At 69.9% G+C, this 54441-nt stretch carries 59 protein-coding genes and 1 pseudogene (1 of these 60 only partly in view); 17 read left to right on the top strand and 43 right to left on the bottom strand.

What is annotated here, in order from left to right; genetic code table 11:
* Positions 1–662, top strand: partial view of a malto-oligosyltrehalose synthase gene (gene treY, locus WS89_RS25130; protein WP_059794177.1) — the end only. The gene continues 2104 nt to the left of window position 1, outside the view; only the last 662 of its 2766 coding nucleotides appear in the window; the start codon falls outside the window, past its left edge; its stop codon occupies positions 660–662.
* Between the two features lie 154 nt (positions 663–816).
* Here the strand turns inward: treY and WS89_RS34305 are convergent, their stop codons facing one another.
* Positions 817–1074 (bottom strand): hypothetical protein, encoded by a 258-nt coding sequence (locus WS89_RS34305; RefSeq protein ID WP_059794174.1) that lies wholly within the window; start codon positions 1072–1074, stop codon positions 817–819.
* A gap of 120 nt (positions 1075–1194) precedes the next feature.
* On the opposite strand from WS89_RS34305, the gene WS89_RS25120 reads away from it, so the two are divergent.
* The gene (locus WS89_RS25120) at positions 1195–2445 is read left to right on the top strand and encodes a phosphatidylserine decarboxylase family protein (RefSeq protein ID WP_059794172.1); all 1251 of its coding nucleotides are present in this window, start codon (positions 1195–1197) and stop codon (positions 2443–2445) included.
* Between the two features lie 24 nt (positions 2446–2469).
* Here the strand turns inward: WS89_RS25120 and WS89_RS25115 are convergent, their stop codons facing one another.
* The 5 genes from WS89_RS25115 to WS89_RS25095 form a co-directional block, all read right to left on the bottom strand.
* Positions 2470–2706 (bottom strand): hypothetical protein, encoded by a 237-nt coding sequence (locus WS89_RS25115; RefSeq protein WP_059500521.1) that lies wholly within the window; start codon positions 2704–2706, stop codon positions 2470–2472.
* Positions 2707–2962: 256 nt separating this feature from the next.
* Positions 2963–3292, bottom strand: a complete 330-nt coding sequence (locus tag WS89_RS25110; protein WP_059794170.1) for a DUF1488 domain-containing protein — start codon at positions 3290–3292, stop codon at positions 2963–2965.
* Positions 3293–3296: 4 nt separating this feature from the next.
* Entirely contained in the window at positions 3297–3845 is a 549-nt protein-coding gene (locus WS89_RS25105) for a type 1 glutamine amidotransferase domain-containing protein (protein ID WP_059502828.1), read from the bottom strand.
* Between the two features lie 234 nt (positions 3846–4079).
* Positions 4080–4445, bottom strand: a complete 366-nt coding sequence (locus tag WS89_RS25100; protein WP_059502830.1) for a DUF3022 domain-containing protein — start codon at positions 4443–4445, stop codon at positions 4080–4082.
* Positions 4446–4529: 84 nt separating this feature from the next.
* Positions 4530–4997: a hypothetical protein gene (locus WS89_RS25095; protein ID WP_059794168.1), complete on the bottom strand. Its 468-nt coding sequence runs from the start codon at positions 4995–4997 to the stop codon at positions 4530–4532.
* Positions 4998–5154: 157 nt separating this feature from the next.
* On the opposite strand from WS89_RS25095, the gene WS89_RS25090 reads away from it, so the two are divergent.
* Positions 5155–5511: a DUF3175 domain-containing protein gene (locus WS89_RS25090; protein ID WP_059502833.1), complete on the top strand. Its 357-nt coding sequence runs from the start codon at positions 5155–5157 to the stop codon at positions 5509–5511.
* Between the two features lie 42 nt (positions 5512–5553).
* Complete coding sequence (locus WS89_RS25085; RefSeq protein WP_059794165.1) at positions 5554–6873, top strand: cation:proton antiporter; 1320 nt, start codon at positions 5554–5556, stop codon at positions 6871–6873.
* Positions 6874–6876: 3 nt separating this feature from the next.
* On the opposite strand, the gene ligD is transcribed toward WS89_RS25085, so the two are convergent.
* The 12 genes from ligD to WS89_RS25030 all read right to left on the bottom strand — a co-directional run bounded on the left by ligD (position 6877) and on the right by WS89_RS25030 (position 17435).
* Positions 6877–9594: a DNA ligase D gene (ligD, locus tag WS89_RS25080; protein ID WP_059794163.1), complete on the bottom strand. Its 2718-nt coding sequence runs from the start codon at positions 9592–9594 to the stop codon at positions 6877–6879.
* A 51-nt stretch (positions 9595–9645) separates the two neighbouring features.
* Entirely contained in the window at positions 9646–10668 is a 1023-nt protein-coding gene (gene ku / locus WS89_RS25075) for a non-homologous end joining protein Ku (protein WP_059502839.1), read from the bottom strand.
* A 73-nt stretch (positions 10669–10741) separates the two neighbouring features.
* Positions 10742–12847, bottom strand: a complete 2106-nt coding sequence (gene katE / locus WS89_RS25070; RefSeq protein ID WP_059794161.1) for a catalase HPII — start codon at positions 12845–12847, stop codon at positions 10742–10744.
* 145 nt (positions 12848–12992) lie between these two features.
* A complete protein-coding gene (locus WS89_RS25065; RefSeq protein ID WP_059502843.1) occupies positions 12993–13379 on the bottom strand; it encodes a DUF3022 domain-containing protein in 387 nt (128 codons plus the stop codon).
* A complete protein-coding gene (locus WS89_RS33170) occupies positions 13376–13537 on the bottom strand; it encodes a DUF1328 family protein (RefSeq protein WP_006498332.1) in 162 nt (53 codons plus the stop codon). The genes WS89_RS25065 and WS89_RS33170 overlap by 4 nt, the downstream gene beginning before the upstream one ends.
* Before the next feature lie 46 nt (positions 13538–13583).
* Positions 13584–13772: a DUF3008 family protein gene (locus WS89_RS25060; protein WP_059503021.1), complete on the bottom strand. Its 189-nt coding sequence runs from the start codon at positions 13770–13772 to the stop codon at positions 13584–13586.
* 71 nt (positions 13773–13843) lie between these two features.
* Positions 13844–15277, bottom strand: coding sequence for an RNA polymerase factor sigma-54 (rpoN, locus tag WS89_RS25055; RefSeq protein WP_059794159.1), 1434 nt, complete (start codon positions 15275–15277; stop codon positions 13844–13846).
* Positions 15278–15473: 196 nt separating this feature from the next.
* Positions 15474–15983: a DUF892 family protein gene (locus WS89_RS25050; protein ID WP_059502847.1), complete on the bottom strand. Its 510-nt coding sequence runs from the start codon at positions 15981–15983 to the stop codon at positions 15474–15476.
* A 48-nt stretch (positions 15984–16031) separates the two neighbouring features.
* Positions 16032–16346: a hypothetical protein gene (locus tag WS89_RS25045; RefSeq protein ID WP_059502849.1), complete on the bottom strand. Its 315-nt coding sequence runs from the start codon at positions 16344–16346 to the stop codon at positions 16032–16034.
* 50 nt (positions 16347–16396) lie between these two features.
* Positions 16397–16708 (bottom strand): hypothetical protein, encoded by a 312-nt coding sequence (locus WS89_RS25040; RefSeq protein ID WP_059794157.1) that lies wholly within the window; start codon positions 16706–16708, stop codon positions 16397–16399.
* Positions 16705–16932 carry a hypothetical protein gene (locus WS89_RS25035; protein WP_059794587.1) on the bottom strand — a complete coding sequence of 76 codons (228 nt, stop codon included), beginning with the start codon at positions 16930–16932 and terminating at the stop codon, positions 16705–16707. Before WS89_RS25035 ends, WS89_RS25040 begins: the two co-directional genes overlap by 4 nt.
* Positions 16933–17132: 200 nt before the next feature.
* Complete coding sequence (locus WS89_RS25030; protein ID WP_012336612.1) at positions 17133–17435, bottom strand: hypothetical protein; 303 nt, start codon at positions 17433–17435, stop codon at positions 17133–17135.
* A 167-nt stretch (positions 17436–17602) separates the two neighbouring features.
* On the opposite strand from WS89_RS25030, the gene WS89_RS25025 reads away from it, so the two are divergent.
* The 3 genes from WS89_RS25025 to WS89_RS25015 all read left to right on the top strand — a co-directional run bounded on the left by WS89_RS25025 (position 17603) and on the right by WS89_RS25015 (position 18951).
* Positions 17603–17857 carry a hypothetical protein gene (locus tag WS89_RS25025; RefSeq protein ID WP_059502854.1) on the top strand — a complete coding sequence of 85 codons (255 nt, stop codon included), beginning with the start codon at positions 17603–17605 and terminating at the stop codon, positions 17855–17857.
* Positions 17858–17945: 88 nt separating this feature from the next.
* Positions 17946–18377, top strand: a complete 432-nt coding sequence (locus tag WS89_RS25020) for a CBS domain-containing protein (RefSeq protein ID WP_006498341.1) — start codon at positions 17946–17948, stop codon at positions 18375–18377.
* 91 nt (positions 18378–18468) lie between these two features.
* Positions 18469–18951, top strand: coding sequence for a PRC-barrel domain-containing protein (locus WS89_RS25015; RefSeq protein ID WP_006498342.1), 483 nt, complete (start codon positions 18469–18471; stop codon positions 18949–18951).
* A 101-nt stretch (positions 18952–19052) separates the two neighbouring features.
* On the opposite strand, the gene WS89_RS25010 is transcribed toward WS89_RS25015, so the two are convergent.
* Entirely contained in the window at positions 19053–19532 is a 480-nt protein-coding gene (locus WS89_RS25010) for a response regulator (protein ID WP_059503025.1), read from the bottom strand.
* A 232-nt stretch (positions 19533–19764) separates the two neighbouring features.
* Here WS89_RS25010 and WS89_RS25005 point away from each other — a divergent pair, with 232 nt between their 5' ends.
* Complete coding sequence (locus tag WS89_RS25005; RefSeq protein ID WP_059794583.1) at positions 19765–20427, top strand: UdgX family uracil-DNA binding protein; 663 nt, start codon at positions 19765–19767, stop codon at positions 20425–20427.
* Positions 20424–21716, top strand: a complete 1293-nt coding sequence (locus tag WS89_RS25000; protein ID WP_059794156.1) for an NRAMP family divalent metal transporter — start codon at positions 20424–20426, stop codon at positions 21714–21716. Before WS89_RS25005 ends, WS89_RS25000 begins: the two co-directional genes overlap by 4 nt.
* A 95-nt stretch (positions 21717–21811) precedes the next feature.
* On the opposite strand, the gene WS89_RS24995 is transcribed toward WS89_RS25000, so the two are convergent.
* The 7 genes from WS89_RS24995 to WS89_RS24965 form a co-directional block, all read right to left on the bottom strand.
* Positions 21812–22423, bottom strand: coding sequence for a hypothetical protein (locus WS89_RS24995; RefSeq protein WP_059794153.1), 612 nt, complete (start codon positions 22421–22423; stop codon positions 21812–21814).
* 59 nt (positions 22424–22482) lie between these two features.
* Positions 22483–23097: a DUF4142 domain-containing protein gene (locus WS89_RS24990; RefSeq protein ID WP_059794151.1), complete on the bottom strand. Its 615-nt coding sequence runs from the start codon at positions 23095–23097 to the stop codon at positions 22483–22485.
* Positions 23098–23131: 34 nt separating this feature from the next.
* On the bottom strand, positions 23132–23989 hold the full coding sequence (locus tag WS89_RS24985) for an SDR family oxidoreductase (RefSeq protein ID WP_059502862.1): 858 nt from the start codon (positions 23987–23989) through the stop codon (positions 23132–23134).
* 127 nt (positions 23990–24116) lie between these two features.
* Positions 24117–24683 (bottom strand): hypothetical protein, encoded by a 567-nt coding sequence (locus WS89_RS24980; protein ID WP_059502864.1) that lies wholly within the window; start codon positions 24681–24683, stop codon positions 24117–24119.
* Between the two features lie 61 nt (positions 24684–24744).
* Positions 24745–25044 carry a DUF2795 domain-containing protein gene (locus tag WS89_RS24975; RefSeq protein ID WP_059502866.1) on the bottom strand — a complete coding sequence of 100 codons (300 nt, stop codon included), beginning with the start codon at positions 25042–25044 and terminating at the stop codon, positions 24745–24747.
* A 29-nt stretch (positions 25045–25073) separates the two neighbouring features.
* Entirely contained in the window at positions 25074–26102 is a 1029-nt protein-coding gene (locus tag WS89_RS24970) for an SDR family oxidoreductase (protein ID WP_059502867.1), read from the bottom strand.
* A gap of 27 nt (positions 26103–26129) precedes the next feature.
* Positions 26130–26534: a BON domain-containing protein gene (locus WS89_RS24965; RefSeq protein ID WP_059502869.1), complete on the bottom strand. Its 405-nt coding sequence runs from the start codon at positions 26532–26534 to the stop codon at positions 26130–26132.
* A gap of 244 nt (positions 26535–26778) precedes the next feature.
* On the opposite strand from WS89_RS24965, the gene WS89_RS24960 reads away from it, so the two are divergent.
* Positions 26779–28098 (top strand): glycosyltransferase family 4 protein, encoded by a 1320-nt coding sequence (locus WS89_RS24960; protein WP_059794580.1) that lies wholly within the window; start codon positions 26779–26781, stop codon positions 28096–28098.
* Positions 28098–29144, top strand: a complete 1047-nt coding sequence (locus WS89_RS24955; RefSeq protein WP_059502871.1) for a UDP-glucuronic acid decarboxylase family protein — start codon at positions 28098–28100, stop codon at positions 29142–29144. The genes WS89_RS24960 and WS89_RS24955 overlap by 1 nt, the downstream gene beginning before the upstream one ends.
* A 22-nt stretch (positions 29145–29166) precedes the next feature.
* Here the strand turns inward: WS89_RS24955 and WS89_RS24950 are convergent, their stop codons facing one another.
* Complete coding sequence (locus tag WS89_RS24950; protein ID WP_059794149.1) at positions 29167–31473, bottom strand: hybrid sensor histidine kinase/response regulator; 2307 nt, start codon at positions 31471–31473, stop codon at positions 29167–29169.
* A 119-nt stretch (positions 31474–31592) separates the two neighbouring features.
* Here WS89_RS24950 and WS89_RS24945 point away from each other — a divergent pair, with 119 nt between their 5' ends.
* Both WS89_RS24945 and WS89_RS24940 read left to right on the top strand, forming a co-directional pair.
* Positions 31593–32288: a PIG-L family deacetylase gene (locus WS89_RS24945; RefSeq protein ID WP_059794577.1), complete on the top strand. Its 696-nt coding sequence runs from the start codon at positions 31593–31595 to the stop codon at positions 32286–32288.
* Positions 32267–33190: a glycosyltransferase family 2 protein gene (locus tag WS89_RS24940; protein ID WP_059794147.1), complete on the top strand. Its 924-nt coding sequence runs from the start codon at positions 32267–32269 to the stop codon at positions 33188–33190. Before WS89_RS24945 ends, WS89_RS24940 begins: the two co-directional genes overlap by 22 nt.
* Before the next feature lie 29 nt (positions 33191–33219).
* Here WS89_RS24940 and WS89_RS24935 read toward each other — a convergent pair whose 3' ends face one another.
* Positions 33220–34587: a sigma-54-dependent transcriptional regulator gene (locus WS89_RS24935; protein WP_059502877.1), complete on the bottom strand. Its 1368-nt coding sequence runs from the start codon at positions 34585–34587 to the stop codon at positions 33220–33222.
* Positions 34588–34931: 344 nt separating this feature from the next.
* Between WS89_RS24935 and WS89_RS24930 the strand changes: the two genes are divergently transcribed.
* Entirely contained in the window at positions 34932–35969 is a 1038-nt protein-coding gene (locus WS89_RS24930; protein WP_059794143.1) for a sigma-54 interaction domain-containing protein, read from the top strand.
* Positions 35970–36026: 57 nt separating this feature from the next.
* On the opposite strand, the gene WS89_RS24925 is transcribed toward WS89_RS24930, so the two are convergent.
* The 11 genes from WS89_RS24925 to WS89_RS24875 form a co-directional block, all read right to left on the bottom strand.
* Positions 36027–36977, bottom strand: coding sequence for a glycosyltransferase (locus WS89_RS24925; protein ID WP_059502880.1), 951 nt, complete (start codon positions 36975–36977; stop codon positions 36027–36029).
* A complete protein-coding gene (locus WS89_RS24920) occupies positions 36967–38055 on the bottom strand; it encodes a glycosyltransferase family 9 protein (RefSeq protein ID WP_059794141.1) in 1089 nt (362 codons plus the stop codon). Before WS89_RS24920 ends, WS89_RS24925 begins: the two co-directional genes overlap by 11 nt.
* On the bottom strand, positions 38052–39053 hold the full coding sequence (locus WS89_RS24915) for a glycosyltransferase family 2 protein (RefSeq protein ID WP_059794139.1): 1002 nt from the start codon (positions 39051–39053) through the stop codon (positions 38052–38054). The genes WS89_RS24920 and WS89_RS24915 overlap by 4 nt, the downstream gene beginning before the upstream one ends.
* Positions 39050–40795, bottom strand: a complete 1746-nt coding sequence (locus WS89_RS24910) for a carbamoyltransferase family protein (protein ID WP_059794137.1) — start codon at positions 40793–40795, stop codon at positions 39050–39052. Before WS89_RS24910 ends, WS89_RS24915 begins: the two co-directional genes overlap by 4 nt.
* A gap of 3 nt (positions 40796–40798) precedes the next feature.
* Positions 40799–42001, bottom strand: a complete 1203-nt coding sequence (locus tag WS89_RS24905; RefSeq protein WP_059794135.1) for a glycosyltransferase family 9 protein — start codon at positions 41999–42001, stop codon at positions 40799–40801.
* The gene (locus WS89_RS24900; RefSeq protein ID WP_059502890.1) at positions 41998–42609 is read right to left on the bottom strand and encodes a D-glycero-alpha-D-manno-heptose-1,7-bisphosphate 7-phosphatase; all 612 of its coding nucleotides are present in this window, start codon (positions 42607–42609) and stop codon (positions 41998–42000) included. Before WS89_RS24900 ends, WS89_RS24905 begins: the two co-directional genes overlap by 4 nt.
* Positions 42600–43349, bottom strand: coding sequence for an SDR family oxidoreductase (locus WS89_RS24895; RefSeq protein WP_059503032.1), 750 nt, complete (start codon positions 43347–43349; stop codon positions 42600–42602). Before WS89_RS24895 ends, WS89_RS24900 begins: the two co-directional genes overlap by 10 nt.
* A gap of 185 nt (positions 43350–43534) precedes the next feature.
* Entirely contained in the window at positions 43535–44062 is a 528-nt protein-coding gene (locus WS89_RS24890) for a hypothetical protein (protein ID WP_034185503.1), read from the bottom strand.
* A complete protein-coding gene (locus WS89_RS24885; RefSeq protein WP_059794133.1) occupies positions 44004–46790 on the bottom strand; it encodes an ABC transporter transmembrane domain-containing protein in 2787 nt (928 codons plus the stop codon). The genes WS89_RS24890 and WS89_RS24885 overlap by 59 nt, the downstream gene beginning before the upstream one ends.
* 46 nt (positions 46791–46836) lie before the next feature.
* Positions 46837–47712: a BON domain-containing protein gene (locus WS89_RS24880; protein ID WP_059794131.1), complete on the bottom strand. Its 876-nt coding sequence runs from the start codon at positions 47710–47712 to the stop codon at positions 46837–46839.
* A 184-nt stretch (positions 47713–47896) separates the two neighbouring features.
* Positions 47897–48259 carry a hypothetical protein gene (locus tag WS89_RS24875; protein ID WP_059503034.1) on the bottom strand — a complete coding sequence of 121 codons (363 nt, stop codon included), beginning with the start codon at positions 48257–48259 and terminating at the stop codon, positions 47897–47899.
* Positions 48260–48537: 278 nt separating this feature from the next.
* On the opposite strand from WS89_RS24875, the gene WS89_RS24870 reads away from it, so the two are divergent.
* The gene (locus WS89_RS24870; RefSeq protein ID WP_059794129.1) at positions 48538–50127 is read left to right on the top strand and encodes a PAS domain-containing hybrid sensor histidine kinase/response regulator; all 1590 of its coding nucleotides are present in this window, start codon (positions 48538–48540) and stop codon (positions 50125–50127) included.
* A gap of 10 nt (positions 50128–50137) precedes the next feature.
* On the opposite strand, the gene WS89_RS24865 is transcribed toward WS89_RS24870, so the two are convergent.
* Positions 50138–50461 (bottom strand): four-helix bundle copper-binding protein, encoded by a 324-nt coding sequence (locus WS89_RS24865; RefSeq protein WP_034209281.1) that lies wholly within the window; start codon positions 50459–50461, stop codon positions 50138–50140.
* A 29-nt stretch (positions 50462–50490) separates the two neighbouring features.
* The gene (locus WS89_RS24860; RefSeq protein WP_059794128.1) at positions 50491–51696 is read right to left on the bottom strand and encodes a zinc-dependent alcohol dehydrogenase; all 1206 of its coding nucleotides are present in this window, start codon (positions 51694–51696) and stop codon (positions 50491–50493) included.
* 344 nt (positions 51697–52040) lie between these two features.
* Between WS89_RS24860 and WS89_RS24855 the strand changes: the two genes are divergently transcribed.
* Positions 52041–52259 carry a DUF6566 family protein gene (locus WS89_RS24855; protein WP_059502900.1) on the top strand — a complete coding sequence of 73 codons (219 nt, stop codon included), beginning with the start codon at positions 52041–52043 and terminating at the stop codon, positions 52257–52259.
* A gap of 102 nt (positions 52260–52361) precedes the next feature.
* On the opposite strand, the gene WS89_RS24850 is transcribed toward WS89_RS24855, so the two are convergent.
* Positions 52362–53891 carry an FAD-dependent oxidoreductase gene (locus WS89_RS24850; RefSeq protein ID WP_059794126.1) on the bottom strand — a complete coding sequence of 510 codons (1530 nt, stop codon included), beginning with the start codon at positions 53889–53891 and terminating at the stop codon, positions 52362–52364.
* Between the two features lie 131 nt (positions 53892–54022).
* Here WS89_RS24850 and WS89_RS34950 point away from each other — a divergent pair, with 131 nt between their 5' ends.
* Positions 54023–54262 (top strand): hypothetical protein, encoded by a 240-nt coding sequence (locus tag WS89_RS34950; RefSeq protein WP_059794124.1) that lies wholly within the window; start codon positions 54023–54025, stop codon positions 54260–54262.
* A gap of 23 nt (positions 54263–54285) precedes the next feature.
* Here the strand turns inward: WS89_RS34950 and WS89_RS33160 are convergent.
* Positions 54286–54441: pseudogene (locus tag WS89_RS33160) on the bottom strand (PLP-dependent aminotransferase family protein); the annotation flags it as partial.

Here is a 54441-nt window from a genome sequence, read left to right as displayed (position 1 = left end):
CGATCCTGACGCCGCGCGGCGCCGGCGATTTTCCGCATCGGCTGCACGCGTTCGTCGCGCGGATCGCGCCGGCAGGCGTCGTCAACAGCCTGACGCAAACCGCGCTGCGGATCGCGTCGCCCGGCGTGCCCGATCTGTATCAAGGTACCGAGTCATGGGATCACTCGCTCGTCGATCCGGACAACCGGCGCGACGTGCCGTTCGCGACGCTGGCGGCGCAGCCGGTCGACGGACCGGTCGCGCCGTATCTGCCGACGTGGGCCGATGCGCGCGTGAAGCGCGCGCTGATCGAGCGGATGCTGGCGCTGCGTGCGCGGTGGCCGGCGACGTTCGCGGACGGCGCGTACGTTCCGCTGCGCGTGCGCGGCGCGCTCGGGCGGCATGCGGTGGCGTTCGCGCGCTGCGACGACGCGGCCACCGTGGTGGTGGTCGCGACGCGGCTCGCGTGCCGGTTGCTGGGCGAAGCGCCGGGGTTGCCGCGTGTGGCGCCTCGGGAATGGGGCGATACGGCGGTCGTGCTGCCGCGCGGGGTGGAAGGGCCGTGGGTCGACTGGCTGAATGCGGAGCAAGCGATCGATACGCCGGACGGTGCACTGGCGCTCGATCGCTACCTGGCCGAGTTACCCGTTGCGGTGCTCGTTGCGGCGCGGCGTGGAAAGTGAGGCCGACGCCGAATAGGTGCCAGCCCTGCGTCACCGAAATCGATTTTGTGCAAAACGAGCGATACATAATCGATTTTGTGCACGCGTAATCGAATTTCAATCGAAACGCCCGCTCGTAAGCGATTTTGTGCCGCACACGATGGACGTCGGCATCTCACGACCATTCTTCCGGCGGCATCGTCCCGCTGTCGTCCTCCCACAGCGGCTTCCTCCCCTCGTCTTCTTCACGGCTCGGCGTCACCGGCCCGTTCCCGCCGTCGTGACCGCGCTCGGCTCGCCGCGCGCCGTCGCGCGACACCACCGCTCGCGTGCGTGCTCGCGAGCGCGTCGGCGTCACGGTCCGCTGTCCGTTGCGGCCGGGTTCGTCCGTCGCTGCGTCGTTCGTCTGTCGTGCGTTCGAATCTGTAGCCATTTCTTCTCCCTGAATTGAATCATCGAAGGAACCGGTCGCTCGAACGCCGCAATTTCGGTGCCGCCCGCCGGGCAAGCGTCTTGCTATCCCGGTTCGACCGCAACCGTTCCGGAGGTGACGATGCCGACGAATCGCAACACGCCGCCCGCCACACGCCGCCGCCTCGGCGGATGGATGACCACCGAGGAATCGCACATGGCCGCGTTCCGCGAAAAAATCGCGAGCGAAGCGCACGCGCAGGCCGGCGACCGGCTGCGCACGCCGGCCGTACAGGCACTCGCGCGGCTGTTCGACGACAACGCCGTGTTGCGCATGAGCCTGAGCCGCGCGATCGACGAAGCGCGGGAAGCGGGGTACCGGCTCGGCTATGCGTCGATCGGCGAGCTGATGACCGTGCTCGACCATCTGATGACCTACACGCCGCCGTTCAGCGAGGAAAGCCTGATCGTGTGCCCGTTGAACGCGTTCTTCGACTGGCCGATGTGCATGCCGTCGGGCCATGCGGTGTTTCGCGACGCGGCCGTCAATGCGCAGTTGAAACGCGTGCTGAACGTCTGGTGCGACTTCCTCGGCGGCCCGCATTCGCGCGCGCATCTCGACACGTCGGCGCCCGACGGCTGGTTCTGCGACGCCGCACGCAAGCGTCTGGGGCTCTCGCAGTTCCAGTATCGCGAAGACCAGCCGCACTGGGGCTTCGATTCGTGGAACGATTTCTTCACGCGCCGCTTTCGCGACGGTGCGCGGCCCGTTGCGGCGCCCGACGATCCGCACGTGATCGTCAGCGCGTGCGAAGCCGCGCCCTATCACACCGAAACCAACGTCAAGCTGCGCGACACGTTCTGGATCAAGGCGCAGCCGTATTCGCTGCGCGACCTGTTCACGCCCGCATGGCTGCCGCTCGCCGAGCGCTTCGTCGGCGGCGACGTCTACCAGGCCTACCTCAGTGCGTACAACTACCACCGCTGGCATGCGCCGGTGCGCGGCGTCGTCACGCACGCGTATCGGGTGGACGGCACGTATTACTCGGTCGCCGAAGCGGAAGGCCCGGACCCGGCCGGGCTCAACGACTCGCAGGGCTACATGACGGCCGTCGCCGCGCGCGCGGTGGTCGCGATCGCGAGCGACGATCCCGGCATCGGCACCGTGGCGGCCGTGTTCGTCGGGATGGGCGACGTGTCGTCGTGCGTGATCGAGGTCGTGCCAGGCCAGCGCGTCGACAAGGGCGACGAGATCGGCTATTTCCAGTTCGGCGGCTCGACCTACTGCCTGCTGTTCGAGCCCGGCGTGATCGACCGCTTCCTGCACGCGCCGCCGTTCGAAGGCCAGCCGCCTGTCGTGCAGGTCAATGCGTCCGTCGCGATCGCGCGGTGAATGCCGCCGCGCGCGCCCGGTGCGTCACGCGTCGCCAACGTCGATCGCACGGGATTCGTCGGCGTCGTGACGCTGCACGCACCGCAGGACCGACAGTCCGTCGGCCGTCAATGCGGGCCGGCGCGCGCCCGATGCGTCGTCGCGCTGCAGCACGATCAGTTGTTGCTCGACGAGTGCGACGACGTCGTCGCGGTCGATCTGGATCTGTTCCGGCGCGTGGTGCACCAGGAACAGCGCGGCAAATTCGTGGGCGGTCAGCATGCTCGTTTCCCCGTTGGCGGCGACGCGCGACGCGACACCGGCGTCGCATCGGCAGCCGACGCGAAGCGCGCGCCGGCGACGTGACGAGCATGCAGGGATCGTGCCAATCGGCGGCGTGCGAGCGGTGTCCGTGCCGTGCGCACGCCGCGCGATATGGCACCGGACGGCGCGTTCGGGCCGCTGCAAAGTTTTCAACGGCATGTAAGGGCGAGCGAGTGAAGGTGGCGGAAGGAACGCTCCGGCAAACGCGATCCCGTCACGATTGCCGCTGGCGAAACGCCCCCGCCCGTCCGCGCTTGGCCGGCGCACGGAAATACCCGCTATGCAGCACCACGTCGTGGTCGCCGCTCGCCAGCACGTCCGCGCACGCGGCTTCGATACGCGTGCGGCCACGCTCGAACGCGTCGCGCAGGTCGGCTTCCAGCGCGGACTGCGCGCCGAAATGATCTTCCAGCGCCTCGACGGTGATCGCGCAGGTCTGCGGCACGCCGGCGACGTCGACGACGAAGCGCAACTGCAGCGCCGCGCCGTCGAACGTGGGCGGTTCGTCGGCGAGCGTCACGGGGCGGGCGGAATCGGCCGGCATCGGCTCATGCCCCCCGCGACGCGAGGCGCTCGACCAGCGCGCCGTTGAACGCGGGCAGGTCGGCCGGCTTGCGGCTCGTGATCAGGTTGCCGTCGCGCACGACTTCCTCGTCCACCCACTTGCCGCCCGCATGGCGGATATCGTCCTGCAGGCTCGGCCAGCTCGTCATCGTCTTGCCCTCCACGAGCCCGGCCGACACGAGCAGCCAGCCGCCGTGGCAGATCGCCGCGACCGGCTTGCCGGCGCCGACGGCCGCCGTCACGAATTCGCGCGCGGCCGGCAGCATCCGGATCGCATCGCCGTTCACGACGCCGCCCGGCAGCACGACCGCGTCGTAGTCGCCTTCGCGCGCATCGTCGAACGTGCGATCGACCTTCACGCGCTCGCCCTTGTCGACGTGCCTGAAACCCTGGATCTCGCCGCGCTTCTGCGAAATCACGTCCACCTGCGCGCCTTCGGCCGCGAGCGCGCGCTGCGGTTCGACGAGCTCGGCTTCCTCGAAGCCGTCGACCGCGAGAATCGCTACCTTGCATTGATCCAGCCTGCCGCTCATGAAATGCCTCCGTGGAGTGGGATAAGGCGGCACACGTCGTGCCGTGCCGTCATGCAGCAATCGCCGTTCCGGCCGCCTGTCGCGGCACACCCGTGCGCCCTCCGGCATCCGTCGGGGAACGACCCGCAATCGGATCGACAGGCCCCCGAGGCCGGTCGGCCTGTGACAAACACCGGCCCTGCTGCAAAGTTTTCAACGTGATGTAACGCGACGTCGTGCGTCGATCCGGCGCGATTACTGCAGATGGCGTGCCGCATCGAGCATGGCGTCGGTCAACTCGATCGTCAGCGTCAGGTTCTCGTCGGTATCGGGCAATTGATCGAGCGTCTGCTGCACGGCATCGTGCAGCATCGCGTGCACGCGCATGCGCGCGCCGTCGTCGAGATCCGCGTAGCGTTCCATCGTCGAGCATTCGAGCGCGAGCACGACCGAATGTCGGGCCGCCTCCGGCGGCGCCTCGACGGCATTCGCCCACGCCGCATGGAACATGACCCGGCCCGTCTCGACGTCCACGTGGACCGTCGTGTCGAGATCGTCCGTGTCGACTGCATCGTCGTCGAGCTCGTCGTGCGCCAGGGAAATTCGGGAATTCGATTGCATGATGTCCTCCTGCGTGGTGGCGGCGTGCCCATCCCGGGAACCGCGCCGCCATCGCGCCGTGCCGGCCGCGCCGGCACGACACCGTCAATAACCGCTGGACCCGCCGCCGGCAGCCCCGCCGCCGCCCGAGCCCGTCGAGCCCGCCGAACCGCCGCCGCCGGTACCCATACCGCCGGCACCCGTCCCGCCGGAGCCGCCCGCACCGCCGGCCCCACCCGAGCCGCCGCCGACACCGCCGCCCGTGGCGCCGCTGCCGCCCTCGCCCGCGCCGTTCGGGCCGCCGCCCGGCTTCGTGTGACGGGCCGATGTGCCATGCGAGCGCATCCCGTGCTTCGCGCCATGCCGCTGCGTGCCCGCGGGCGGCGGCGGCGCGGCCGTATTGCCGTTGGCGCCCGGCGTCGACATGTCCATCGACGGATTCGGCGCGCCGGTGCCCTCGTCCGAGCGCTGCGAGTTCTGCGCCCACGCGGCCGGCGCGGCCGCGACGAGCGCGACAGCCGCGCAGGCCAGCACGCGCCGCGCGACAAACTTCGATTCGAATGCTGACTTCATGGCGTTTTCTCCCTATGGATGATCGCGTGATGGATATTCCTGCTCCGATCCTTCAGCAAGGCCCATGCCGTCGCGGGCAGCGTTTGCGACGCGGCACGCGGTTTGCGTCGCCTCTCCCTGCATGCCCGTCCTGCGACCCCATACGGAGCCCTGCCTTATGCCTTCCGCTTCTGCTTCCCACTCGCACGGCAAGCGCCACACACGCCGCCCGGGCCGCGCGCGCAGCGCCGACCCGGCCCACCGCAAGCGCTGGTCCGGCGAAGTCACGCAAAAAAGCGATGCGCTCGACATCGAGCCCGACATTTTCAAATCCGACGATCCAGCCGCGATCGCCGCGTCGCTGAAGCGCTCGGCCGAACACAGCCGCCGCCGCAAGGCGTCGCCGTTCCAGTCGGCGATGTCGATGCTGAACTTCTACGTGAACCGCGCGGGCCGCAACCTCCCCAAGACGCGCCGCACGACGCTCGAACGCGCGAAGAAAAAATTGCGCGAGGCGTTCGGCCGCAAGCCCTGACGATCGGCGCGCCGCCCGTACCGACCTGCCGCGATCACACGCATGCACGAAACCCTCTGGTACCTGATCATCGGGGCGGTGCTGTTGGGCATGGGCGTGGTGACATCCGCGCTGCGCCACCTTCCCTGCAGCTCCGCCATGATTTACCTGGTGCTCGGCATCGCGCTCGGCCCGGCCGGTGCCGGCCTGCTGCACCTCGACCTCGAACGCGACGGCCGCCTGCTGCGCGAGATCGTCGAAGTCGCGCTGCTCGTGTCGCTGTTCGCGATCGGGCTGCGGTTGCGCGTGCCGCTGTCCGACAAGCTGTGGCTCGTGCCGTGCCGGCTCGGGCTGCTCGCGATGATCGTCACGGTGCCGCTGCTCGCGGCGTGCACGGTGCTCGCGCTGGGTCTTGGCTGGGGCCCGGCGCTGCTGCTCGCGGCGATCCTCGCGCCGACCGATCCGGTGCTCGCGCACGACGTGCAGGTGCACGATCCGGGCGATCGCGACCTGGTGCGCTTCGCGTTGTCCGGCGAAGGCGGGATGAACGACGGCATCGCGCTGCCGTTCGCGCTCGCGGGGCTCGCGCTGTGCGGCGTACCCGGCGCGACGCACGGCATCCCGCCGCTGTCGGGCACGTTCGCGCTCGTCGCGCTGTGGGGCATCGCGGGCGCGGCCGCGATCGGCGGCGGGCTCGGCTGGGTCACGACGAAGACGATCGGCTGGCTGCGCACGCGCCACGCGCAGGCGCTCGGCCTCGAAGGCTTCTTCGCGCTGGCGCTGATCGTGCTGTCGTTCGGCGCCGCGCAGCTCGCGCATACGTTCGGCTTCATCGCGACGTTCGCCGCCGGCGTCGCGATGCGGCGCGTCGAGCATCGCGCGAGCGGCGACCGCCCGCCGCGCGAAGTGATCGGCCAGATCGATTCGGAAGACGTCGTCGCCACCGAAAAGCATCCGGACAAAGCGCATGCGTTCATGGCCGAATCGGTGCTCGGCTTCACGATCGAGCTCGAACGGATCGCCGAAGCGATCGTGATGACGATGATCGGCAGCGTGCTCTCGACGCTACCCGGCCCGCTGATCACGTGGGGCGCCGCCACGCTGGCCGCCGTGCTGTTCGTCGCGGTGCGCCCGCTCGCGGTGCTGGTCACGCTTGCCGGCTCGCGTGCGACCCATGCGCAGCGGCGGCTGATGGCGTGGTTCGGCATCCGCGGGATCGGGTCGTTCTACTACCTGCTGTTCGCGCTCGAGCATGGGCCGTCCGAGGTCGTGCGCCCGCTCGCGGCGCCGGTGCTGGCCGTCGTATCCGCGTCGGTGGTCGCGCACGGGATTTCCGCTACTCCGCTGATGAACTGGTATTACCGGCTCCAGCATCGGCGCTGACGGTCATGCGTCGGCGCCGAGCCGCGAGCGCATCGCCGCGGTGATGCGCTGGCGCGCCTTTGCGTAGCCGTCCCACGGATCGCGCTTCAACGTGTCCAGGCGTTCGTGCAGCGTGTCGATCGTCCATTGCGCGCCGCCCGTCGTGTCGGGCACCTCGTCCCAGTCGAGCGGCACCGACACGCCCATGCCGGGGCGCGCGCGCACCGAATACGCAGCGATCGTGCTCGCGCCGCGCCCGTTGCGCAGGTAGTCGATGAAGATCTTGCCGCGCCGATGGCGCGGCCCCATCGTCGCGGTGAAACGGTCAGGCAGCGTACCGGCGACGTGCTGCGCGACCGCGCGCGAAAAGTCCTTCACGTCGTCCCAGCCCGCATGCCGCGCGAGCGGCACGACGACGTGCAGCCCCTTGCCGCCGCTGGTCTTGCAGAACGACACGAGCCCGAGCTCGTCGAGCAGCCCGCGCACGAGTTGCGCGGCGTCGATCATCGTGCGCCACGGCAGCGCCGGGTCCGGATCGAGGTCGAACACGATGCGGTCGGGCCGCTCGATGTTCGACGCATGCGCGTTCCACGTGTGCAGCTCGACCGTGCCCATCTGCGCCGCGCCAAGCAGCGCATCGACGCTATCGATCGACAGCAGCGGCCCATGGCCCGGGTCGAGCCCTTCGTGCTGCGTGACGAACGGAATCTCGCGGCGCTCCGCGTGCTTCTGGAAGAACAGCTCGCCGGCGATGTCGCCCGGTGCGCGCACGAGCGAGACGGGCCGGCCTTTCAGGTCGGGCAGCAGCCACGGCGCGACCCATTGCCAGTACCGCGCGAGATCGATCTTGCGCGTGCCGCTTTGCGGGTCGAGCACGCGCTCGGGATGCGTGATGCGCACGCGACCGAGCGTGTCGGCATCGGCATCGGCCCGCGTGCCGCGCGCGTTACCCGCGCTCGCGTGACGATCGGTGCGCGACGGCCGCCGCGGCTTGTCCTGCGTGGTCGAACGCTGATCCATCGCCTCCTCCGTTTCCAGGTGTTTCGGCATCTCGCGGACGATCTGTGCCGCCGGCTTGTCCTCGCGCAGCGCGATGAACGCGGCCTGCCGCACGATGCCGTCGCCGGTCCATTCCGCGAATTCGCATTCGGCGACGAGGCTCGGCTCGACCCAGTGCACGCGCGTGCGCGTGCGTTCGCGCGGCGGCGCATCGAACGGCATCGTGTCGCGTTCGTGCCGGCGCAGGATCGCGGCGAGACGATCGAGCATCCGCGCGTCGAAGCCGGTGCCGACGCGGCCGACGTAGCGCAGCGGCCCGGCCCCGCGCCGCCGTTTGCCGGCCGGCGCCGGTTCGTGCACGCCGAGCAGCAGCGCGCCGAAGCCGTGCCGGCTGCCCGACGGCTCCGTGAAGCCGCCGATCACGAACTCCTGCCGGCGCCGGCATTTGAGCTTGATCCAGGCAGGCGAACGGCCGGCGCGATAGCGCGAGTCCGCACGCTTGCCGATCAGCCCTTCGAGGCCGGTGTCGCAGGCGCTCGCGATCAGCGACGCGATGTCCTCGCCGAGATCGGGTGAAAAACGCACGCGCGCCGGATCGCTGTTCGCGAGCAGCGGTTCGAGCAGCGCGCGACGGGCCGTGAGCGGCGCGTCGCGCAGGTCGTATCCGTCGAGATAAGGCAGATCGAACACGAAGAAAACGATCGCGTCCGCCTTTCCGGTGCCGAACGCGTTCTGCAACGCCTGGAAATCGGGCAGGCCGTTTTCGCCGAGCACGACGGCCTCGCCGTCGAGCCATGCGTCGTCGACGTCGAGCGCCGCGAGCGCGTCGCGCTGCGCGCGCAGCTTCGCGGTCCAGTCCCGGCCTTCGCGCGTCATCAACGTGACGCGCCGGCGTGCGCCCTTGCCTGCGATACGCGCCAGGATCCGATAGCCGTCGAACTTCAGTTCGTAACTCCAACAGCCCTGCGTCGGCGGCGCGTCGACCAGTGTCGCGAGTTGCGGCGCGACGCGCTCGGGCAGCGGTGCACGCACCGCGCCTTCGACTTGCGACGGTTCGGTGGGGCGCGGGCTTTCGTGTCGCGCGTCACGTGCGGCGCCGTCCGCGCCGGTCGATCCGCGGCGCCGCCCCGCGCCGTTGGACGCACCGTCATGCACGCTTCCCGGCCGCTCGCCGACGACGTCGAATTCATCCGCGCCGCGTGCTTCGTCGTCGCGCTCCTTGATCAGCAGCCACTGCTCCTGGCGCCCTTCCTGCCGCCCGCTGCGCACGAGCGCCCAGCCGCCGTGCAGCTTCCGGCCGTCCAGCTGGAACGTCAGCTTGCCGGCCCGATAGCCTTCGCGCGCATGCGCGATGCCGCCATCGGGCGTCCACGTGCCTTCGTCCCACACGACGACCGACCCCGCACCGTAATGCCCGGCCGGAATCTCGCCTTCGAACGACGCGTATTCGAGCGGATGGTCCTCGACGTGCACGGCGAGCCGCTTCACCCGGGGATCGAAGCTCGGCCCCTTCGGCACGGCCCACGACTTCAGCGTGCCGTCGAGCTCGAGCCGGAAATCGTAGTGCAGCCGTCGCGCGTGGTGTTCCTGGATCACGAAGCGCAACGGATGGCGTGCGCGCGCGGCAGGCTTCGTGTCCGCTTTCGTCTGCGCTTTCGCGCGACGCTTTCCGTGCGCCCCTTCGGGCTCGGGCGTCGCGCCGAAATGGCGCTTGCGGCGATACGGATCGAGCTTGCCGGCCATCGCATCACCTCGTCGGAGTCGGAGTCGGAGTCGGAATCGGCGTCATCGGCATCACGCCGCGTGCTTGCGGCGCGCGGCGGTCTTCTTCGCCGCAGGGTCGCTCGCCGCGCCGCGTTTCGCGGCGGTTCGCTTCGCCGCGGTTTTCGTTGCCGCGCCTTTCGATGCGGATTTCGCCGTGGTTTTCGCCGCCGGCTTGCGGCGCGCGCCGCCCCGCGACGACGACGCGTCGCGCTCCGCTTCGTCGCGCTCGTCACGCAGGTCCGCCGCGCGCGCGCCGGCGCCGCCCTTCAGGCTGCGCTTCAGCAGCTCGGTGAGATCGACCACGTTGCTGGCCGCGCGGCCGGTCTGCGCGGGGCGGTCCTCGATCTCCTCGATCTTGCCCGCGCGCACCTTGCGCTCGACCAGTTCGAGAATGTCGTCGCGGAACGTGTCGTGATATTCGTCGGGCGTCCATTTGCCGGACATGTCGTCGATCAGCTTCTTCGCCATGTCGAGTTCGCGCGCGGTGACGCCCGCGCCCTTCGCGTCGTCGGCCGGCACCGACAATTCGTCGAGCGGCCGCAGTTCCTCCTGCCAGCGCAGCGTATCGAGCGCGAGCATCGGCCCGACCGGAATCAGCGCGCCCAGATGCTGGCGGTCGCGCATCACCACGAGCGCGATGCCGATCTTGCCGCTGTCCTTCAGCGCGTCGCGCAGCAGCGCGTAGACCTTCTCGCCCTTGCGGTCGGGCACCAGGTAGTACGGCGTGTCGAGATAGAGGAACGACACGGCGTCCTCGTCGACGAAGGTCAGGATGTCGACGGTCTGCGTCGATTCCGGGTTCGCCGCGCGGATTTCGTCGTCGCTGAGCACGACGTAGCGCTCCTTCTCGTACTCGTAGCCGCGCACGATGTCCTCGCGCGCGACCTCCTTGCCGGTGCGCTTGTTGATCTGCCGATAGCCGATCGGGTCCATCGAGCGCTTGTCGAGCATCCGGAACGACGGCTTCACGGTACGCGTCGCCGGAAACAACTGCACGGGCACGTGCACGAGCCCGAAGCTGATCGCACCTTTCCATATCATCCGCGGTGCCATGCGTGGTTCCTCCTTGCCGGATGCGCGCCCGCCCGGGAGCGGGCGCGCCGTACGGCGCAAGCCGCCGCCGGCCCTATGCCGGCAGTTCGGCCGCCTGCTGTTCGCGCGCCCACACGCGATGCTGGCCCAGGTGATCCGACAACGTGTTCAGCACCTTGTCGAGATCGACCGCCTGCCCGACGCACACGCCTTCGGCCGGATCCGGCAGGTGGGCGGCGCTGAGCAATTGCCGCCCTGACCCGACGGCCGCGATCGGCTTCAAGTGCTTGAACGCCTCGCGCACGAAATGGCGGGCTTCGGCGCTGTGCGCGAGGTCGCGCCCATCGCCGTCGCCGCCGCAAACGAACACCGCATCGAACATCACCGACGGCATGCCGGCCAGCGTCGCCTCCGGCACGATGCCGCCGATCGGCGCGAGCGTCGGCGCGACGATCGTCGGCACCGCGTGCGCGGCCTGCAGCGCATCGCGCACCTGCTCGACGAGCACCTGATTCACGCCGGGCGTCGCGATCAGCGCGATCTTGCGCGAGCGGATGCCGGGCTTCGCGCGACCGATCAGGCTCAGCGCGGGCGAACGCTGCGCGACGGCCGGCGTCGCGGCCGCCTGCGGCGCGGGCAGCCCGAGCCGTTCGGCGACCTGCGCGGCGAGCCCCGCGTCGAAGCGCGCGATGATCTCGTTGACCACGCGCTCGCGAATCTTCGGCTGCGTCACCTTGCCGAGTTCGAAGCAATACGCGTCGCGGATATGCCGCTGCTCGATCTCGGTCATGCTCTGGTAGAACAGCGCGGCTTGCGAAAAATGGTCGGCGAACGATTCGCTGCGCACGCGCACCTTGTGGCCTTCGAGCGGCTCGGGCACGGTCTCGAAACCGCCGCCGGACGGCGCGGGCGGCGTCTCGCGCGGCCAGCCGCCGCTCGTCGAGTTCGGCTCGTACGACGCCTGCCCGACGTTGATCGTCTGCCGGTGCATCGCGTCGCGCTGATTGTTCGCGAACGGACACACCGGCCGGTTGATCGGGATCTCGTGGAAATTCGGGCCGCCGAGCCGGCTCAGTTGCGTATCGGTGTACGAGAACAGCCGCCCCTGCAACAGCGGGTCGTTCGTGAAGTCGATGCCCGGCACGACGTGGCCCGGGTGAAACGCGACCTGCTCGGTCTCCGCGAAGAAGTTGTCGGGGTTGCGGTTCAGCGTCATCCGGCCGATCGGCCGCACCGGCACGATTTCTTCCGGTACGAGCTTGGTCGCATCCAGCAGGTCGAAGTCGAATGTGTCCGCGTCGGCCGGATCGATCATCTGCACGCCGAGCTCGAACTCCGGATAGTCGCCGCGCTCGATCGCCGCCCACAGGTCGCGCCGATTGAAATCCGGGTCGTGGCCGGCGATTCGCTGCGCCTCGTCCCACAGCAGCGAATACGCGCCGCTCACGGGCCGCCAGTGGAATTTCACGAAACGCTCGACGCCGGCCGCGTTCACGAAACGGAACGTGTGCACGCCGAAGCCGTCCATCGCGCGATAGCTCGCCGGCAACGCGCGGTCCGACATCAGCCACAGCACCATGTGCGTGGTTTCCGGTACCAGCGACACGAAATCCCAGAACGTGTCGTGCGCCGACGCGCCGGTCGGCATCTCGTTCGGCGCTTCCGGCTTCACCGCGTGCACGAAGTCGGGGAACTTGATCGCGTCCTGAATGAAGAACACCGGCATGTTGTTGCCGACGAGGTCGTAGTTGCCTTCCTCGGTATAGAACTTCACCGCGAAGCCGCGCACATCGCGCACGGTGTCGGACGACCCGCGCGGCCCCTGCACGGTCGAGAAGCGCACGAATACCGGCGTTTCGGCGGCCGGGTCCTGCAGAAACGCGGCCTTCGTGTAGTCGGCCATCGGCTCGTATACGCGGAACACGCCGTGAGCGGCCGCACCGCGCGCATGCACCACCCGCTCCGGAATGCGCTCGTGATCGAAATGCGTGATCTTCTCGCGCATGATGAAGTCTTCGAGCAGCGACGGGCCGCGCGCGCCGCCGCGCAGCGTGTTCTGGTTGTCGGCGATCCGCACGCCCTGGTTGGTGCGCAACGCCTCGCCGTCGGGCCGCGCGCGGTTCTCTTCGAGCTGGCGCGACTTCGCGCTGTCGGGCGGTTGCGTCGGCGGGGTCTGGCCGGCGGATGGGGGATTCGTCATCGTCAGGGGTCCTCGTGGGATTCGCTAGGGAACCGCCGCACGGCGGCGCGCCGCGGCGCGCGCGTGCGGACGGCAGGAAACGCCGGCCCCAATGCCGCGAAACGGTCGCGAAACGACCGCGAACGGCCGCGGGCCGGCCGCGGCGTCAGGGCGCGCGCAGCGCAGCGTCGAATTCGGCGCGCGTCACGTCGAGCGCGACGTTGCATTCGATCGCGGCATCCTCGATGCGCGGCTTGTGCTCGTCCACCGCGCGCCGCGCGCGGTCGCACAGCTGCGTGCGCACGCGCAGCCGGTCGGCCGTGTCGAGCGACGCGTAGCGCTCGACCACGTCCGCATCGAACCGCATGTCGACCGCGCAGCGCCATTCGCGCGCGTCCTCGTCGGACGGCACGCGCACCCACGACACGTGGATCGTCAGCCGTCCCGATGCGTCGTCCGCATGCACGACGACGGTCGACTGCGACGGAAAGCCGATCGCGAACGCGTGCTCGAGTTCCTGCACGCGCTGCGACCGGTCGGGCGTCACGCTCATCGTCGCACGACGCCCAGAAGCAGCGTGACCAGGAAGATCACGACGAAGATGTAGAACAGGATCTTCGCGATCTCGGCCGCGCCGGCGGCGATGCCGCCGAAGCCGAACACGGCCGCGATGATCGCGATGACGAAGAAAATGATGGCGTATCGAAGCATGGAACCCTCCTGGATGACAGCAGTCGTCACTAAACGTCGGCGGCGCTCACGCATCGTGCTTGTGTTTCGGTTTGCCGTGCGTGGACGTGGACGCCATTTTCTCGAGCTCTTTCTCGCTCATCGACCTGGCCATCGATTTCGCCGGCGGCTTGAGATCCTTCATTTTCGCGTCGCCGCGCTTGGCCGACAGCGCGGCTCCCGCGGCACGCTGCTGGGCCTGGGATTTGGCTGGCATGGTTGCGCTCCTCTCGTTGGCGCGCGAGCCGACGCAACGCGCGGCACGCGCGGGGTGGAACAATCGGGCCGTCACGCGGCGTCGCGACGCCGCAGGTCGGCCGGCGGAATCTTCATCGCCTGGCGATACTTCGTCACCGTGCGGCGCGCAAGAAGAATGCCGCGGCCCGCGAGGTTCTCGGCGAGCGCGACGTCGGACAGCGGATCGGTATCCCGCTCGGCCGCGATCATGTCGCGGATCAGCACCTTCGCGGCCGACGCCGAACACACGCCCTTGCCCGCGGCCTCGAGCTTGCGCGGGAAGAAGTGCTTGAACTCGAACGTACCGTGCGGCGTGGCCATGTACTTGTTGCCGGTGGCGCGCGATACGGTCGACTCGTGCAGGTCGAGTTCTTCGGCGATGTCGCGCAGCACGAGCGGCTTCATCGCGATCTCGCCGTAGCGGAAGAAGTCGCGCTGCCGCGCGACGATGCATTCGCCCACGCGCTGAATCGTGTCGAAGCGCTTCTGCACGTTGCGGATCAGCCAGCGCGCCTCCTGCAGCTGCTGGCCGAGCGGCGAATCGCGCTCGCCGCTGGACTGCGCGAACAGCGTCGCGTAGCGCTCGTGCAAGCGCGCACGCGGCAGCACGGCCGGATTGATCGTGACGACCCATTCGTCGCGCACCTGGCGCACGATCACGTCAGGCACCACGTAATCCCCGCGCGTGCTGCCGTAGTGATTGCCGGGGCGCGGGTCGAGCCCGCGCACCAGCGCGCAGGCAGCATGCAGCGTCTGCGTGTTGCAGCCGAGGCGCCGCTGGATCTCGGCCGTCTCGCGGCGCGCGAGCCGCTCCAGATGCTCGCGCGCGATCGCTTTCGCTTCCGCGAGCGCCGGCGTGCCGGCCGGAATCGCGTCGAGCTGCAACACCAGGCATTCGGACAACGAACGGGCGGCGATCCCCGGCCGGTCGAGCATCTGCACGAGCCGCAGCGCGACCGCGAGATCCTGCTCCGACAGCAGCCACGCCGGATCGGCGGCGACCAGGAGTTCGGGAAGCGCCTGACGCAGGTAGCCGTCATCGTCCAGCGCATCGATCACGAGACGCGCGGCTTCGCGATCGCGCTTGTTGAGCGGATAGAGCCGGAGCGCATCGTGCAGTTGCTGATGCAGCGACGGCTCGGCGGCCATCCATTCGCCGGGCGACAGGCCGTCGCCGTCCTCGCCCTGGCGGCTCGTGCCGCGCGGCGCGGGCGCCGCGGTAAACGGCACCTCGCCGTCCGGCGGGCGAATTTCGTCGTGCTCGGGCGCCGCTTCGGGCGCGGCCGCTTCGATCGGCTGCTCGGGCGTTCCGGCAGCCGTTTCCTCGTCGCCCAGGCCGTCTTCGAGAAACGGGTTCATGTCGAGCGCCTGACGCAATTCCTGTTGAAATTCAAGCGAGGACAACTGCAGCAGCCGCAGCGACTGCTGAAGCCTCGGCGTAAGTGCCAGATGCTGTCGCATCTGCAGCGCAAGCGAGACGGGCATCGAAAGCCTCCTGACGGTTCGGTTCGCGGTATGTCTTCTACCGGACGTCATGCAGCTTCCGTGCCAATCGCGCAAAGCGCGATGCGTCGCGGCTCTCGCGGGTTCGAACCCCGTCTCGACACAAGCCGAGAAAGCTTTTTTACAAGCCGGGGGCAAGTTTGGGGCACGCATTTCGCTCGCGGGAAAACGCGCCTCTTCACCGCTTCGCATCGATGCGGTCGACCGCCGAACGATCGAGAAACGCGGTCGTCAACTCGGGCAGATGACGCAGTAACCAAGCGGCCATGTCGCGCTCCTGCTGCAGGATCCGCTCGCAACACGCGCGGATCTCTTCTTCGCCGGCCGCGTGCGCCGCCGCGACGAGCGCCGTGTACGCGGCGATTTCGAGTTGCTCGAACGCATAGCCGGCCAACGCCGTCTTCACGACTTCGTCGTCCGCCAGCATGCCGCTCGCGATCTGCCCGTAGGCGGCGACGCGCGCGGACAGATCCTTGGTCGCCGACGGCGACGTACCGAGCCGCATCAGGCACGCTTCGACGAGCGCCTGCTGGCCGAGCGTCTCGTCAAGATGCAGCCGGAGCCGATCCTGCAATTGCGGATAGTGGCCGACCCGCTTCATCTGCGCGTCGATCATCGTCTCGGCCTGGCGCTCCATCGCGTATGCATCGCGCAGCCAGTCCTCCAGGTGCTCGTGCTGATTCGCCATCGCATTCCTCCGGCCGCATCGCGATGCGGCATGCCGTGACGCGTCGGGTCAGTACTGCATCGGCGGCGGCGTGCCCGGCAGCGGCGGGTCGCCTTGCGTGCCGTTCGGGCCGGGCGGCGGCACGTCGGCCGGTTCGCCGACGGTCGCGCCCTGCGGCATCGCGTTGCCCGGCGACGGACGCGTGTCGTAGCGCGTATTCGCGTCCGGCATCGTCGTGGTCGACTGCGCGCCGCGGCCGTCGGGCGGCGCGGGCGGCGCCGCATGCGCGCCGTAGGGGCCGTTGGTCGGTTGCGTGCATGCGCCTAGCGCGCACGCAGCGGCGAACGCACAGGCGCCCACCCGTATCGTCTGGATCGTGTTCATCGAATCCTCCCGGAAGTCGGCGGCTCGGAGCCACGCCGCAGCGGCACCGCTCAGAGCCGGTTGAAATGGAAATCGCCCGCGTACGCGGTCGGCCCGCGGCGCGCCATCATCGCGTCGAATTCGGCCGCGACGCGCATGAGCGCGCCGCGTTGCCGTTCGACGTCGGCCCGTTCGAGCGCGGCGAAGGCGTCGGGGTCGAACGTGACGGTCAGCGACGCCGGATGGCCGTCGACGTGAAAGCCGACGTGCAATGCACCGGCCGGCTGCTCCTCGACGTGAAACGGCATCTCGCGCGCCTCGAAATGGCGGCCGAGCGTCTCCGCGATGTCGCGCAGCAGGCCGGGTTTCACGCGGATACTCATTGCAGGCCCTCCCTGCGCACGAGCGGCATCGCGCGCACCGGCGGCTCCGGGGACGGTGGATCGCGTTCCGGCGGCGCATGCCCGGGCGGGTCGCCCTCCGGTTCCCGGTACGGTTCGGGCATGTCCGGCGGCACGTCGTCGGGATCGGGCGGCTCGGGGTCCGGCTCGATGTCGGGAATCGGTGGCTCGGGCCGTTGCAGCCACCGCTCGGGTTCGTGTGTCATCGGCATTCCCTATCGTTGCTGGATTCGGGTCGATATCGGCGCGACGGCCGCGTATCGACGATTGGCGAAGCGAAGATCCGCAAACCGCGTGCCGTCCGCTACCGTCGTCCCTGCACGGGCCTCGACGCGGCGTCGCGCGGCCCAACGCGAAGCGCCATGCCTTCGCTACACCGTTCGCTGCAAAACTTGCAAGCACGCCGCTACGCGTCGTATGCGGCCATGACCAGCCACAGCTCGCGGCCGTCGTCCCGCACGCGCGCCGCGAGCGCGTAGGGATCCGACGGCTCGCACGCGCGCTGCAGCGCGAAGCGCGCCGGCTCGGTCGCCCCGAACGTCTCGTCGCCGAGCGGCCGCACGTCGGCCTTGCCCTCGAACATCCGGCGCTCGGGCCGGTAGATCAGCGGTTCATGCTTCCACGTATCGAAATGGCTCTTCACGGAATCGAATCCGCCGCCGCATACGTTGATCTCGTAGCGCACCCCTGGTCGTCGTTTCGGAATCATCGTCGTACCTCCCGCTCGATATGCGCGCAGCAGGCCTGCTGTTGCGCCGTGTCGTCATGGTCGTCGTCGTGGTCACCGTGGGAGCGGCAAATCACGTGCCGTGCGTGCGGACCGGGAACGCCGGTTGCGCCGGAGGCGGCTCATCGTCCCCGATACGGAGCACCGCCATGAAGGATTCGACCCGGCACGGCCACGACGCACCGGCGCACGAGCGGCAGCCCGACCCGCACCCGCCGCTGAAAGACCAGGACCGCACGCACACACGCCACTCGGAGCGTCATATCGACAAGCAGCTCGAGGACACGTTTCCAGCGAGCGACCCGCCCGCGACCGGCGGCGTCACGCGCATCGAGCCCGACACGCCGCCCGGCACGCACGACGACGGGCCGTGGCAGGACAAGCGGGAACGCGACGACGAATGACGCGACGACCCGCGCGCACGGCATGCGGCTTGCTGGATCGCAGCAGCCGCATCGGCACATTGCTTCACCTACCGCCAAGGAGAATTTCATGCATCGCGTCAACGAAATCATGTCGCAGGACGTCGTGCGGATCGCACCGACCGACTCGATCCGTCATGCCGCCCAACTGATGGAGCGCTACGACATCGGCGCGCTGCCCGTGTGCGACAACAACCGGCTGGTCGGGATGGTGACGGACCGCGATCTCGCGGTGCGCGCGATCTCGGCCGGCAAGCCGCCGGAGACGCGAATCCACGAGGTCGCGTCCGGCCCGATCGAATGGTGCTTCGACGACGATTCGCTGGACGAGATCCAGCACTACATGGCCGATGCGCAACTGCGCCGGCTGCCCGTCGTCGATCACGACAAGCGCCTGGTCGGCATGCTGTCGCTTGCCGACATCGCGACGCGCACGGCAAGCCCGGAGCGCGACGACGTGGCGAACACGCTGGAAGGCGTGTCGCAACCGAAGCAGACGTGACGGAGCGATTTCGCCCCGCCCCGACAACCCGCGCGACCCGCAGGGCCCGCCCCCCGGGCACGGTCGCGCCCCACGCAGCCTGGAGGAAACCATGCAGACTCCCGATCAAGGTCAGACCCGCATCATCGGCAAGGGCGCCGCGACGGCGGCCGGCCCCGGCCCCGACGTGATGGCGGCCGATACGCTGGAAGGCGACAAGGTCTATACGACCGACGGCGACGATGTCGGCAAGATCAAGGACATCATGCTCGACGTGCGCTCCGGCCGCATCGCGTATGCGGTGCTGTCGAGCGGCGGCATCCTCGGCATCGGCGACAAGCTCCATGCGATCCCGTGGAGCGCGCTGACGCTCGATACCGAGCGCAAGTGCTTCCTGCTGTCGGTATCGTCCGAGCGGATCCGCAACGCGCCGGGGTTCGACAAGGACCACTGGCCGGCAATGGCCGATCCGCAATGGGCCGAGCCGCTGCACGAGTTCTACGGCAGCACCCCGTACTGGAGTGCCGGCGACGAGCTCGGGCTGACCGACCCGACCGAAGACCTCGACGATCCGCGCACGCGCGGCCGCCACTGACCGCACCGCGACGCAGCGCCGGTTCGCCGGCGCATCCGTCCGACACGCCCCGCCCGCGCGGGGCGTTTTTTTTGCCCGCGCCGCGCGCGCCGCCAGCCTTTTTACAAGGGTCGTGTAACGTCCCCGTCCGGCGCCACCGCGCCGCCGCACGCCGATTCGAGGTAGCCCAGCAGCCGGTGCGGCGTCAGCGGCTTCGCGCAATGCGCATCGAAGCCGGCTTCCTTCGCCAGTTCGCGATCCCGCCGCGACGCCAGCCCGCTGCACGCGATCAGCAGCATGTCGGCCGTTTGCGGATCGCCGCGCAGCCGCGTCGCCAGTTCCAGTCCGTCGAGGCCCGGCATCGCGATATCGAGCACGACCGCGAACGGCTGCCAGTCGCGTGCGACGTCGCACACGGCGAACGGATCGTCGGCGACCCGGCACTCGAAGCCGCGCGCCTCGAGCAGCAGGCGCAGCGCATCCGCCGCATCGCGATAGTCGTCGACGACCAGCACGCGGCGCGGGCGGCGCGGCACGCTGTCGGGCGCGCGCCACAGCAGCACGTCGTCGGCGGCCGGGTCGTCGCCGGGGTCGGGTAGCATCTGCTTCTCCTGTCGTTGGACGGACTTGTCACGCAAGGCGCGCGCCCATAGCGACTGCATGCGGCATGCCGGTTGCTGCGTGGTTCGCATCGTCGATCCGGGAGTCCTTCATGCGTGCGATGCGGCATCAATCGTCCCGTTTGCGTCCCTCTGCGCGTGCGACCATGCGATTGCCGAAGTGTTCCGCCCGTTCGCCGCGCGCCGCTGCGTCGGCCTGCACCGGAGGCGCCGCATGACCCGCAAGGCGCCCGATGCTCCGACACCGCCGCCCGACGACGAGGCCCCGCGCACGCTCGACGCGTGCCGCCGCTGCGCGCTGTGGGAACACGCGACCCAGCCGGTGCCGGGCGCCGGGCCCCTCGATGCGACGATCATGCTGGTCGGCGAGCAGCCGGGCGACCAGGAGGATCGCGCGGGCATGCCGTTCGTCGGTGCAGCCGGCCGCATGCTGGACCGCGCGCTCGACGAAGCCGGAATCGAACGCTCGCACGTCTATCTGACGAACGCGGTCAAGCACTTCAAATGGGAACCGCGCGGCAAGCGGCGGCTGCACAAGACGCCCGCGCAGCGCGAAGTGGCCGCGTGCCGCTACTGGCTCGAACGCGAGCTGGCAGCCGTACAGCCGCGCGTGGTGGTCGCGCTCGGCGCGACGGCGTTGCGCGCGGTCCTGCAGGACAACGACGCGACGCTCGAGCGCACGCGCGCGCCGGTGCGTACCGACGACGGCCGGCTCGTCGTCGCCACCTATCATCCGTCGTACGTGCTGCGCACGCGCGGCGCCGATTCCCGCGAACATGCGTACCGCACGCTGGTCGACGCGTTGCGCACCGCGTCGCGCCTCGCGCGCGAGCGACGCGGCGGCGGCGCTCGCCCGTCGCACGGGGACGCCGGATGAGCGGACTGGGCGATGGCGCGCGGGCGGCGGCCGAGACGCCGCCGCCCGCCGCGAAACCGTGGTATCGGCGGCTCGGCCCCGGCCTGCTCGCGGGCGCGTCGGACGCCGATCCGAGCAACGTCGCCGTCTACGCGCAGGCCGGCAGCCAGTTCGGTTTCAACATGCTGTGGATGATCGTCGTCACGCTGCCGATGATGGTCGCCGTGCAGTTGGCGGCGGCGTTCATCGGGCGACGCAATCGCGAAGGCCTCGTGGCCGGCATCCGCGAACGGTTTTCCGATCGCGTCGCGAAGACGCTGATCGTGATGGTCGTGATCGTCAACGTCGTGAACGTCGGCGCCGATTTGGCGGCGATGGGCGATGCGACGGCGCTCGTCGTCGGCGGCCGCAGCTACTGGTATGCGCCGCTCTACGGGATCGCATCGCTGGCGTTGCAGGTGATGCTGTCGTACGAACGCTACGCGCGCTGGCTGAAATGGATGACGCTCGGCCTGATCGCGTACGTGCTCGAACTCGGCTTCGTGCACGTCGACTGGGGCGGCGTGCTGCATGCGATCGTGCTGCCGCAGATCGCGTTCACGCATGCGTATGCGACCACCGCGGTCGCCGTGCTCGGCACGACGCTGAGCCCGTATCTGTTCGTGTGGCAGGCCGCGCTCGAAGTCGAGCAAACCACGGCCGAGCAACGGGACGGCGAACGCGACACGCGCCGCGAGACCGAGCAGCGCGTCACGGTCGATACGTGGACCGGCATGATCGTCACCAACGCGGTGTCGTTCTGCATCATGGTGATCGGCGCGGCCGTCTTCTTCGCGCGCGGCCGGCACGACATCGGCAGCACCGCGCAGGCCGCCGAGGCGCTGCGGCCGATCGCCGGCGAAGCCGCGTTCCTGGTGTTCGCGTTCGGCATCGTCGGCTGCGGGCTGCTCGCGATTCCCGCGTTCGCAGGCAGCGCCGCCTACGGTTGCGCGGAAGCCTGGCGGTTCCGCGAAGGGTTGAACGAGCCCGTGCGGCGCGCGCCCGCGTTCTACACGGTGCTGGCGCTGTGCGTGATCGTCGGCATCGCGATCTGCTTCAGCCCGATCGACCCGATCCGGGCGTTGTACTGGAGCGCCGTGCTCAACGGCGTCGCGGCGGTGCCGATGCTCGTGCTCGTGATGCTGCTGGCGGGCAAGCGCGATGCGGCCGGCCAGCCCGGAAGCGGCCCGGTATCGAAACTGTTCGGCTGGGTGGCGGTCGCGTTGATGGCAGCGTCGGTGGTGACGATGCTCGTCGACATGCTGACGTGAAGGATCGACACGATCCACCGATGTCGGTTGCGTACGCAAACCTTCATGGCCTGCGGGCGGGCGCCGCGCCGAGCGCGACACCGCCCGCCCGGTCGTTACATCATCTTGCCGCGCGAGCGCTCGGCACGTGCCGCATCGGCGGCGGATTCCACCTTCCTCACTTCCTCCGGCGGCGGCAGCACCGCCTTGAAGCCCATCGACTCGATCCACATCTCGCGCGCCCAGCCACGCGTGTGATACAGATGATGATCCTCGTCGGCCTCCACCTCGTCGTGCGCGGCCTTCAGCGCCTTCGCGGCGTCACTGTCGGGCAACTGGTCGGCCGCGTAGCCGATCAGCTCCCAGTTCAGGTGATCCTTGGTTTCGGCCAGCACCACGCACTCGGCTGCCACCACCTGCGCGACGGCCGGGTCGGCCTGCTTCTTCGCCTGCTGGATCACCTGCACCAGCGACTTGCCGGTGGCGGCCACCGCGGCGCGCCCCGGCGATTGCGCATCGGGATCGAGGCCGAGCGTTTCGAATACCTTGCGCAGCACCTCCTGGTGATGCAGCGTCTCGCGGTGGTACTTCTCCCATTCCTTGTGCAGATCCTCGTCGGTCGCGCACTGCAGCGCGGCCTCGTAGATCTGCGCACCGCCAAGCTCGGTCTCGTATGCCTGGCAGAGCAGTTCGAGGATGCCTTCGTGCTTCGATTGCCGTTGGGCCATGACTGCTTCTCCGAAAAAGCGGGCCGCACGTGCGGCCCGAGGGTGGAACCGGGCGCGCGTTATTGCGAGCCCACCTTGCGTGCAACCGTCTCTGCCATGCTCAGGTGATGCCTGAGCGTCGGCAGCGTGGACTTGGCGAACGCGCGCAGTTGCGCGTCCTTGCCGTCGCGCGCTTCGTCTTCGAACAACGCGACTGCCTTCTTGTGTGCATCGGGGCCGGCCGCCGCCAGATACGCGGTGTCGAAGTCGTGCCCGCTCTTGCCGCGCAGCGCCTCCACGTCGGGATCCGAGATCGGGTCGACCTGCGGCTTCATGCCCTTGCGCGAGGCGATTTCCTCGAGCTTCGCATTCGCCTTGCCGTGATCCGCGACCATCCGTTTCGCGAACGCGCGCACGTCCGCCGACTGCGCCTGCTTCAGCGCGAGCTGGCTTGCCTGCACTTCCGCCTTGCCGGCCATCGCGGCCTTGTCGACGAACTCCGCGTCGGTGCCCTTCGGCGCTTTCGCGATGCCGGGATCGCCCGCGGCGCCCGCGCCCGACGACGGATTGATCACGCCGCCCGGCACATGCGAATTCGACGCGGGCGGCTCGCTCGGCATCTGCGCGCGGGCGAGGCCCGACACGGCGAGCACGCCGGCGGCGAGCGCGGCGATCGTCCAGTTGGGTTGTCTCATCTGCTTTCTCCTTGTAGTTGCGTGAGGGCGGCCGTCAGCCGCCGACGATCGAGCCGCCATTCGGATGCAGCGTCTGCCCGGTCATGTAGCTCGCGCCGTCCGACGCGAGCAGCACGTAGCAGTCGATCAGTTCGTCCGGCTGCCCCGGTCGCTTGAGCGGCACGTTCGAGCCGAATTTCGCGACCTGTTCGGGCGTGAACGTCGACGGAATCAGCGGCGTCCAGATCGGCCCCGGCGCGACCGCGTTCACGCGGATGTCGCGTTCGGCCAGCTCGATCGACAACGACCGCGTGAACGCGACGATCGCGCCCTTGGTCGCCGAGTAGTCGGGGAGTTTCGGGCTGCCGTGATAGGCGGTGACCGACGCCGTGTTGACGATGCGTCCGCCCGGCTTCAAGTGCGGCAGCGCAGCCTGCGTGCAGAAGAACATCCCGTACACGTTCGTGCGGAACGTGCGTTCGAGCTGTTCCTCGGACACGTCCTCGATGCCCGGCTGCGGATGCTGCTCGCCCGCGTTGTTCACGAGCACGTCGAGGCGGCCGAGCCGCTCGACCGTGCGCGCCACCGCGTCGCGCGCCTGCCGGCGATCGCCGACGTCGCATGCGATCGCCTCGCAGCGCCGGCCGGCCTGCTCGATCAGTTGCTTCGTATGCGCGGCGTCGTCGGATTCCTTCAGGTAGACGATCGCGACGTCCGCGCCTTCCTTCGCGAAGCCGATCGCCACGGCGCGGCCGATCCCGCTGTCGCCGCCCGTCACCAGCGCGACCTTGCCGGCGAGCTTGCCGCTGCCGACGTAGTCGGCCGCTTCGTCGCGCGGCTTCGGATGCATGTCGCGCTCGGTGCCCGGCCGATGCGCCTGTTTCTGCGGCGGCGGGGTCTGTGCGTGGGTCATGGGTTCCTCCTTGAACGAATGCCGACGATGCCGCGCAAGCGGCGTGCCGCGCGCGCCGCACGCCGGCCTGCACGCGTCGACCGTGTTTCGACGGTGGGCGTTGCAAGCGTCTGGAAAAAGGGCATCTTCAGCGCGGGCCGCCGGACGCGGCTTCATCGGGCCGGCGCACCGGATCGAAATCGCGCCATTCGCCGTCCTGCCAGTCGCCTTCGACACGCTCGATCGACTTCGCGCCGGTCGCGCGCAGCACGTCTTCCGCGGCCGTCGCGGTATCGGGCGTCACGCGCGCGGCGAGGATCACGCCGGTCTGGCTCTGCGCGAGCGTGCCCTTGCCTTCGGCCTGCTCGCCGCGCATCCGCCCGAGCGCGCCGCCGAATGCGCCGAGATACGCGCCGGCCAGCGCGCCCGCAGCCGGCACGAACCAGTAGCGCAAGCCGAGCGCATACACGATCAATCCGACGACGACGCCGATCAGCAAGCCGCGAATCGCGCCGACCATCGCGCCGCGGCCGCCCGGCTTCGCCGCCGTATCGGCATACACGTCCCCGCCGATCGGGAAGCGCGCGTGCTGGCCGCCGGGGTTCAGGAAGAAGATCGACACGTCGTCGGGCCCGAACGCGCGCTCGTAAAGGTGACGCGCCCCACCTTCCGCTTCATCGAACGTCGTGAAACGGCCTGCGACGATCATCGCCATGGTCGTGCTCCTCGTGATGGGTGCGCCGCGCGCTCGCGCACGCGGCGCGACGGGGCGACGCCTACATCAGCCGCCCGAGTTCCTTCGATACCGACGCCGGCGTGTCGTACTCGCGCTCGGGAATCTTGCGCAGCATGTCGAGCACCTCGCGGTCGGCATGCGAGCGCTCCGCGCACTGCACGACGTCCGACTTGCTGGCCGGGTAGTCCATTCCCTTCAGCGCCTTCTGCACGTCGACCGGGCTCGGCGGTTTGCCGTGCCCCGTCTGGTGCCCGCCCTTGTCGTGGTCCTGCTGCGTGCGCTCGCCTTCGTGCGCACGCGAGTGGCTGTATTCGTGGCCCGTATGTTGTCGGGATGTCATGAAAGCCTCCTTGGAAAATCTCAACGAAATCACGCGGACGACCGGCGTGCCCGCGCGAACGCGGCAAACGCCAGCGCCGCCGCGCCCAGCGCGACCGCGCCGGCAACCTTCGGCCGCTGCACCACCGTGTTGTACGCACAGCTGCGCAGCACCGGCCCTTCCATGCCCTCGCGCTCGTGCAGCGCGTGGCGCGAGTCGTACAGCGCGTTGTCGTCGCGCGGCCGCGCGGGGCGCACCGTGCGCTGGCCGCGCGAGAACAGCGTGGCCGCGACGCGATCGAACAGGCGCGGCGCGTGGTACGCGCTCGCCGACGTGAACTTCGCGGCGCCGCCGACGAACAGCGTGCGGCGCGGGTGCGCGGCCGCGAACAGGATCGCGTTGGCCACCAGGTCGGGGTCGTAGATCGGCGGCGGCAGCTTCGCCTCGACGTTCATGTAGTTCTTCGCGTGCATCACGAACATCGTGTCGATCGCGGCCGGCTTGATCAGCGTGACGGACACCGGCAGGTGATCCGCTTCCATCTCGAGCCGCAGCGAATCGGTGAAGCCTTTCACCGCGTGCTTCGACGCGACGTATGCGCTTTGCAGCGGCACGGGCGCGTCGGACGCCTCGCTGCCCATGTTGATGATCGCGCCGCCGTGGAAATCGCTCTTGCGCCGGAAATGGTCGGCCGCGACGAGCGAGCCGTGTACGACGCCCCAGTAGTTGGTGTCGAACAGCCGGCGCTGATCCTCGAGCGGCACCGCGGCCGCCGTGCCGAAGATCGACACGCCCGCATTGTTGACCCAGGTGTCGAAGCCGCCGTACGTGTCGGCCGCCGCCGCGGCCGCGCGCTGCAGATCCTCGATATTGCCGACGTCGCCGGCCACCGGCACCGCAAGGCCGCCGTGCTGGCGGATTTCCTCGCACAGCGTGTTCAGCGCTTCCTCGTTGCGCGCGAACAGCACGAGCTTCGCGCCGCGCCGTGCCGCCTTGCGCGCGGTGACGAGACCGATGCCGCTGGTCGCGCCGGTGATCACGATCGTCTGTTCGCCGACCGGTTTGAGCATGCAGTTCATCGCTGGACTCCTGTGACGGCCGCGCGGTTATTTGGGCCGGATGGTCAACTGGTCGCGCACGGTCTGCACGCCGTCCACCTGCTTCACGACGCTGACGGCCTGCGTGCGCTGCTGCTCGTCGGGCACGCTGCCGGTGAGCGTCACGGTGCCGTGCCGCGTCTTCACGTGGATGTCGCCGGCCGACAGGCCGCTCGTGCCGACGAGCTCGGCCTTCGCCTTGGTCGTGATCGTCGCGTCGCGGATCTTCGTGCCGGTGCTCGAATGCGACGACGACGTCGACGACGATGCGGCGCCGTCGTCGCCGGCGGCGACCGCGTTCGGCGCGACGACCATGCACGCGGTGGCCGCGGCGATCGCGACCGCCATGCCGGTGCGCACCGCCCGCTGGCGGCGGATGTGCGGGGAGCGGGCTTGCAGCTGGAATACCTTCATCGTGACCTCCTTTTCATCGGGCCGGGCGGGCCGGCGGGTGAGCAGAGGTCGCGCAAATCGCGTGCCGCGACGCGTGCGCCGCTTGCCCGCGGGAAACCGCGATCAGACGCCCTTTCATCCAACGCGTTGTAATTTTTTCGGCACACCGGGAAGCGGTTTTCCCCGCAATCCGGCGGGCATGCCGATTGCCGAGCGACCGATGACGGCGGCCCATGAGCGCGGCCCCGATATCGGGAGCAATACCATGCAAAGAATCGCGTTGATCAGTGAACATGCATCGCCGCTGGGCGTGATCGGCGGCGTCGATGCCGGCGGTCAGAACATCTATGTCGCGAACGTCGCGAAGCAGCTCGCGGAGCGCGGCCTCGACGTCGACGTCTACACGCGCTGCGACAACCCGCATTTGCCGGAAGTCGTGCCGATCGGCCCGCACATGCGCGTGATTCACGTGCCGGCCGGGCCGCCAACCGACGTGCCCAAGGAGCGGCTGTTGCCGTACATGGGCGCATTCGCGAAATACATGATCGCGCGCATGCGGCGCGAGCCCGACCCGGTCGACGTGATGCACGCGAACTTCTTCATGTCGGGCGACGCGGCGCTGCGCGTGAAAAAAGCGCTCGGCATCCCGCTCGTCACGACGTTCCATGCGCTCGGCCGCGTGCGGCGGCTGCACCAGGGCACGGCCGACGGCTTCCCCGATGCGCGCTTCGCGATCGAGGACACGCTCGCCCGCCGCTCGGACCGCCTGATCGCCGAATGTCCTCAGGATGCGCTCGATCTGACGACGCACTATCGCGCCGACACCGCGCGCATCGAGATCGTGCCGTGCGGCTTCGACGAGCGCGAATTCCGGCCGGTGCCGCGCGTCGATGCGCGCGCGCGGCTGGGCTGGCCGCAGGACGCGTTCGTCGTGCTGCAACTGGGCCGTCTGGTGCCGCGCAAGGGCATCGATACCGTGATCGACGCGCTCGCGCGCATGCCGCGCGATCCGCAGCGGCCGACGCACCTGTACGTCGTCGGCGGCAGCCAGGCGACGCCCGACCCCGCACGCGACCCGGAACTCGCGCGGCTCGCCGCGTTCGCGCACGAACTCGGGATCGCGAACCGCGTGACCTTCGTCGGCCGGCGCGATCGCGACGCGCTGCACCTGTACTACAGTGCGGCCGACGTGTTCGTGACGACGCCGTGGTACGAGCCGTTCGGCATCACGCCGGTCGAGGCGATGGCGTGCGCGGCGGCGGTGATCGGCAGCGACGTCGGCGGCATCCGCACGACGGTCGACGACGGTACCACCGGCTATCTCGTGCCGCCGCGCGACCCGGCCGCGCTGGCCGCGCGCCTCGTGCAACTGCGCGCGAAGCCCGAGCTGTGCGCGGCGCTCGGCCGCGCCGGCTACCTGCGCGCGCATCGCTTCTACACCTGGCAAGGCGTAGCCGACCGGCTCGTCGACATCTATCGCGACGTCGCCCACGCGCAGCGCGCCGGCACGTCGGCCGGCACCGGCCGGCGCACGCCCGTCGGCACCACGACGGCCATGCTCGCACACCGCAAGGAGAATACGTAATGAAGGGCTACGATCGAAAACGCGTCCTCGTCACCGGCGGCGCCGGCTTCCTGGGTTCGCATCTGTGCGAGCGGCTCGTGACGGCCGGCCACGACGTGCTGTGCGTCGACAATTTCTACACGGGCACGAAGGACAACATCGCGCACCTGCTCGATGCGCCGAACTTCGAACTGATGCGCCACGACGTGACGTTTCCGCTCTACGTCGAAGTCGACGAGATCTACAACCTCGCGTGCCCGGCGTCGCCCGTTCACTACCAGCGCGACCCCGTGCAGACGACGAAGACCAGCGTGCACGGCGCGATCAACCTGCTCGGCCTCGCGAAACGCGTGAAGGCGCGCATCCTGCAGGCATCGACGAGCGAGGTGTACGGCGACCCCGACGTCCATCCGCAGGACGAGCACTATTGCGGCCGCGTCAATCCGACCGGCATCCGCGCGTGCTACGACGAAGGCAAGCGCTGCGCGGAAACGCTGTTCGCGGACTATCACCGCCAGTACGGCGTCGACGTGCGCATCGCGCGGATCTTCAATACGTACGGCCCGCGCATGCACCCGGCCGACGGGCGCGTGGTGTCGAACTTCGTCACGCAGGCGCTCGCGGAACAGCCGCTGACCGTCTACGGCGACGGCAAGCAGACGCGCTCGTTCTGCTACGTGGACGACATGGTCGATGCGTTGATCCGGCTGATGGACGAACCGGGCGATGCGAGCGAGCCGGTCAATCTCGGCAGCGACGTCGAGATCGCGATGATCGACGTCGCGCGGGAAGTCGTGCGGATCGTCGGCGCGACGGTGCCGATCGAATTCCGGCCGCTGCCGTCCGACGATCCGCGCCAGCGGCGGCCGAATCTGGCCGCCGCGCAGAAGCGGCTCGGCTGGCGCGCGACGACGACGCTCGCGAACGGGCTCGCGCACACCGCGCGATACTTCATTCAACGCCAGGTCACGCATCACACGCCCGGCGACCTCGTGCGCAGCACGCGCATCGCGTCGCATCTGCTGGCCCAGGTCCACACGCAGAACCGGCCGGCGCCGACCACCTGACGCGGCCGGTGCGCGACGCGCGTCAGCCGTCGCGCTTCGTCACGTGCGCGATCTTGTGCGCCAGTTCGCGCACGTCGACCGGCTTGCACAGGTAGCCGTCGAAGCCGGCCTCCAGCGCGCGGCGTTCGTCGGCGAGGCCCGCGTGCGCGGTGACGGCCAGCACGCGCACGTCGGGCGGGCCGCCGTCGCCGTTCGTCGTGCCGCGCCGCAACGCGTCCAGCAGCCAGAAGCCGTCGCCGTTGGGCATCGCGAGATCGGACAGCACGACCGTCGGCCGCATGTCGGCCGCCATCGCGAGCGCCTCGCGCCCCGACGACGCGATCGCGACGGCCGCGCCGAATGTGGTCAGCGCGGCCGTGAGGCTCGCACGCGTGGTCGGATCGTCGTCGACGATCAGGATGCGTTGCGTATCGAGCACGAGCGCGTCGCGACGGCTGCCCGCCTGCGCGATCCCCCACGCCATCGCGCCGGCCGGCTGCCACCCGGCCGGCAGCGTCACAGTGAACGTCGTGCCGCGATCGCGGCCCGCGCTCGCGACGGTCACCCGGCCGCCATGCAACTGTGCGATGTGCCGCACGATCGACAGGCCGAGACCGAGCCCCCGCCGCGGCGATGCGGGCGAATCGTCCGCACGGCGGAACATGTCGAACACGTACGGGACGAACTCCGGCGCGACACCCTGCCCCGTATCGGCGACGGTCAGCACCGCATGCGCGTCGTCGCGCGCGAGCCCGACCGTCACGCTGCCGCCGGCCGGCGTGAATTTCAGCGCATTCGAAATGAGGTTCGACAGCATCTGCCGCAACCGCTCGGCGTCGCCCGACACGATGCACGCGGACGCGTCGCAGTCGAATTCGAGCATGATGCCGGCCGACGATGCAGCGGTCTGGAACGTGCCGACCTGGTCGGAGAACAGCCGGACGATGTCGACCGGCGTCGTGTCGAGCCGCAGCTTGCCGGTCGCGAGCGACGACGCATCGAGGATGTCGCCGACCATCCGCGTGAGCGAACGCGCGCTGCGGTCGATCGCGTCGATCGCCTGATGCTGCAGCGCGTGGTCGCCGGTATTGCGCAGCACCTCGATCCACCCGTAGATCACGTTCAGCGGCGTGCGCAATTCGTGCGATACCGTGGCCAGCAACTCGTCCTTCAGCCGGTTCGACGTGTCGGCCTGCTCGCGCGCATGGCGCGCGCCCTGCAACGAGCGCTGCGCCCGCAGCTCGTGGCGGCGCTGCGCGCCGGTTTCTCGCAGCGTCAGCGACAGCGCGACGCAGGCCCGCGCGTCGCCCTGCACCGGACACGCCGATACCGTCGCCCGAAAACGCCGGCCGTCGCGCCGCACGCACAGCAGTTCGAGCGGCCCGACCGGCTCGCGCATCGTGTCGAACGATTTGGCGAGCGGATGGAGCCGCAACCAGCGCGGCGCGATCAGCGTGTCGAACCGGCGGCCGCGCGCATCGGCCTCGTCGTATCCGAAGATTCGCTGCGCGGTCGGGTTCCAGCTCGCGATGTGGCCGCTGGCGTCGATCCCGACGATCGCGTCCGGCGATGCATCGACGACCGCACGCTGCAGCCGCGATGCGTCGACGCGCGCGCGGTCCGCGCCGGCATCGCGCAGCATCAGCACCGCGCCGCCGAGATTGCCGTCCGCATCGCCAAGCGGCGACGCGACCGCGACGATCGGCACCGGATCGCCGTTGCCGGTCTGCAGCCAGTGCCGGTCGGACGTCGCCTCGGCGCCGCCGAGCGCACGATCGAGCGGCGTGGTCGGCACGCGGCGGCCTTCGTGGTCGACGATCCGCAGCACGTCGCGCACCGGCCGCCCCATTGCGTCGTCCGGCCGGCAGCCGACGAGTTCGGCCGCGGCCGCGTTGAGATAGGTGACCCGGCCCATCGTATCGGCCGCGATCACGCCGTGCGGCAGCGCGCCCAGCACGGCTTCGAGCTGCCGGCGTGCAGCCGCCTCGCGTCGGCTTGCGCGAGCGTTCGTCACGCGCGTGTGATGCAGCATCGACGCGATCGCGCACACCAGCGCGCCGATCAGCATGAACGTGCCGAGCTGCACGAGCCGCTCGGGCAGCGGCGCCGTATAGGCGGCCGGATCGGACAGGAACAGCGTCCACACGAGCAGCCCGCTGACCACGGTCGACACGATGCCGAACAGGAACGATGTCGCCCACGCGGCGCCGGCGAGCAGCGGGTAATACAGCACGAACGGCAAATTCACGCCGCCGAACCGGATCGCGAGCGTCTGCAGCACGGTCGCGATCGCGACCAGCATCACGGCCGTTGCGTAATTTCCGGCCTGCGGCCGTGCAATTTCGGTCATTGAACACGCTCCTGCGGGAACAGTCGGCAGCGGGCGCCGTGCGCGCCGCCGGCGGGCACGGCGCATGCTGGCCGATCGGCACCGGCGGCCCGGCCGCTCACGATGGAGATCCTCACGCCATGCCCGACCCGACACGCTGGCTCGTCGTCTCGCCGCATCTCGACGATGCCGTCTTCAGTTGCGGGCAACTGCTCGCGCAGGCGCCCGGCTCGATCGTCGTCACCGTATTCGCGGGGATCCCGCCGCGCGGCATGCCCGCGCCGCCGTGGGATCGACGCGCAGGGTTTCACGACGCCGACGAAGCGGTGCGCGCGCGCCGCGACGAAGACCGCCGCGCGCTCGCGCGGCTCGACGCACGCCCCGTGTGGCTCGACTTCCTCGACGACCAGTACGGCATCCCGGCCACGTCGACCGCGATCGCGGCACACGTGGCCGCGACGATCGACGCGCACCCGGGCTTCGGCGTGCTCGCGCCGGCCGGCCTGTTCCACCGCGATCACCTGCAAGTGCAGGAGGCCATGCTGTCGCTGCTGCGCGAAGACGATCCGTCGCGCATCTGGCGCTTCTACGAGGACGTGCCGTATCGCCGCATCGACGGACTGATGGCGAGGCGCGTGATCGGCTGGCGCGAGCGCGGCTGGATCGCGCATCCGGTCGCGCCGCCGGCCGGCGGCGACACGAAAGGCGCCACCGCGAAAGCCGCCGCCGTCGATGCATATGCAAGCCAGGTAACGCTGTTCGAACCTCATATGCGCGCCGCTCTCCACGAACCCGAAATGACCTGGCGGCTCGAATGCGACGTCACGTCCGCGTAACGCCCGCGCGCGTCGCGCTGCCGCCGGGCGAGCCGCGCATGACCGCCATCGTGCTGACCTGCCGGCGCGCCGCCGAACTCGCGCGCACGCTCGAACATCTTTCCGCGCTGCCCGACCGGCCGGCGATCGTCGTCGTCGACAACGCGGCGGACGCCGAGACGGCCGCGCTGATCCGCGAGCGCTTCGCGCACGTCGCGCTCGTGCATGCGCCGGGCAACCTCGGCGCGGCCGGCCGCAATCTCGGCGTCGCCGTGGCGCGCACGCGCCATGTCGCGTTCTGCGACGACGACACGTGGTGGGCGCCCGGTTCGATCGCCGAAGCCGCGAACCTGCTCGACGCGTATCCGCACGTCGCGGCCGTCACCGCGCGCGTGCTCGTCGGCCCCGACCGGCGCGAGGACCCGACCTGCCGGCTGATGGCCGACAGCCCGCTGGACGCGCCCGTCGCGCTGCCGGGCCGCCCGATCCTCGGGCTGCTGGCCGGTGCGACCGCGTTCCGGCGCGACGCGTTCGTGCGCGCGGGCGGCTACCATCCGCGCTACTTTCTCGGCGGCGAGGAAGCGCTGCTCGCGCTCGATCTGTCTCGCGCCGGCCACTGGCTCGTGTATGCGCCCCACCTGACGGTCCATCACTACCCGTCGGCGCAGCGCGACCGGCCCACGCGCGCGCGCACCGCCGCCCGCAACGCGGTATGGACGGCGTGGCTCAGATGGCCGGCCGCGGCCGCGTGGCTGCACACGGTGCGCATGCTGCCGCTGCTGCGCCGCGAACGGGCGATCGTGCGCACGTTCGCTGGCCTGCCGTGGATCCTGCGCGAACGCCGCGCCATTCCGCCGCACGTCGAACGCATGCGCCGCCGGCTCGAGCGCGACACGCACCGCGGAGCCGAAACGGGACGATGAGCGGGAACATGAGCGCGATCGGGGCCACATCAGGAATCCGGTTTTTCCGTTTCGTCTTCCAGTTGCGCGAGCCGGTTGTAGATCGTCTTCAGGCTGACGTCGAGCACCTCGGCCGCCTGCGCCTTCACGCCGCCGCACTGCGCGATCGTGCCGAGGATCAGCTTGCGGTCGACCTCCTCGAGCGGCGTGCCGAACGGCACCGTCACGCGATCTTCATGCGAATCGACCATGCTGGACAGCTCGTCCATGATCGGCGGAGGCAGCGTCTCGATCACGTCGGCATCGGTGAAGATGCTCGCGCGCTGCACGAAGTTGCGCAACTCGCGCACGTTGCCGGGCCATTCGTAGCTCTTCAGCGCTTCGCGGGCAGCGGGCGCGAAGCGCAGGTTGCGGCCGCTTTCCTCGTTGTAGCGCTGCAGGAACGCGTCGGCGAGCATCGGGATGTCGTCGCCGCGTTCGCGCAGCGACGGCAGCGGAATCGGGAACACGTTGATCCGGTGGAACAGGTCCGGCCGCAGCTTGCCTTCCGCCATCGCCGCCTCCGGGTCGCGGTTCGTCGCGGCGACGATGCGCACGTCGACGTCGATCTCGCGCGTCGAGCCGAGCCGCGTGACGCGCCCGGTCTCCAGCACGCGCAGCAGCTTGACCTGCGATTCGACCGGCATCTCGGTGATTTCGTCGAGAAACAGCGTGCCGCCGTCCGCACGTTCGAAAAAGCCCTTGTGCTGGCGTTCCGCGCCGGTGAAGCTGCCGCGATCGTGGCCGAACATCTCGCTCTCGACGAGATTCGCGGCGATCGCGCCGCAGTTCACCGCGAGGAACGGGCCGCGGCGGCGCAGGCTGAGGTCGTGCACGGTCTGCGCGGCGAGCTCCTTGCCGGTGCCCGATTCGCCGGTGAGCAGCACCGACGCTTCGGTGCGCGCGACGCGGCCGATCGCATCGTAGACGGCCTGCATCGCCGGCGAGCTGCCGAGCATGCGGCCGAACCGGCCGAGCCGCTGCAACTCCGAGCGCAGCTCCGCGATTTCCTCGTGCAGCGCGGTCGTGCGCGGCACGCGCGCGAAGATGCTGTTCAGCCGCTGCATGTTGAGCGGCTTCACCAGATAGTCGGTCGCGCCGCGCCGCAACGCGTCGATCGCGGTTTCGAGGCTCGCGTGGCCGGTGGTCAACACCATTTCGCAATGCCCGCGCTTGGGCAATGCATCGAACAGATCCATCCCGTTGCCGTCGGGCAGCACGAGGTCGCACAGCACGAGATCGGGGGTATGCGTCGAGACGAGCGTGCGCGCTTCTTCAAGCGTCGCGGCCGTATCGCACGAAAGCTGCTGCGTGCGTGCGAGCGTGGCCAGCATCGTTCGCGTATCGGCGTCGTCTTCGACGATCAGGACGTAAGGCATCGAGGCTCCTTTTGATGCGGCCCGGCGCATAGGTGGGCCGGCACCGCGACACGTGCAGCGTCATGCACGTCAGCGGGCACACGACGCATCTTCAACGCTGCACACGATCGGGCAGACAGGCGGTCCTGCACTGAAAACGAGTGCTTAGCAGTATAGAAGAACGGTGTCGTGCATTCGCCGTTCATCGAATAAATCTATCTGCGGGCGCCAGCCGCATTGCCAGATTCAATGTCGACGAATCGGTATAAAAGGTATCCTGCATACGTGAAAGACGACGTGTGCCACGTCGTTTTTTACCTGATCACGACACCTTCGGTCAAAACTTCCCAACTCGGTCATACTCCATGTCGAAATCCGACGATGACGGCACGCGACTGTTCGGGCGTTCGCGAACAATTCAGGATTTGCTGCTGAAAGTGTCGCGCGTCGCCGCCACCCGCGTGAGTGTGCTGGTGGTCGGCGAAAGCGGGGCGGGCAAGGATATCGTCGCCCGGCTCATTCACGACATGAGCCCGCGCCGGCGCGGGCCGTTCGTGCCCGTCAACTGCGGCGCGATTCCGAAGGACATCGCGGAGTCGCACTTGTTCGGTCACGAAAAAGGCAGCTTCACGGGCGCCGTCGCGCAACATGTGGGCATGTTCGAGGCCGCGCGCGGCGGCACGCTGTTTCTCGACGAGATCGCCGAGATGCCCGCCGAGTTGCAGGTCAAGCTGCTGCGCACGCTCGAAACCAACATGATCGTGCGCGTGGGCGGCCACGAGCCGATTCCGCTCGACGTGCGGATCGTCGCGGCCACCCACCACGATCCGGTCGAGGCACTGCGCAGCGGCCGGCTGCGCGAAGACCTGTTCTACCGGATCGCGCCGGTCGCGCTGCACGTGCCCGCGCTCAGGCAGCGCGAGGACGACGTCGGCGACATCGCGCTGCAGATCGTCGAACGGCTGAACGCGCGGCACCGCACGAGGAAGCGCCTGTCGACGCAGGCGATGAAGGCGCTGCGCGCGTACACGTGGCCCGGCAACGTGCGCGAACTGCGCAACGCGCTGGAGCGCGCGTTCATCCTCGCCGACGAGCAGATCGAACTGCAGTTGCCGCGCCGCCAGCCGCCGCGCGAGGAAGTACGCCACAACGCGATGACGCTGCATATCGGCACGACGCTCGCGCATACGCAGCAGCGCTTCATCGTCGCGTCGCTGCGTCATTTCAACGGCGACAAGCCGCGCACCGCGAAGGCGCTCGGCATCAGCCTGAAAACGCTGTACAACCGCCTCGCGTTGCTGCCCGAAAGCGAACGCAATGCGGCCAGCGGCAGCGCGCCGGCGGCGCCGGGCGCCGCAAACGGCGGCAGCCCGCCCACTTCGCCGCCCGCGACGACGCAATGAAGACGGCGGGTGACGCCGCCTTCGTCACGTCGCCTTGGCCACGTCGCCTTCGTCACGTCACGCCGTCACGTCGCGCAGTGCGGCGTCCCAGTCGCGCGCGAAGCGCTCGATGCCGAATCGCTCGCAGGCGTCACGCCTGGCCGCCGCGCCCCACTCGCGCGCCAGTTCCTGATCGCGAATCAGCATCCGCATCGCGTCGATCAGCACGGCCGGCCGCGTATCGGCCACGCCGTTGCTGCCGGTCTTCACGAGTTGCGCCATCTCGGTCGTCGCGAGCGCGACGATCGGCAGCCCGATCATCATCGCCTCGATCACCGCGAGCCCGAGGCTCGTGTAGCGAATCGGATTGAAGAAGAACCGGTAGTGCGACAGGAATTGCGGCAGCGCCGGGTTCGGCACTTCGCCGATCCCGCCGAGTTCGGTCGAGCCCATCCCGACCAGATCGATCGGCACGCTGTGCCGCACCACCTCGAACAGATCCGCGCCGAGGCGCCGGCCGCGGCGCGCGAGGTTGTTCACCACGGCCACGCCCTTCGGCAGCGTACCGTGATACTCGACGCCTTCCGGCAGCAGCACGCCGTGCTCGATCACGCGCGTCGGCGTCACGCCGTTGTCCCACATCAGCGCGTTGAACGGCGTCACGTGCACCAGCAACACGTTCGGGTCCTGCACCGGATGCAGCGTGTCGGTCGGATGCTCGCGCGGCGGATCGTGCTCGACGAACAGCGTCGGCAGCGCGCGCTGCGCTTCGCTCAGCAGCCGCAGGCGGTCGTTCCGGTAATGATTCACGTGCTGGTACAGCACGCAGTCGAATGCGGTGTCGCGCACGCACTCGGCCGGCACCTCGTGCACGTTGTCGCCCCACGGCAGGTGCCCGACGCGGCCCGCATAGCCGGGCGGATGCTGCGGCTTCGTCACGATGTAGAAATCGTGCGGCGCCTGCGACAGGTAATACAGGTAGTTGCCATGCACGTGCCAGGTCAGCACGCGCAACCGCTTACGTGACATGACGTCTCTCCTCGGCGAGCAGCTCGCCCGCCCGATCGATCACTTCGCCGACGCCGATCGCCGTCGCGCATTCGTGCCCGTACGGACACGTATCGAACATGCAAGGCCGGCACGCCGGGTAGTTCGCGAGCACGCGATGGCGTTCGGCGTCGAGCGGCGCCCAGCGGGTCGTATCGCTGCCGCATGCGACGACGATGCTCGGCGTGCCGAGCGCCGCCGCGACGTGCGACACGCCCGTGTCGTTGCACAGCAGCAGCCGCGCGCGGGCGATCAGCGCGGCGAGCGCGCCGAGCGGCGTGCGGCCGCACAGGTTCACGCACGGCCGCCCGAGGTGCTCGGCGAACGCGCTCGCCAGCGCCAGTTCCGCGCGCGTGCCGGTCAGCACGATCTGCCAGCCGTCGTCGGCGAGCTGCCGCGCGGCGAGCGCGAAGCGCTCGACGGGCCAGCGCCGCGATGGCATCCGCGCGCCGGGATGGACGATCACGTAGCGGCCGGGATCGAGCGCGTGTTCGTCGCAGAGCACGTGCCACAGCGCGTAGTCGAGCCCGCCGAGCGGGAATTCGAGGTAGTCGCCCCAGTCCGCGTAACCGAGCTTGCGCGTGAGCGCCAGATAGCGCGCCACTTCCGGTTCGTCGTCGCGCCACACGACCGTGCAGTCGAGCGCGGCCGTGCCGCCGTCGGCCGGCACGAAGCCGGCCGTGCGCGTCGCGCCGAGCGACGCGACGATCGCATTCGTGTGCGCGCCGCTGCCGTGCAGCTGGATCGCGAGGTCGAAGTCGCGCGAGCGGCATTCGGCGATGAACGCCTCGCGCGTGGCCGCGTCGGGTTCGGGCTGTTCGGCAAGCCCCGCCGCGCCGGGGAAGGCGATGAAACCGTCGATGTAGTCCGAAAAGCGCGACGCGAACTCGCGCGCCCACGGCAGGCCGATCAACGTGATGCGCGCATCCGGTTCGCCGCGCCGCAGCGCACGCAGCGCGGGCACCGCGCACAGCATGTCGCCGAGCTGCAGCGCGCGGAACACCGCGATCCGCTTGGGGCCGCGCGGGCCGTCGGAATCGACGCTGGGATCGAGCTTCATAGGAAGAGCACCCGGAAGTGAAGCGCGCCGCGCATGCGCCAGTACAGCGACACGGGCGGAATCGCGATGGACGTGACGATCATTTCGGCCACATGCGACGGCGTGAGCTGCGTGCCGCGCAACCGTTTCGCGCAGAACCCCGCGGTAATCGCGGTCCACACCACTGCGCACGCGATGGCCGGCGCCGGCCAGCCGGTCGCGAGGCAGCCGAGCGCGCCGAGCGCGGCGAGCACGGCCGCGTAGTAATGCCACGGCGGCATCGGCCGGATATGACGCCGGTAAGTCGTGCGATGCTTCTTGTACAGCAGCGCATCGAAATACACCTTCGACTGCGCGCCGATGCTCGATCCCCAGCGCGCGGGACGCACCGGATGCACGATGCGCGCGGCGTCGGCCTCGACGATCGGCCCCGCATGCTCGCGCAGGGCGAACATCAGGTCGGCGTCCTCGCGCCACGCGCGCGTGAAGCGCTCGTCGAAGCCGCCGACGCGTTCGAGTGCCGCGCGCCGCACGAAGCAGTTCGCGGTCGCGAATTCCGCATGCGCGAGCCCCGCCGCATCGCGCTCGTAGTCGGTCGGGCACGGCCGCAGCGGCACGTCGATCCGGCCGGCCGCAGCCGCCGCCGACGGTTCGGCCAGCAGCGCGGCCGCGCCGTGGCGCAGCCAGGTCGGATCGGGAATCGTGTCGTCGTCGGTGAACGCGATCAGTGCGCCGCACGCGCTGCGCCAGCCGACGTTGCGCGCGCCGGCCGGGCCCTGCGTGTCGGGCGCGGTCATGTAGCGGATCGCCGGCACGTCGGTTACGCGTGTGCGGCACGCATCGACGACGGCGCGCGCACTGCCGGCCGGATCGTCGTCCACGACGACGATCTCGTAGGTGGTCGGATCGAACACCTGCACGCACAGCGCGTCGAGGCAGCGTGCGAGCAGGTCGGGCCGCCGGTAGGTGGGCACGACGACCGACACGACCGGCGGCAGTTGCGTGTCGCGCGCGTTCATCTGGGTTTCTCCAGCAGGAACGGCCCGATCACGAGCGCGTCGAGCGGCGACGTCCAGAAGCATTCGATCGCGTCGCGCGGCGAGCACACGATCGGTTCGCCGCGCGTGTTGAACGACGTGTTGACGAGCACCGGCACGCCGGTGAGCGCGTCGAACTCGGTCAGCAACGCATGCAGCAGCGGGTGCTGCGTTTCGTCGACGGTCTGCACGCGCGCGGTGCCGTCGATGTGGCGCACCGCCGGAATTCTCTCGGCGCGCTCGGGCACGACGTCGTACACGAACAGCATGAACGGCGCGCGCAGCGGCGTACGCCGGCCGCCGCTGAACCAGTGATGCGCACGGTCTTCGAGCACGACCGGCGCGACCGGCCGGAAATCCTCGCGATCCTTGATCCGGTTCAGCTTGCGCTGCATGTCCGGGTCGATCGGCGACGCGAGGATCGACCGTGCGCCGAGCGCGCGCGGGCCGAATTCCATGCGCCCCTGGAACCAGCCGATCACGCGGTTCGCCGCGAGCAGCGCGGCCGTCTGCGCGGCGACGTCGGCGAGCCGCCGGTACGGCAGCTGCGCATCCTTCAGGAACGCCTCGATCGCGTCGTCGTCGTAGGCCGGCCCGAGATACGCATGATCCATCCGCCAGTCGCCGCGCTCGCCGCGCATCCGGAAGTCGGCCCACAGCGCGGCGCCGAGCGCCGTGCCCGCGTCGCCGGCGGCCGGCTGCACCCACACGTCGTCGAACGGGCCGCGATCGCGAATCTTCGCGTTCATCACGCAGTTCAGCGCGACGCCGCCCGCCATCGCGAGCTGCCGCTCGCCGGTTTCGGCGGCCAGCCAGTCGACCGCCTGCAGCGTCGTCTCCTCGAGCACCAGTTGCAACGCGTGCGCGATGTCGCAGTGATGCGGCTCGATCGGGCCGCCGCGTTCGCGCGGCGCGCCGAATTGCGCGGCCAGATCGCCGTCGACCACGTCATAGCGCCCTTCGCCGCGATACCGCACCAGCTTGCGCATCTCGTCGGCGAACACCGGCTTGCCGTACGACGCGAGCGCCATCACCTTGTATTCGTCGGACGAGTGCAGGAAGCCGAGATAGCGGGTTACGCGCTCGTACAGCAGCCCGAGCGAATGCGGCAGGTTGACCTGCCCGAGCCGCCGGTACGTGCGGCCGTCGAACACGCCGTAGCTGGTCGTCGCGCGCTCGCCGCGCCCGTCCATCGTCATCACCGCGCAGCGTTCGAACGGCGCCGCGAGAAACGCACTCGCCTCGTGCGCGAGATGGTGCTCGATGAAATGCCAGCGGAACGGCCCGTCGTGCGTGACGCCGCGAAAGCGCCGCTGCAGATGATGCGGCGCGCCGCCCGCGAGCTGGCGCGGCGCGTTGACGATCGACGACAGGAACAGCGGATGCCACGGCGACGCGCCGTCGTCGCGCGGCGCATGCGCGGACGGCGACAGCGGCAGGGTCAGCGCCGGCTCCGTGCCTTCGCGGTCGAGTTCGAGCCACGGGTCGTACGAATACGCGACGTGGTCCACGTCCGCGAGCGTGATGCCCGCTTCCGCGAGGCAATAGTCGATCGCGTGGAAGGGCAGCTCCCAGGTCGAGAACGGCACCGGGCGCTTCGCGTGCTTCACGTGCGTGAAGCGTTCGTCCTCGGCCGCCGCGATCACGACGCCGTCGCGCACGATGCACGCGGCGCTGTCGTGGAAAGCGGCGTTGATGCCGAGCGTATGGATCGGGTCAGGCATGCGTCAGTTCCTCGTGATGACGTGCGCGAACGGAAGCACGTTCGATGCGTGCGCCGCGACCGGCTCGCTGCCGGGCGCGGCGGCCCGCGCGGCCGCGCGTTGCGCATGGCGCGCGCGACCGTGCAGCAGCGCGTGCACGGCGGCGACCACGTCGTCGACGCTCACGCCGCGCAGGCACGGATGCCCGGGCTGGTTGCACACGCTTCGGTAGCAGTTGCGGCACGGCACGTCGACGTTCAGCACACGGTGCGGCACACGCCACGGCGTGTGCTGCGGATTGGTCAGCGCGTACAGGTCGACCACCGGCGTGCCGAGCGCGGCCGCGAGATGCACGGGGCCGCTGTTGTTCGACAGCAGCAGGTCAGCCGTCTCGATCAGCGCGCCGAGTTCGCCGAGCGGCAGCACGCCGGCGAGCGGCACCGCGCGCGGCCCGGCGCGTTCGCACACCGCGTCGATCAGCTCGCGTTCGCCCGCGCTGCCCGTCACCGCGATGCCGTCGAACAGCGGCGCGACCGCGGCGGCGGCTTCGCCGAAACGCTCGGCCGGCCAGCGCCGCGACGCCGCGCTCGCGCCAGGATGGACGACCAGCCAGCGCGCGCGCCGCGCATCCGGCCCGCGTGCGCCGCCGACGCGTTGCAACGCGGCCTGCAAGCGCGCGTGCACCGCGCGCCGCGCCGCGTCGCCCGGGTCGAACGCCATCCGCCAGTCCGACGTCGTCGCGCCGACTGTGCGCACCAGCGCGAGCTGACGCGCGACCTCGTGGCGCACCTGCGATTCCGGCTCGGTCTCCGGCACGCGGTCGGTCAGCAGTTCGTACGGGTTCTCGCGGCAATGCGCGAGCCGCAGCGGAATGCCGGCGAGCCAGCACATCATCGCGGCGGGCAACGGATTCTGGCTGTAGACGGTGAAGATCACGGCCGCGTCGAAGCGGCCCGCCAGCAGCCGGTCGATCATGTCGAGATCGGCCACCGGATCGCCGCGCACGTCGGGATGCTTGACCCACGGCGCATCGTAGCGCCACACGTCGTCGACCATCGGCAGATGCCTGGCGAGCGCGGCGCCCGTGCGCGACGTCAGCAGCGTCAGCCGGCGGTCGGCGCCGCTTTCCTTCAGCGCGCGCAGGGCGGGCGTCGTCATCAGCACGTCGCCCATGCTGTCGAGCCGCACGCACAGGATGCGGCGGGCGCGGCTCCAGGCCATGTTCATCGCCGCACTCCCGAGCCGTGCCGACGCACGGCTTCGCGCACGACGATGTCGGCGGCCAGGTCGACGCGGTCGACGACGTGGAGCGGCGTGCGCGCGGCGTTGACGCGCCACTCCGTCTCGTGACCGCAGTCGACCAGGATCGTGCCGCAGCGCGCGGCGCGGCCGGCCTCGACGTCGTCGAGGATGTCGCCGATCATCCAGCTCCATTCGGGCACGGCGCCGAGCGCCGCCAGCGCGCGCCGCAGCATGCCGGGGCGCGGCTTGCGGCAGATGCAGTCACAGGTGTAGCGCGGCACGCTGCCCCGCGGGTGATGGGGGCAGTAAAAAAAATCCGCCAGCGTCGCACCGTTCGCTTCGAACAGTTCGGCGAGACGCTGGCGGACCGCGCCAAGCTCGTTTTCGGTAAAGCGGCCGAGCGCGACGCCCGACTGGTTCGACACGACCGCCAGCGGCATGCCGGTCGCGCCGAGCGTGCGCAGCGCGCGCGCCGCGCCCGGCGCGAGGCGCATCCGGGCGGGATCGACGTTGTACGGCACGTCATCGAGCAGCGTGCCGTCCTTGTCGAGCAGCACCGCGCCGGGCAGCCGCCGTTCGCGCTTCAGGGCCATGACGTCTCCTTCATCGGCAGCACCATCAGTTCCGGCACGACCGTGCCCGGCGGCTGGGTCAGCACGAAACGCACGGCGGCCGCGACGTGCTCCGGCGGCTGCAGCGTGTCCTCGTCGATGTCCGGAAAACGGTCGAGCAGGAACGGCGTGCGCATCCCGCCCGCGACGATCGCCGACACGCGCACCCCGCTCGGCCGCAGTTCGGCATGCAGCGCGTGCGACAGGCCGAGCAACCCCCACTTCGTCGCGTGATACGCGGATGCGTTCGGCCACGCCCGCTTCGACGCGGTCGACGCGATGTTGACGATATGCCCGTCGCCGCGCGCCTTCATCATCGGCACGGCCGCGTGACACATCAGGTACGGGCCGAACAGGTTCGTCATCAGCACCTGCTGCCACGCGTCGACGCTCACGTCGTCGATCGGCGCGGTCACGTCGATCGCCGCGTTGTTGACGATCACGTCGAGCTCGCCGAGCGACTCGCGCGCATCGTGCACGACCTGCAGCACCGACGCTTCGTCGCGCACGTCGAGCGGCCGGCCCACCGCCTGCCCGCCGTGCCGTTCGAGCCGCTGCGCGACGGCCGCCGCGCGATCGCCGTCGAGATCGGCGACCACCACGTGCGCGCCATGGCGCGCAAGCTCTTCGCAAATGGCTTCACCGAGACCGCGGCCGCCCCCGGTCACGAGGGCGGTCCGGCCGGCGAGCGGCGGTCTGGCTGGATCGTGAGTCGCGTTCACCTGCACCTCCTGTCGATGTCGGAAAGGCAATCCGGCTGACGGCGACGCTTGTCGCGACAACCGTCCGTGGAGGAGATACAGCGAAAACCGTGCCGGCCCGCGCGCGCCCGCGCCGCATCGGGCCGTGCCGCGCGCTCGCTGGCTTTTTTATAACCGGCTGTAAAAACGGGTCCTGGGCGGCCCCCTCAGATCGCGAGCCCGTCGGGCGTCGCCTGCGCACGGTGCTTCGCGAGCGCGCGCAGGCAGTGCGCGATGCAACCCGCGAACGCCTCGTCGAACCACGGCTGCGCGCCCGACACGCCGACCACGATGCCGCCGAGCGCGACGCCGCCCCACAGGTTCGTGTCGCCCGCGCGCAGCCGGTACGGCTCGAGCGCCTGCACGACGTGGCCGTCGCGGCCCGTTTCCCACGACAGCCGCGCCTTGGCCCGCGCATACGCGCGATAGTCGGCGTCCCAGTCCTTCGGGTCGGGCAGCGAAAACTCGTACAGGATCGCGTCCTCGAACGCCGCGTCGTGCGGCCCGAGCGCCGGGTCCATGATCACGATGTGCAGGCAGCCGCTGTCGCCGACGAAGTCGCTCTGCAGCGCGGCGGCCAGGCTCGGCAGCAGCAGCTCGACGGCCGCCACCGCGGCCTGGCGGTCGGCGAACGCACTACCGCCGCGACGCGCGTTCAGGGCTTCGGGTGTCGTCGGATTCAGAAGGTTCGGCATGGATTTCTCCGGAGGAAAACGCGAGCGCACGCAACGCCGCGATCAGGTCGGCCGCTACCGCGGGCTTGGTCAGGTACGCATGGAAACCGGCTTCGACCGCGCGCGTGCGATCGCGATCGCGCGCATGGCCGGACAATGCCAGCGCCTCAAGCGGCGCGCGGCCGTCGCGATCGCGCGCGGCGTCGAGCTGACGCACGCGCGACATCACCGTGTAGCCGTCCTCCTCGTCGTCGCCGAGATCGATGTCGCAAACGAGCAGCGCCGGCCAGTCGGCCCGGCGCGCGCGCCACAGGTCGTCCAGCAATGCCTGACCCGACGCATACGCGCGCACGTCGGCGCCGGCCACCTCCAACAGCGCGGTGAGCGCGTCGCGCGCCTCGTCGTGGTCGTCCACGCACGCGATGCGCAGGCCGTCGAGCGGCTTGGCCGTCGCGCCGGCGCCCGCGTTCGGCACGGCGCCGTCCGGTTGCATCGACGCCGGCGCCACCGCGCACATCGGCAGCGACAGATGCAGCGTCACGCCGATATCGTCACGTTCGCGCACGACGTAGCCGCCGGCCTCCTCGATCGCGTCCTGCAATCGTTCGAGATCGATCAGCGACAGTTCGGTGGCGTCGACGCCCGCGCACGCGATCGTGATCCGCGCTTCCGGATCGTGGCGCGCCGTGCGCACCTCGAGCTGCCCGCCGCTGCTCGCGTCAATCGCGCCGCGGCACAGTTCCCACACGAAGCGCCGCAGCGCGGCCGGATCGGCCTTGACGACGAGATCCTCGTCGGACACGTGGCGGAACACCGGCACGCCGCGCTGCGCGGCCGCCTCCGCCAGCGAATCGAGCACCTGCGACACCATCGGGTTGATCCGCACCGGCTGCCGCGCGAACTTCGCCTCCGTGCGTTCCAGTTCGCGCTGCTTCGCCTGCAGCGACCACATCTGCGCATACACGCCGCCGCTTTCGAGCAGCTCGTCGTGGGTGCCGTGCTCGACGAGCCGGCCGTGCTCCATCACGAGGATGCGATCGGCATCGACGATCGTCGACAGCCGGTGCGCGATGATGAGGCTCGTGCGATGCTGCGCGACGCGCATCAACTCCTGCTGGATCGCCCGCTCCGAGCGCGTGTCGAGCGCCGACGTCGCCTCGTCGAACACGACGATCGGCGGCGCCTTCAGCAACGCGCGCGCGATCGCGACACGTTGCCGCTCGCCGCCCGACAGCCGCACGCCCCGCTCGCCGACGCGCGTGTCGTACGCGTCGGGCAGCCGCTCGATGAACGCGTCGAGCTGCGCGCCGCGCGCGGCCGCGATCACTTCGCCGCGGGTCGCATCGCGCTTGCCGTATGCGATGTTGTACGCGAGCGTGTCGTTGAACAGGATGGTGTCCTGCGGGACGATGCCGAGCGCGTCGCGCAGGCTGCGCTCGGTGACGAGCCGCAAGTCCTGGCCGTCGATCCGGATCGTGCCCGCGTCGGGCTGATACAGCCGGAACAGCAGTCGCGCGAGCGTCGACTTGCCCGAGCCGCTGCCGCCGACCACGGCGATCGTCTGCCCGGCCTCGATGCGGAACGACACGTCGAACAGAATCTGCCGGCTCGGCTCGTAGCCGAAGTCGACATGCTCGAACTCGATCGCGCCGCCGCGCACGACGAGCGGCTGCGCACCGGGCGCATCGCCGTCCTCGCCGGGCTTGCCGCGCGCATCGAGCAGCCCGAACAGCCGCTCGATGTTCGTCATCGCATCGTTCGCCTCGCGAAACACGAAGCCGAGCGCGTTCAGCGGCAGGCTGATCTGGATGATGTATGCGTTGATCAGCACGAGATCGCCGATCGTCATCGCGCCGCGCGCGACCTGCTGCCCGGCGAGCAGCATCACGGCCGCGATCCCCGCGCCGATGCATGCGCTCTGCCCGATATGCAGCGTCGACAGCGCGTACTGGTTGTCGACGCCGGCTTCGCGCCACGCGTCGAGCACGCGATCGAGCCGGTCGCGCTCGACGTCCTCGCGGGCGAAGTACTTGACCGTATCGACGTTCAGCAGGCTGTCGACCACCCGCGAATTCGACTCGGCCTCGAGCGCGTTCACTCGCCGCTGGAAACGCATGCGGCGGCGCGTGAACACCACCGTATACGCCGCGTAGACGGCGAACGTGACGAGAATGATCGCGGTAAAGCCGCCGCCGTACTTGCCGATCACGATCACGAGCACCGAGCCGATCTCGATGGCCGTCGGCACGATCGTGAACACGGCGACGCCGAGCAGATAACCGATGCCGGCGGTGCCTTTCTCGAGGTCGCGCACGACGGCGCCGGTCTCGCGCTGCGCATGAAAACGCGCGCCCAGCCGGTGCAGGTGACCGAACGTGCGCACGGTAAATGCCGCGACCGTATGCTGCGTGACCTGCACGAAGGTCATGTCGCGCACTTCGTTCAGCGCGTTCGACGCGAAGCGCACGACCGCGTACGCGAACAGCAGCAGCACCGGCCACGCCAGCGGCTGGCCGGCCACGCGGCCGAAACCGTCGACGATGTCCTTGAGCAGCAGCGGCACCGAGACGGCCGCCGCTTTCGCGAGCACCAGCAGCGCGATCGCCGCGAGCACGCGCGCGCGGTAATGCCAGATCGCGCGCCAGAGTTCGGCCGCGATCCGCAGCCGCAAGCCGCGCGCGTCGCGGCGCTCGCGGGCTGCAGGGGCATCACGGTGCCTGATTAGCGTGTCGTCGATTCCGGTCGTCATGCACGCGTTGCCCGCGGTCGGGGTCTGGCCGTTTCACGCACGGGCGTCAATGGCGCGATTCGCGCTCGCGGCCGGGCACGACGGTGCCGGGCTCGGGGTCGCGCGCGGCAGGCTGGGTCGGCGTGACGGTCCGCTGATCGGGATGCAGCACCATGCCCGTATCGTGTTCGCCGTCGCGGCGCACGCGCACGCGATTCTCGACGTCGCGCACGCCCATGCAGCCATCGGCCAGATCCTCGATGTCGTGCCTCATCCAGCGTGCCGGCACCGTGCCGTCCAGCTCGACGCGCCCCTCCTTCACCTGCACGGTGACGTCGCTCACGTCGATCTCGAGCGCATGCGCGAGCCGCTCGCACACGTCCTCGCGAATGCGCTCGTCCGAGCGCGTATAGCCTTTCGGCCCGCGGCGATGGCGCAGCGCGTCGCGTTCGGCTTCGCTGCCGAACCGCGACAGGTCGGGGGCGCGACCGCCGTAGCGCGGGTCGCCACGGGGATCGCTGCGGGGATTACCGACGTCGCGCTCGCCGCCGTACCAGCCCATCCGGTGCTGGCCGCGGAATTCCGGGCGCTCGCCGCCGTACCGGCCTTCGCGGCCCTCCGCGCGGCGGGCCGGCCCGCCGTAGCCGCGCTCGGGGTCCCGCGCCGGCTGGCGCGCGCCGCCCGGCCAGTCCGGGTCGGTGCCGCCGCGCCGCTGGTCGGCCGGGCGCGCGGCGCGCTCGGTCCATTCGCTGCCCCAGTCTTCCGGGCCCACGTCCTCGCTCGCGAAGCGGCGGTAAGCCGATTCATCGTCTTCTTCCGGCCACAGTGCCGGGTCGTCCGGGATGCCGCGCTCGCCGGCGCCCCGGTACGCGCGTTCGTTGCGCTCCTGCCAGTCGGGCGGGCCGCCACGCTCGCCGTGCCGTCCGGGATATCGTCGTTGCATCGTGTCTCTCCTTGATCGCGCCTGCGCCGCGCGGCCCCATGCCGGATCGCGACGCGCGTCGGTCGGGTCAATGCAAGTCGCGTGCCGGCGCCGTTGCCGGGCCGCGACGGTTGTGCGCCGCAGCGCCGGGAAGCCGCCAGGCGCCCCAATCTGCAACGCGATTGCAGTTTTTGCGTGTCGGGCGTCACGGCGCGCCGCCGGCCTCGCCTCCGTCGCCCGGTTCGTCCGTGCGACCGGGCTCGCTCAGCCGCTCGGTGCGGTCCGGCTCGATGTCGGCGCCTTCCTCGAGCGTCGAGTCGCCGTCCGCCGACGCGCGCTCGCCGGTACCCGCGCGGTCGGTATCGCTGTCGAGCGACGCGTCGCCGCGTTCGAGCGCGTGATCGTCGAGCGGCGAATCGACGTCGAACGGATGGCGCCGCGCGCCCGCCGTGTCGCTGCCGCTGTCGGAGGAATCGCTCGGGCCGAGCGCGCGCCCGTCGCGGCCGCGGCTGGCGTTGTCGTCGTCCGGGCCGGCCGGTTCGTTGTCGGGATTCAGCGTGCTGTTCATGTCGATCTCCTTGCCTGGCTTGCCTGCCGTGCCGCCGCACGGCAGGGGGACCGAACGGTCGTGCAATCGGCATGCCGCGCCGGCCGCCGTCGGGCGCGCCGGCGCGAATCCGGCTCGCGGTGCGGTGGACGGCACGGCCGATGCGCACCCATTGATCACCCGAATCGAGTTCCTTTATTCTTTCGGACGTGCCAATCCGGTTCGCGTAGCCGCCCCCGGCGTATCCGGCGGCGGGCGGACGGTATTCGGCCGCCCGCATTTTGGACCTGCCGCCCCTGATGACGAACGACGACGCCGATCTTCACCCGCCTCTGCCGCCTGGCTCGCACGACGCGCGGGACCTGTTGCATCGCTTCGCCGAATTCCGGTTCCAGACCGTGGTGGAGTCGATCACCGACTACGCGGTGTTCATGCTCGACCCGCACGGCAACGTCGCGACCTGGAACGCCGGCGCGCAGCGCATCAAGGGCTACCGTGCCGCCGAGATCGTCGGCCGCCACTTCTCGCTGTTCTATCCGTCCGACGCGATCGCGGCCGGCCGGCCGGCGCACGGGCTCGCGCTGGCCGCCGCGCACGGCCACTTCGCGGACGAAGGGTGGCGCGTGCGCAAGGACGGCACGCAGTTCTGGGCGAGCGTGACGATCACGCCGGTGCACGACGCGACGCACCAGCTGTGCGGCTTCATCAAGATCACGCGCGACATGACCGAGCGCAAGCGGCTCGAGGCGCTCGAAGCCTCGACACACCGGCTCAGCGTATTCATCGCGATGCTCGCGCACGAGCTGCGCAATCATCTCGCGCCGCTGCGCAATTCGGTCGGCGTGCTGCAGAGCCTGCCCGATCCGGCGCCCGCGCTCGCGCAGTGCCGCGACGCCGTGCACCGTCAGGTCGGGCAACTGACACGGCTCGTCGACGATCTGCTCGACGTCGGGCGCATCACGGCCGGCAAGGTCGAACTCGACGATCGCCCCGTCACCGTGCGCGACATCGTGTGCCGCGGCGTCGAGAGCATCCAGCCGAAACTGGCCGCGCGCGGGCAGTGGATCCGTGTCGACCTGCCCGACGATTCCGTGGTGCTGCACGGCGACGACGCACGGCTCGTCCAGGTGCTGCACAACCTGCTCGACAACGCATCGAAATTCTCGCCGCACGGCGGCCGGATCGACGTCGGCGCGCGTATCGACGGATCGTCGGTGGCGATCGACGTCGTCGATCACGGCGTGGGCATCGCGCCCGGCGCGCTCGAAACGATCTTCGACCTGTTCCAGCAGGAAGGTGCGTCGGGCCACTCCCCGTCCGGCGGGTTCGGGCTCGGTCTCGCGATCTGCCGGTCCTTCGTCGAACTGCACGGCGGGCGGATCGTCGCGAAAAGCGACGGGCCCGGCCACGGCGCGACGTTCACGGTCTGGCTGCCGATCGTGCAAACGACGCGCAACGAGCGCGCCGAGCCGCACGCGCCTGCCGCGCCCCCGCAGCCTGCCGCCGTGCCGCTGCGCATCGTCATCGTCGACGACAACCGCGACTCGGCCGACACGCTCGCGGTGCTGCTGCAACTGAAAGGCCATGCACCGCGCGTCGCGTACAACGCGGCCGACGCGCTGGCGCTCGCGCGCGACTATGCACCGCAGTTGATGCTGCTCGACCTGACGATGCCGGACGTCGACGGCTTCGCGCTGCTGGAGGAACTACGCACGATCGACGCGCTGCGCGACACGACCTGTGTCGCGCTGTCCGGCCATGCACGCGCGTCGGATCTCGCGCGCACGGAACTCGCGGGTTTCGACGATCATCTCGTGAAGCCCGTCGAGATGGCCGTGCTCGATGCGTTGCTCCAGCGCGTCGCGCGCGAAGTTCAGGACACGCCGTAAGCGCCCGTGCTCAGGCCATCGCGCGGCACATCGCCGCGCAGGCCTCGCATGCCAGCGCACAGCGGCGGCAATGTTCGTGCGCATGCCGCGAACACTCGGCCGCACACAGGTCGCACGCGTGCGCGCACAGCCCGCAAATGCGCGGGGCGAACGCGCTGCGGCGCGCCATCGCGCCCGACGCGAAGCGGCACAGCTGCGCGCATTCGATGTCGAGCGCGATGCAGCCGGCCAGCGCATGCACGTCGCGCTCCGCGAGGCAGGCGGCCGCACAGGTGTCGCACGCGTGCGCGCAGGCGTCGCACGCGGCCATGCAGTTGTCGTATCGATCCGTCATTGCAGTGCTCCCGGTTGAGGTTCGTGTCGTCACGGCGTCAGCTTCACCTTCATCCAGCCCGGCTCGCGCACGTCGAACGCGCGGTACGCGTCGATCGCGTTCGTCAGCGGCTCGCAGCGCGTGAGCACCGACAGCGGATCGAACGCACCGCTGCGCACGAGCTCGACGAGCGGCGGCGTCACCGTCCGGTGATTGCAGTTGCCCATCTTGATCGTCAGGTTGCGGTTCATCGCCTCGCCGACCGGAAACACGCGGGCCGCCGGCGGATACACGCCGATCACCGCGACCGTGCCGGCCTTCGCGACCGCGTGCACCGCCCATTGCAGCACCTGCGACGGCCCGTCGCCCGGCACCCAGTTGCGACCGTCCGGCTTGCGGTGCGGCGCGATCGCGTCGACTTCCTCGTCGAACGCGCGCGCAGCCTCGCGATCGGCCGCCGCCGGCCCGTGCGTCGCGCGCATCGCGTCGACGCCCACCGCGTCGATCACGCGATCGACGCCGATCCCGCCCGTCAGCCGCAGCACCGTATCGACCGGATCGTCCTCGGAAAAATCGACGATCTCGGCGCCCTGCGCGCACGCCATCTCGAGCCGCGACGCGATGCGGTCGATCGCGATCACGCGCCCGGCGCCCATCAGCTTCGCGCTCGCGATCGCGAACTGGCCGACCGGCCCCGCGCCGAACACGGCCACCGTATCGCCGGGTTTCACTTCCGCGAGCTGCGCGCCGAAATAGCCGGTCGGGAAAATGTCCGACATCAGGATCGCGCGATCGTCGTCGATCGCATCGGGCAGCCGGATCAAGCTTGCGTGCGCAAGCGGCGTGCGCGCGTATTCGGCCTGCAGCCCGTCGAACGGGCCCGTATCGGCCGGGCCGCCGAAGAACGCGGTGCCTGCCCGCGGCCCGCCCGGGTTCGCGGCGTCGCATTGCGCGGTGTAGCCCGCGCGGCAGTATGCGCAACTGCCGCACGCGATCGTCGACGGAATCAGCACGCGATCGCCGCGCCGCAGGTTGCGCACGTCGCGCCCGACCGCCTCGACGATGCCGACGCCTTCGTGGCCGAGAATCGTGCCCGGCTTCATGCCGCCGAGCGTGCCGCGCACCATGTGCAGATCGGTGCCGCAGATCGCGCTGGCTGTCAGGCGCACGACCGCGTCGGTCGCCTCGGAGACTTCCGGATCGGGCACCGTGTCGATGCGAATGTCGCCGATGCCGTGAAATACGACTGCTTTCATGTCTGGCCCTCCTTGTCGAAAGCGGAAACGGTGAATGTGACCGTCGAGCCGATCGAGCAAGGCATGCTCCTGTGCTGCGCACGTGCGGCGCGATGCACGGACAGGAAGCGCTTCGTTTTCGAGGAGGGGTCGTGCCGACGCGTTGGCCCGTCGCCGGGCCGCTGCCGTCATGCGCGTTCGAGATCGCTTCGACGAGCGTCGGTGCGGCGCCGATCGGCGGTGTCGTGTCGGTCGCGTCGCCGCCCAGCGGCGCGCGGCGCGTCGATATCGGAACAGGACAACACGTCGCGCGTTGCTGATACGATCGACGCACCGCATTCGCGCACGACGGAGGGCCCCGACCGATGCAAGCCACCGACATTTTCATGGATCACGAAATTCGCGTCGACGCGACGCGCAACGCGAACGGCGCGTGGGTCGCGCAGGTGCGGATCTTCCGCGACGGCGCGCCGGTCGATCTGCCCGCGCCCGAACTCGTCACGCCCGAATGGCTCACGTGCGACGAAGCGCTGCGCGGCGGCATCGACCAGGGGCGCGTGATGATCAGGACGCGCGACCGGTAACGACGCCCGGAACATCCGCGCGTCGCGATGCGCGGCGCGAACGCGGTTCTGAAACGTGCACGGACGTCGGGGCCCCTCTCGCCTCCATCGGCGGTTCGGCCGTCACGCGGCGGACATCTGCCGCTCGAGGGCTGCTTCGGCCTTCAGGCTGTCGAGATCGCGCCCGATCGTCACGACCGCGAGCCGCGTGTTGCCGCGCCAGTACCCGATCGTGCAATCGTGCGCGCCGAGGTTGCCGTCGATCTCGACGCGATCCCATTGCTCCGCATGGCCGACATAGCGAATCGTCAGGTCGTACTGCTGACTCCAGAAAAACGGCGCGGCGTCGAACGGCCGCTGCTGGCCGAGCATGTTGCGCGCCGCGACGCTGCCCTGCCGCTCGGCGACGACCCAGTGCTCGACGCGAATCCGCTCGCCCGTGAGCGGATCGGGCCAGCGCGCGATGTCGCCGGCCGCGTAGATGTCGGGCGCGCTCGTCCGAAGGAAGCGGTCGACCGTCACGCCGCGTTCGACGGCGAGCCCCGCGTCCTGCGCGAGCCCGACGTTCGGCTGCACGCCGATGCCGACCACCACGACGTCGGCCGGCAGCACGTCGCCGCTCGACAGCGTCACGCTGTCCGGCCCGATCCGCGCGGGTGTCGCGCCGAGATGGAACACCACGCCGTGCGCTTCGTGCAGCGCCTTGATCGTGTCGCCGAGCGCATCGCCGAGCACGCGGCCCATCGGATGCGCATCGGGCGCGACGACGTGCACGTCGAGCCCACGCGTGCGCAACGCGGCGGCCGCTTCGAGCCCGATGAAGCTCGCGCCGACCACCACGCAACGGCGCGCCGTTTTCAGCTTGCCGATCAGCGCATCGCAATCGGCGCGCGAGCGCAGCAGGCAGACGTGCGGCAGATCGGCGCCGGGCACGTTCAGCCGGTTCGGCTCGGCGCCGGTGGCGAGCAGCAGCGCACCGTATTCGACACGGCTGCCGTCGGCCAGTTCGACCGCCCGCTGCGCGGGATCGATGCGCACGACCCGCGTGTTGCAGCGCACGTCGATCCGCTGCTCGGCATAGAACGACGGCGCACGCAGCGGCAGCCAGTCGGCCTGAGCCGTGCCCGCGAGGTAATCCTTCGACAGGTTCGGCCGGTCGTACGGCGGATCGACATCGGCGCTCAGCAGCGTGATCGAATGCGGATAGCCTTCCTGCCGCAGCGTCACGGCGGCCGCGATCGCAGCGGCGCCGCCGCCGACGATCACGACCGACGCCGGCAGCCCGGCTGCCTTCGGCGCAGACGGCACGGCGGCGGGCCTTGCATCGAGTACGACGGCGCGGCCATCGCGCCGCTCGACGCGCCAGCACGTCAGCCCGTCGAGCGCCGGCGCGCGCTCCATCTCGCCGGTACGCAGGCAGAACGCCGCGTGATGCCACGGACAGCGAATCGTGTCGCCGATCAGCAGGCCCTGGGCCAGCGGGCCGCCGTAGTGCGGGCATTGCGCGCCCACCGCGAACAGTTCGTCAGCGCGGCGCACGAGCAGCACCGCCGCGTCGCCGACATTGCCCTCGATCATCGCGCCGTCGGCGAGATCGTCGAGGGCGATCCCTTGCGTGAGATCGGGTGAGGACGCAGCATCGCTTCCAGTCATGACGTGGCTCCCGGAAAGTCAGGTAACGATCCCATTATCGACGTCCGTCCTGAAAAGAACAGGTACAGACGCCCCGCAGCGCACGCAAACGCCGACTGCAGCGTGTACGCGATCCATGACCGGCGTAGCCCATGATCGACGTTGCGGCGCAACACGGCGGCCGCTCCGCGAGGGGCCGCCGCGCGACGCGCGCAAGCCGCGTGCCGCCTTCCCCCGTCAAAGGGGCGCGTTGTCCGCGCAGGCGCGATGCGGGCGGCACGCTGGAGATCCTGCAATGCCGGTTCGACGGCAAGCCGATCCGCAACGAATGCCTGATCGTCGACGACGGCACGCTTGCATGCACTGGCGCGCAGTCGTACCGGCTGACATGACGACGCGCCGCGCGATGGTGCGCTCAGCCGACGCAGGCTGCGGCGAGCTTGCCGACGACGATGACCGCACGCTCGATATCCGGCGACCATGGGCTGCTGTAATTCAGGCGGATGAAGTTCCGGTAGTTGTCGGTGATCGAGAACATGTAGCCCGGCCCGATCGTGATCCCCTGCTCCAG

It is taken from the genome of Burkholderia sp. MSMB1072, from assembly GCF_001524725.1.
In the GTDB taxonomy this organism is placed as follows: domain Bacteria; phylum Pseudomonadota; class Gammaproteobacteria; order Burkholderiales; family Burkholderiaceae; genus Burkholderia.
This window is presented reverse-complemented; position numbering and strand designations above follow the sequence as displayed.

Excerpts from the sequence above, each read along its gene's own strand:
- WS89_RS34305 (WP_059794174.1), bottom strand. The coding sequence starts at position 1,074 with ATGGCTACAGATTCGAACGCACGACAGACGAACGACGCAGCGACGGAC.
- WS89_RS25120 (WP_059794172.1), top strand. The coding sequence starts at position 1,195 with ATGCCGACGAATCGCAACACGCCGCCCGCCACACGCCGCCGCCTCGGC.
- WS89_RS25115 (WP_059500521.1), bottom strand. The coding sequence starts at position 2,706 with ATGCTGACCGCCCACGAATTTGCCGCGCTGTTCCTGGTGCACCACGCG.
- WS89_RS25110 (WP_059794170.1), bottom strand. The coding sequence starts at position 3,292 with ATGCCGGCCGATTCCGCCCGCCCCGTGACGCTCGCCGACGAACCGCCC.
- WS89_RS25105 (WP_059502828.1), bottom strand. The coding sequence starts at position 3,845 with ATGAGCGGCAGGCTGGATCAATGCAAGGTAGCGATTCTCGCGGTCGAC.
- WS89_RS25100 (WP_059502830.1), bottom strand. The coding sequence starts at position 4,445 with ATGCAATCGAATTCCCGAATTTCCCTGGCGCACGACGAGCTCGACGAC.
- WS89_RS25095 (WP_059794168.1), bottom strand. The coding sequence starts at position 4,997 with ATGAAGTCAGCATTCGAATCGAAGTTTGTCGCGCGGCGCGTGCTGGCC.
- WS89_RS25090 (WP_059502833.1), top strand. The coding sequence starts at position 5,155 with ATGCCTTCCGCTTCTGCTTCCCACTCGCACGGCAAGCGCCACACACGC.
- WS89_RS25085 (WP_059794165.1), top strand. The coding sequence starts at position 5,554 with ATGCACGAAACCCTCTGGTACCTGATCATCGGGGCGGTGCTGTTGGGC.
- ligD (WP_059794163.1), bottom strand. The coding sequence starts at position 9,594 with ATGGCCGGCAAGCTCGATCCGTATCGCCGCAAGCGCCATTTCGGCGCG.
- ku (WP_059502839.1), bottom strand. The coding sequence starts at position 10,668 with ATGGCACCGCGGATGATATGGAAAGGTGCGATCAGCTTCGGGCTCGTG.
- katE (WP_059794161.1), bottom strand. The coding sequence starts at position 12,847 with ATGACGAATCCCCCATCCGCCGGCCAGACCCCGCCGACGCAACCGCCC.
- WS89_RS25065 (WP_059502843.1), bottom strand. The coding sequence starts at position 13,379 with ATGAGCGTGACGCCCGACCGGTCGCAGCGCGTGCAGGAACTCGAGCAC.
- WS89_RS33170 (WP_006498332.1), bottom strand. The coding sequence starts at position 13,537 with ATGCTTCGATACGCCATCATTTTCTTCGTCATCGCGATCATCGCGGCC.
- WS89_RS25060 (WP_059503021.1), bottom strand. The coding sequence starts at position 13,772 with ATGCCAGCCAAATCCCAGGCCCAGCAGCGTGCCGCGGGAGCCGCGCTG.
- rpoN (WP_059794159.1), bottom strand. The coding sequence starts at position 15,277 with ATGCCCGTCTCGCTTGCGCTGCAGATGCGACAGCATCTGGCACTTACG.
- WS89_RS25050 (WP_059502847.1), bottom strand. The coding sequence starts at position 15,983 with ATGGCGAATCAGCACGAGCACCTGGAGGACTGGCTGCGCGATGCATAC.
- WS89_RS25045 (WP_059502849.1), bottom strand. The coding sequence starts at position 16,346 with ATGAACACGATCCAGACGATACGGGTGGGCGCCTGTGCGTTCGCCGCT.
- WS89_RS25040 (WP_059794157.1), bottom strand. The coding sequence starts at position 16,708 with ATGAGTATCCGCGTGAAACCCGGCCTGCTGCGCGACATCGCGGAGACG.
- WS89_RS25035 (WP_059794587.1), bottom strand. The coding sequence starts at position 16,932 with ATGACACACGAACCCGAGCGGTGGCTGCAACGGCCCGAGCCACCGATT.
- WS89_RS25030 (WP_012336612.1), bottom strand. The coding sequence starts at position 17,435 with ATGATTCCGAAACGACGACCAGGGGTGCGCTACGAGATCAACGTATGC.
- WS89_RS25025 (WP_059502854.1), top strand. The coding sequence starts at position 17,603 with ATGAAGGATTCGACCCGGCACGGCCACGACGCACCGGCGCACGAGCGG.
- WS89_RS25020 (WP_006498341.1), top strand. The coding sequence starts at position 17,946 with ATGCATCGCGTCAACGAAATCATGTCGCAGGACGTCGTGCGGATCGCA.
- WS89_RS25015 (WP_006498342.1), top strand. The coding sequence starts at position 18,469 with ATGCAGACTCCCGATCAAGGTCAGACCCGCATCATCGGCAAGGGCGCC.
- WS89_RS25010 (WP_059503025.1), bottom strand. The coding sequence starts at position 19,532 with ATGCTACCCGACCCCGGCGACGACCCGGCCGCCGACGACGTGCTGCTG.
- WS89_RS25005 (WP_059794583.1), top strand. The coding sequence starts at position 19,765 with ATGACCCGCAAGGCGCCCGATGCTCCGACACCGCCGCCCGACGACGAG.
- WS89_RS25000 (WP_059794156.1), top strand. The coding sequence starts at position 20,424 with ATGAGCGGACTGGGCGATGGCGCGCGGGCGGCGGCCGAGACGCCGCCG.
- WS89_RS24995 (WP_059794153.1), bottom strand. The coding sequence starts at position 22,423 with ATGGCCCAACGGCAATCGAAGCACGAAGGCATCCTCGAACTGCTCTGC.
- WS89_RS24990 (WP_059794151.1), bottom strand. The coding sequence starts at position 23,097 with ATGAGACAACCCAACTGGACGATCGCCGCGCTCGCCGCCGGCGTGCTC.
- WS89_RS24985 (WP_059502862.1), bottom strand. The coding sequence starts at position 23,989 with ATGACCCACGCACAGACCCCGCCGCCGCAGAAACAGGCGCATCGGCCG.
- WS89_RS24980 (WP_059502864.1), bottom strand. The coding sequence starts at position 24,683 with ATGGCGATGATCGTCGCAGGCCGTTTCACGACGTTCGATGAAGCGGAA.
- WS89_RS24975 (WP_059502866.1), bottom strand. The coding sequence starts at position 25,044 with ATGACATCCCGACAACATACGGGCCACGAATACAGCCACTCGCGTGCG.
- WS89_RS24970 (WP_059502867.1), bottom strand. The coding sequence starts at position 26,102 with ATGAACTGCATGCTCAAACCGGTCGGCGAACAGACGATCGTGATCACC.
- WS89_RS24965 (WP_059502869.1), bottom strand. The coding sequence starts at position 26,534 with ATGAAGGTATTCCAGCTGCAAGCCCGCTCCCCGCACATCCGCCGCCAG.
- WS89_RS24960 (WP_059794580.1), top strand. The coding sequence starts at position 26,779 with ATGCAAAGAATCGCGTTGATCAGTGAACATGCATCGCCGCTGGGCGTG.
- WS89_RS24955 (WP_059502871.1), top strand. The coding sequence starts at position 28,098 with ATGAAGGGCTACGATCGAAAACGCGTCCTCGTCACCGGCGGCGCCGGC.
- WS89_RS24950 (WP_059794149.1), bottom strand. The coding sequence starts at position 31,473 with ATGACCGAAATTGCACGGCCGCAGGCCGGAAATTACGCAACGGCCGTG.
- WS89_RS24945 (WP_059794577.1), top strand. The coding sequence starts at position 31,593 with ATGCCCGACCCGACACGCTGGCTCGTCGTCTCGCCGCATCTCGACGAT.
- WS89_RS24940 (WP_059794147.1), top strand. The coding sequence starts at position 32,267 with ATGCGACGTCACGTCCGCGTAACGCCCGCGCGCGTCGCGCTGCCGCCG.
- WS89_RS24935 (WP_059502877.1), bottom strand. The coding sequence starts at position 34,587 with ATGCCTTACGTCCTGATCGTCGAAGACGACGCCGATACGCGAACGATG.
- WS89_RS24930 (WP_059794143.1), top strand. The coding sequence starts at position 34,932 with ATGTCGAAATCCGACGATGACGGCACGCGACTGTTCGGGCGTTCGCGA.
- WS89_RS24925 (WP_059502880.1), bottom strand. The coding sequence starts at position 36,977 with ATGTCACGTAAGCGGTTGCGCGTGCTGACCTGGCACGTGCATGGCAAC.
- WS89_RS24920 (WP_059794141.1), bottom strand. The coding sequence starts at position 38,055 with ATGAAGCTCGATCCCAGCGTCGATTCCGACGGCCCGCGCGGCCCCAAG.
- WS89_RS24915 (WP_059794139.1), bottom strand. The coding sequence starts at position 39,053 with ATGAACGCGCGCGACACGCAACTGCCGCCGGTCGTGTCGGTCGTCGTG.
- WS89_RS24910 (WP_059794137.1), bottom strand. The coding sequence starts at position 40,795 with ATGCCTGACCCGATCCATACGCTCGGCATCAACGCCGCTTTCCACGAC.
- WS89_RS24905 (WP_059794135.1), bottom strand. The coding sequence starts at position 42,001 with ATGAACATGGCCTGGAGCCGCGCCCGCCGCATCCTGTGCGTGCGGCTC.
- WS89_RS24900 (WP_059502890.1), bottom strand. The coding sequence starts at position 42,609 with ATGGCCCTGAAGCGCGAACGGCGGCTGCCCGGCGCGGTGCTGCTCGAC.
- WS89_RS24890 (WP_034185503.1), bottom strand. The coding sequence starts at position 44,062 with ATGCCGAACCTTCTGAATCCGACGACACCCGAAGCCCTGAACGCGCGT.
- WS89_RS24885 (WP_059794133.1), bottom strand. The coding sequence starts at position 46,790 with ATGACGACCGGAATCGACGACACGCTAATCAGGCACCGTGATGCCCCT.
- WS89_RS24880 (WP_059794131.1), bottom strand. The coding sequence starts at position 47,712 with ATGCAACGACGATATCCCGGACGGCACGGCGAGCGTGGCGGCCCGCCC.
- WS89_RS24875 (WP_059503034.1), bottom strand. The coding sequence starts at position 48,259 with ATGAACAGCACGCTGAATCCCGACAACGAACCGGCCGGCCCGGACGAC.
- WS89_RS24870 (WP_059794129.1), top strand. The coding sequence starts at position 48,538 with ATGACGAACGACGACGCCGATCTTCACCCGCCTCTGCCGCCTGGCTCG.
- WS89_RS24865 (WP_034209281.1), bottom strand. The coding sequence starts at position 50,461 with ATGACGGATCGATACGACAACTGCATGGCCGCGTGCGACGCCTGCGCG.
- WS89_RS24860 (WP_059794128.1), bottom strand. The coding sequence starts at position 51,696 with ATGAAAGCAGTCGTATTTCACGGCATCGGCGACATTCGCATCGACACG.
- WS89_RS24855 (WP_059502900.1), top strand. The coding sequence starts at position 52,041 with ATGCAAGCCACCGACATTTTCATGGATCACGAAATTCGCGTCGACGCG.
- WS89_RS24850 (WP_059794126.1), bottom strand. The coding sequence starts at position 53,891 with ATGACTGGAAGCGATGCTGCGTCCTCACCCGATCTCACGCAAGGGATC.
- WS89_RS34950 (WP_059794124.1), top strand. The coding sequence starts at position 54,023 with ATGATCGACGTTGCGGCGCAACACGGCGGCCGCTCCGCGAGGGGCCGC.